At 46.2% G+C, this 57,034-nt stretch carries 60 protein-coding genes and 2 pseudogenes (2 of these 62 cut by a window edge); 57 read left to right on the forward strand and 5 right to left on the reverse strand.

Annotation, left to right across the window (positions count from 1 at the left end; genetic code table 11):
• From ACXMYH_RS05255 to ACXMYH_RS05285, 7 genes and pseudogenes are all read left to right on the forward strand, one after another.
• Positions 1 to 1,500, forward strand: partial view of a relaxase/mobilization nuclease domain-containing protein gene (locus ACXMYH_RS05255; protein ID WP_002569237.1) — the 3' portion only. It extends 123 nt beyond the left edge of the window; 1,500 of the gene's 1,623 nt are visible here — the last part of the coding sequence; its start codon lies off the left edge, out of view; it ends in the stop codon at positions 1,498 to 1,500.
• A 185-nt stretch (positions 1,501 to 1,685) separates the two neighbouring features.
• A complete protein-coding gene (locus ACXMYH_RS05260; protein ID WP_002569236.1) occupies positions 1,686 to 1,898 on the forward strand; it encodes a hypothetical protein in 213 nt (70 codons plus the stop codon).
• The gene (locus ACXMYH_RS05265) at positions 1,888 to 2,637 is read left to right on the forward strand and encodes a phage replisome organizer N-terminal domain-containing protein (protein ID WP_002569235.1); all 750 of its coding nucleotides are present in this window, start codon (positions 1,888 to 1,890) and stop codon (positions 2,635 to 2,637) included. The genes ACXMYH_RS05260 and ACXMYH_RS05265 overlap by 11 nt, the downstream gene beginning before the upstream one ends.
• Positions 2,634 to 3,488, forward strand: coding sequence for an ATP-binding protein (locus tag ACXMYH_RS05270; protein ID WP_002569234.1), 855 nt, complete (start codon positions 2,634 to 2,636; stop codon positions 3,486 to 3,488). The genes ACXMYH_RS05265 and ACXMYH_RS05270 overlap by 4 nt, the downstream gene beginning before the upstream one ends.
• Complete coding sequence (locus ACXMYH_RS05275) at positions 3,485 to 3,673, forward strand: transposon-encoded TnpW family protein (protein ID WP_002569233.1); 189 nt, start codon at positions 3,485 to 3,487, stop codon at positions 3,671 to 3,673. Before ACXMYH_RS05270 ends, ACXMYH_RS05275 begins: the two co-directional genes overlap by 4 nt.
• Positions 3,674 to 3,784: 111 nt before the next feature.
• Positions 3,785 to 3,886, forward strand: a pseudogene (locus tag ACXMYH_RS05280) (recombinase family protein); the annotation flags it as partial.
• A 139-nt stretch (positions 3,887 to 4,025) separates the two neighbouring features.
• Complete coding sequence (locus ACXMYH_RS05285; RefSeq protein WP_008394440.1) at positions 4,026 to 4,397, forward strand: TnpV protein; 372 nt, start codon at positions 4,026 to 4,028, stop codon at positions 4,395 to 4,397.
• Between the two features lie 225 nt (positions 4,398 to 4,622).
• Here the strand turns inward: ACXMYH_RS05285 and ACXMYH_RS05290 are convergent, their stop codons facing one another.
• The 3 genes from ACXMYH_RS05290 to ACXMYH_RS05300 are packed head-to-tail and all read right to left on the reverse strand — an operon-like array spanning position 4,623 to position 7,553.
• Positions 4,623 to 5,651, reverse strand: coding sequence for a virulence RhuM family protein (locus ACXMYH_RS05290; RefSeq protein ID WP_486555636.1), 1,029 nt, complete (start codon positions 5,649 to 5,651; stop codon positions 4,623 to 4,625).
• Positions 5,644 to 6,564 (reverse strand): hypothetical protein, encoded by a 921-nt coding sequence (locus tag ACXMYH_RS05295; RefSeq protein ID WP_486555637.1) that lies wholly within the window; start codon positions 6,562 to 6,564, stop codon positions 5,644 to 5,646. The genes ACXMYH_RS05290 and ACXMYH_RS05295 overlap by 8 nt, the downstream gene beginning before the upstream one ends.
• 56 nt (positions 6,565 to 6,620) lie before the next feature.
• Positions 6,621 to 7,553, reverse strand: a complete 933-nt coding sequence (locus ACXMYH_RS05300) for a sigma-70 family RNA polymerase sigma factor (RefSeq protein ID WP_486555638.1) — start codon at positions 7,551 to 7,553, stop codon at positions 6,621 to 6,623.
• A 248-nt stretch (positions 7,554 to 7,801) separates the two neighbouring features.
• On the opposite strand from ACXMYH_RS05300, the gene ACXMYH_RS05305 reads away from it, so the two are divergent.
• The 7 genes from ACXMYH_RS05305 to mobQ (ACXMYH_RS05335) all read left to right on the forward strand — a co-directional run bounded on the left by ACXMYH_RS05305 (position 7,802) and on the right by mobQ (ACXMYH_RS05335) (position 15,023).
• Positions 7,802 to 8,011 (forward strand): transposon-encoded TnpW family protein, encoded by a 210-nt coding sequence (locus tag ACXMYH_RS05305; protein ID WP_044930409.1) that lies wholly within the window; start codon positions 7,802 to 7,804, stop codon positions 8,009 to 8,011.
• On the forward strand, positions 8,008 to 10,050 hold the full coding sequence (locus ACXMYH_RS05310; RefSeq protein ID WP_486555639.1) for a DUF4368 domain-containing protein: 2,043 nt from the start codon (positions 8,008 to 8,010) through the stop codon (positions 10,048 to 10,050). Before ACXMYH_RS05305 ends, ACXMYH_RS05310 begins: the two co-directional genes overlap by 4 nt.
• A 69-nt stretch (positions 10,051 to 10,119) precedes the next feature.
• Positions 10,120 to 10,749, forward strand: a complete 630-nt coding sequence (locus ACXMYH_RS05315; protein WP_486555640.1) for a CHC2 zinc finger domain-containing protein — start codon at positions 10,120 to 10,122, stop codon at positions 10,747 to 10,749.
• The gene (locus ACXMYH_RS05320) at positions 10,721 to 12,022 is read left to right on the forward strand and encodes a DNA primase family protein (RefSeq protein WP_486555641.1); all 1,302 of its coding nucleotides are present in this window, start codon (positions 10,721 to 10,723) and stop codon (positions 12,020 to 12,022) included. The genes ACXMYH_RS05315 and ACXMYH_RS05320 overlap by 29 nt, the downstream gene beginning before the upstream one ends.
• A gap of 514 nt (positions 12,023 to 12,536) precedes the next feature.
• Positions 12,537 to 12,752: a DUF6471 domain-containing protein gene (locus ACXMYH_RS05325; RefSeq protein WP_486555642.1), complete on the forward strand. Its 216-nt coding sequence runs from the start codon at positions 12,537 to 12,539 to the stop codon at positions 12,750 to 12,752.
• Positions 12,753 to 12,766: 14 nt separating this feature from the next.
• A complete protein-coding gene (locus tag ACXMYH_RS05330) occupies positions 12,767 to 12,973 on the forward strand; it encodes a DUF3847 domain-containing protein (RefSeq protein WP_240607600.1) in 207 nt (68 codons plus the stop codon).
• Between the two features lie 355 nt (positions 12,974 to 13,328).
• Positions 13,329 to 15,023, forward strand: a complete 1,695-nt coding sequence (gene mobQ, locus ACXMYH_RS05335) for a MobQ family relaxase (RefSeq protein WP_486555643.1) — start codon at positions 13,329 to 13,331, stop codon at positions 15,021 to 15,023.
• A 242-nt stretch (positions 15,024 to 15,265) separates the two neighbouring features.
• Here mobQ (ACXMYH_RS05335) and ACXMYH_RS05340 read toward each other — a convergent pair whose 3' ends face one another.
• Positions 15,266 to 15,982: a leucine-rich repeat protein gene (locus tag ACXMYH_RS05340; RefSeq protein WP_486555644.1), complete on the reverse strand. Its 717-nt coding sequence runs from the start codon at positions 15,980 to 15,982 to the stop codon at positions 15,266 to 15,268.
• A gap of 563 nt (positions 15,983 to 16,545) precedes the next feature.
• Here ACXMYH_RS05340 and ACXMYH_RS05345 point away from each other — a divergent pair.
• The 4 genes and pseudogenes from ACXMYH_RS05345 to ACXMYH_RS05360 form a co-directional block, all read left to right on the forward strand.
• A pseudogene (locus ACXMYH_RS05345) lies at positions 16,546 to 18,069 on the forward strand (recombinase family protein); the annotation flags it as partial.
• Positions 18,070 to 18,260: 191 nt separating this feature from the next.
• Positions 18,261 to 18,623: a helix-turn-helix domain-containing protein gene (locus ACXMYH_RS05350; protein ID WP_005335920.1), complete on the forward strand. Its 363-nt coding sequence runs from the start codon at positions 18,261 to 18,263 to the stop codon at positions 18,621 to 18,623.
• Positions 18,583 to 18,960: a TnpV protein gene (locus tag ACXMYH_RS05355; protein WP_005335912.1), complete on the forward strand. Its 378-nt coding sequence runs from the start codon at positions 18,583 to 18,585 to the stop codon at positions 18,958 to 18,960. The genes ACXMYH_RS05350 and ACXMYH_RS05355 overlap by 41 nt, the downstream gene beginning before the upstream one ends.
• Before the next feature lie 29 nt (positions 18,961 to 18,989).
• Positions 18,990 to 19,952, forward strand: coding sequence for a DUF3658 domain-containing protein (locus ACXMYH_RS05360; RefSeq protein WP_005335911.1), 963 nt, complete (start codon positions 18,990 to 18,992; stop codon positions 19,950 to 19,952).
• Between the two features lie 61 nt (positions 19,953 to 20,013).
• Here the strand turns inward: ACXMYH_RS05360 and ACXMYH_RS05365 are convergent, their stop codons facing one another.
• Positions 20,014 to 20,820 (reverse strand): helix-turn-helix domain-containing protein, encoded by an 807-nt coding sequence (locus tag ACXMYH_RS05365; protein WP_008372835.1) that lies wholly within the window; start codon positions 20,818 to 20,820, stop codon positions 20,014 to 20,016.
• A 482-nt stretch (positions 20,821 to 21,302) separates the two neighbouring features.
• On the opposite strand from ACXMYH_RS05365, the gene ACXMYH_RS05370 reads away from it, so the two are divergent.
• From ACXMYH_RS05370 to ACXMYH_RS05560, 39 genes are all read left to right on the forward strand, one after another.
• Positions 21,303 to 21,491 carry a hypothetical protein gene (locus ACXMYH_RS05370; RefSeq protein WP_002304353.1) on the forward strand — a complete coding sequence of 63 codons (189 nt, stop codon included), beginning with the start codon at positions 21,303 to 21,305 and terminating at the stop codon, positions 21,489 to 21,491.
• Entirely contained in the window at positions 21,488 to 21,829 is a 342-nt protein-coding gene (locus tag ACXMYH_RS05375) for a DeoR family transcriptional regulator (RefSeq protein ID WP_005335900.1), read from the forward strand. The genes ACXMYH_RS05370 and ACXMYH_RS05375 overlap by 4 nt, the downstream gene beginning before the upstream one ends.
• On the forward strand, positions 21,822 to 22,118 hold the full coding sequence (locus ACXMYH_RS05380; protein WP_005335898.1) for a DUF3847 domain-containing protein: 297 nt from the start codon (positions 21,822 to 21,824) through the stop codon (positions 22,116 to 22,118). Before ACXMYH_RS05375 ends, ACXMYH_RS05380 begins: the two co-directional genes overlap by 8 nt.
• 301 nt (positions 22,119 to 22,419) lie before the next feature.
• Entirely contained in the window at positions 22,420 to 22,680 is a 261-nt protein-coding gene (locus tag ACXMYH_RS05385) for a hypothetical protein (RefSeq protein WP_117477486.1), read from the forward strand.
• A gap of 129 nt (positions 22,681 to 22,809) precedes the next feature.
• Positions 22,810 to 23,310, forward strand: a complete 501-nt coding sequence (locus ACXMYH_RS05390; RefSeq protein ID WP_004798083.1) for a hypothetical protein — start codon at positions 22,810 to 22,812, stop codon at positions 23,308 to 23,310.
• Positions 23,311 to 23,491: 181 nt separating this feature from the next.
• Complete coding sequence (mobQ, locus tag ACXMYH_RS05395) at positions 23,492 to 25,072, forward strand: MobQ family relaxase (RefSeq protein WP_009256570.1); 1,581 nt, start codon at positions 23,492 to 23,494, stop codon at positions 25,070 to 25,072.
• 65 nt (positions 25,073 to 25,137) lie between these two features.
• Positions 25,138 to 25,782 carry a CHC2 zinc finger domain-containing protein gene (locus ACXMYH_RS05400; RefSeq protein WP_009256569.1) on the forward strand — a complete coding sequence of 215 codons (645 nt, stop codon included), beginning with the start codon at positions 25,138 to 25,140 and terminating at the stop codon, positions 25,780 to 25,782.
• Positions 25,751 to 27,088 (forward strand): virulence-associated E family protein, encoded by a 1,338-nt coding sequence (locus tag ACXMYH_RS05405; protein WP_003500111.1) that lies wholly within the window; start codon positions 25,751 to 25,753, stop codon positions 27,086 to 27,088. The genes ACXMYH_RS05400 and ACXMYH_RS05405 overlap by 32 nt, the downstream gene beginning before the upstream one ends.
• A 241-nt stretch (positions 27,089 to 27,329) precedes the next feature.
• Positions 27,330 to 27,527: a hypothetical protein gene (locus tag ACXMYH_RS05410; RefSeq protein ID WP_486555645.1), complete on the forward strand. Its 198-nt coding sequence runs from the start codon at positions 27,330 to 27,332 to the stop codon at positions 27,525 to 27,527.
• Positions 27,528 to 29,198 carry a recombinase family protein gene (locus ACXMYH_RS05415; protein WP_006060475.1) on the forward strand — a complete coding sequence of 557 codons (1,671 nt, stop codon included), beginning with the start codon at positions 27,528 to 27,530 and terminating at the stop codon, positions 29,196 to 29,198.
• Positions 29,199 to 29,303: 105 nt separating this feature from the next.
• Positions 29,304 to 29,372 carry a hypothetical protein gene (locus ACXMYH_RS05420; RefSeq protein WP_242963040.1) on the forward strand — a complete coding sequence of 23 codons (69 nt, stop codon included), beginning with the start codon at positions 29,304 to 29,306 and terminating at the stop codon, positions 29,370 to 29,372.
• A 3-nt stretch (positions 29,373 to 29,375) separates the two neighbouring features.
• Positions 29,376 to 30,248 carry a VirB6/TrbL-like conjugal transfer protein, CD1112 family gene (locus ACXMYH_RS05425; RefSeq protein ID WP_486555646.1) on the forward strand — a complete coding sequence of 291 codons (873 nt, stop codon included), beginning with the start codon at positions 29,376 to 29,378 and terminating at the stop codon, positions 30,246 to 30,248.
• Between the two features lie 32 nt (positions 30,249 to 30,280).
• Entirely contained in the window at positions 30,281 to 30,673 is a 393-nt protein-coding gene (locus ACXMYH_RS05430) for a PrgI family protein (RefSeq protein WP_486555647.1), read from the forward strand.
• A complete protein-coding gene (locus tag ACXMYH_RS05435; protein ID WP_486555648.1) occupies positions 30,636 to 33,086 on the forward strand; it encodes a VirB4-like conjugal transfer ATPase, CD1110 family in 2,451 nt (816 codons plus the stop codon). Before ACXMYH_RS05430 ends, ACXMYH_RS05435 begins: the two co-directional genes overlap by 38 nt.
• Positions 33,086 to 35,707, forward strand: coding sequence for a CD1108 family mobile element protein (locus tag ACXMYH_RS05440; protein WP_486555649.1), 2,622 nt, complete (start codon positions 33,086 to 33,088; stop codon positions 35,705 to 35,707). The genes ACXMYH_RS05435 and ACXMYH_RS05440 overlap by 1 nt, the downstream gene beginning before the upstream one ends.
• Positions 35,708 to 35,726: 19 nt before the next feature.
• On the forward strand, positions 35,727 to 36,011 hold the full coding sequence (locus tag ACXMYH_RS05445; RefSeq protein ID WP_066548945.1) for a cell envelope biogenesis protein TolA: 285 nt from the start codon (positions 35,727 to 35,729) through the stop codon (positions 36,009 to 36,011).
• A 40-nt stretch (positions 36,012 to 36,051) separates the two neighbouring features.
• The gene (locus ACXMYH_RS05450; RefSeq protein WP_486555650.1) at positions 36,052 to 37,623 is read left to right on the forward strand and encodes a CD1107 family mobile element protein; all 1,572 of its coding nucleotides are present in this window, start codon (positions 36,052 to 36,054) and stop codon (positions 37,621 to 37,623) included.
• Entirely contained in the window at positions 37,623 to 39,098 is a 1,476-nt protein-coding gene (locus ACXMYH_RS05455) for a DNA topoisomerase (RefSeq protein WP_486555651.1), read from the forward strand. The genes ACXMYH_RS05450 and ACXMYH_RS05455 overlap by 1 nt, the downstream gene beginning before the upstream one ends.
• Positions 39,095 to 41,017, forward strand: a complete 1,923-nt coding sequence (locus ACXMYH_RS05460; protein WP_486555652.1) for a DUF4368 domain-containing protein — start codon at positions 39,095 to 39,097, stop codon at positions 41,015 to 41,017. Before ACXMYH_RS05455 ends, ACXMYH_RS05460 begins: the two co-directional genes overlap by 4 nt.
• Positions 41,014 to 41,397, forward strand: a complete 384-nt coding sequence (locus ACXMYH_RS05465) for a TnpV protein (protein ID WP_005930786.1) — start codon at positions 41,014 to 41,016, stop codon at positions 41,395 to 41,397. Before ACXMYH_RS05460 ends, ACXMYH_RS05465 begins: the two co-directional genes overlap by 4 nt.
• Positions 41,398 to 41,506: 109 nt before the next feature.
• Positions 41,507 to 41,755, forward strand: coding sequence for a hypothetical protein (locus tag ACXMYH_RS05470; protein ID WP_006573544.1), 249 nt, complete (start codon positions 41,507 to 41,509; stop codon positions 41,753 to 41,755).
• Positions 41,733 to 42,041, forward strand: coding sequence for a hypothetical protein (locus tag ACXMYH_RS05475; protein WP_003864565.1), 309 nt, complete (start codon positions 41,733 to 41,735; stop codon positions 42,039 to 42,041). Before ACXMYH_RS05470 ends, ACXMYH_RS05475 begins: the two co-directional genes overlap by 23 nt.
• A 245-nt stretch (positions 42,042 to 42,286) precedes the next feature.
• Positions 42,287 to 42,856 (forward strand): DUF6560 family protein, encoded by a 570-nt coding sequence (locus tag ACXMYH_RS05480; protein WP_009255109.1) that lies wholly within the window; start codon positions 42,287 to 42,289, stop codon positions 42,854 to 42,856.
• Positions 42,857 to 43,150: 294 nt separating this feature from the next.
• Positions 43,151 to 43,531: a hypothetical protein gene (locus ACXMYH_RS05485; protein WP_003023131.1), complete on the forward strand. Its 381-nt coding sequence runs from the start codon at positions 43,151 to 43,153 to the stop codon at positions 43,529 to 43,531.
• Positions 43,532 to 43,559: 28 nt separating this feature from the next.
• On the forward strand, positions 43,560 to 44,006 hold the full coding sequence (locus ACXMYH_RS05490) for a hypothetical protein (RefSeq protein ID WP_003023134.1): 447 nt from the start codon (positions 43,560 to 43,562) through the stop codon (positions 44,004 to 44,006).
• A gap of 316 nt (positions 44,007 to 44,322) precedes the next feature.
• A complete protein-coding gene (locus tag ACXMYH_RS05495) occupies positions 44,323 to 45,072 on the forward strand; it encodes a hypothetical protein (protein ID WP_256167916.1) in 750 nt (249 codons plus the stop codon).
• A 387-nt stretch (positions 45,073 to 45,459) separates the two neighbouring features.
• On the forward strand, positions 45,460 to 46,692 hold the full coding sequence (locus tag ACXMYH_RS05500) for a plasmid recombination protein (RefSeq protein WP_334302885.1): 1,233 nt from the start codon (positions 45,460 to 45,462) through the stop codon (positions 46,690 to 46,692).
• 319 nt (positions 46,693 to 47,011) lie between these two features.
• Complete coding sequence (locus ACXMYH_RS05505) at positions 47,012 to 47,476, forward strand: hypothetical protein (protein ID WP_050006300.1); 465 nt, start codon at positions 47,012 to 47,014, stop codon at positions 47,474 to 47,476.
• A 160-nt stretch (positions 47,477 to 47,636) separates the two neighbouring features.
• Positions 47,637 to 48,095 carry a DUF5104 domain-containing protein gene (locus ACXMYH_RS05510; protein ID WP_486555653.1) on the forward strand — a complete coding sequence of 153 codons (459 nt, stop codon included), beginning with the start codon at positions 47,637 to 47,639 and terminating at the stop codon, positions 48,093 to 48,095.
• 273 nt (positions 48,096 to 48,368) lie between these two features.
• Entirely contained in the window at positions 48,369 to 48,839 is a 471-nt protein-coding gene (locus ACXMYH_RS05515; protein WP_008394496.1) for a hypothetical protein, read from the forward strand.
• Positions 48,840 to 49,036: 197 nt separating this feature from the next.
• A complete protein-coding gene (locus ACXMYH_RS05520) occupies positions 49,037 to 49,675 on the forward strand; it encodes a CHC2 zinc finger domain-containing protein (protein ID WP_003864559.1) in 639 nt (212 codons plus the stop codon).
• Entirely contained in the window at positions 49,599 to 50,963 is a 1,365-nt protein-coding gene (locus ACXMYH_RS05525) for a virulence-associated E family protein (protein ID WP_029677266.1), read from the forward strand. Before ACXMYH_RS05520 ends, ACXMYH_RS05525 begins: the two co-directional genes overlap by 77 nt.
• A 248-nt stretch (positions 50,964 to 51,211) precedes the next feature.
• On the forward strand, positions 51,212 to 51,409 hold the full coding sequence (locus ACXMYH_RS05530) for a hypothetical protein (RefSeq protein WP_003864557.1): 198 nt from the start codon (positions 51,212 to 51,214) through the stop codon (positions 51,407 to 51,409).
• Positions 51,410 to 51,474: 65 nt separating this feature from the next.
• Positions 51,475 to 52,140 carry a DNA topoisomerase gene (locus tag ACXMYH_RS05535; RefSeq protein WP_431835029.1) on the forward strand — a complete coding sequence of 222 codons (666 nt, stop codon included), beginning with the start codon at positions 51,475 to 51,477 and terminating at the stop codon, positions 52,138 to 52,140.
• A 26-nt stretch (positions 52,141 to 52,166) separates the two neighbouring features.
• Positions 52,167 to 52,472, forward strand: a complete 306-nt coding sequence (locus tag ACXMYH_RS05540; protein WP_486555654.1) for a hypothetical protein — start codon at positions 52,167 to 52,169, stop codon at positions 52,470 to 52,472.
• Between the two features lie 14 nt (positions 52,473 to 52,486).
• Entirely contained in the window at positions 52,487 to 52,621 is a 135-nt protein-coding gene (locus ACXMYH_RS05545) for a hypothetical protein (RefSeq protein WP_278278468.1), read from the forward strand.
• Positions 52,621 to 53,724, forward strand: a complete 1,104-nt coding sequence (locus ACXMYH_RS05550) for a DUF5688 family protein (RefSeq protein ID WP_486555655.1) — start codon at positions 52,621 to 52,623, stop codon at positions 53,722 to 53,724. The genes ACXMYH_RS05545 and ACXMYH_RS05550 overlap by 1 nt, the downstream gene beginning before the upstream one ends.
• A 1,024-nt stretch (positions 53,725 to 54,748) precedes the next feature.
• Positions 54,749 to 55,099, forward strand: coding sequence for a TnpV protein (locus ACXMYH_RS05555; RefSeq protein WP_486555656.1), 351 nt, complete (start codon positions 54,749 to 54,751; stop codon positions 55,097 to 55,099).
• Between the two features lie 26 nt (positions 55,100 to 55,125).
• Positions 55,126 to 57,034, forward strand: the 5' end (the start) of a protein-coding gene (locus ACXMYH_RS05560; RefSeq protein ID WP_486555657.1) for a DUF3849 domain-containing protein. It continues 5,741 nt past the right edge of the window; the window shows 1,909 of its 7,650 coding nt (coding positions 1-1,909); the start codon lies at positions 55,126 to 55,128; the stop codon falls past the right edge of the window.

The following is a 57,034-nucleotide window of genomic DNA, read 5'->3' on the forward strand; positions in this document are numbered from 1 at the left end:
CCGAGGGAGGATTACCGCATTTCTTCCCTCAACTGTGGGGGCGAGGATTTCGCTGTTGCCTGTATGCGGGCTAATCTCCGCTATGAGAAAAACCAAAAACGGGAAGATGTGAAAAGCCACCACTATATCATCAGCTTTGACCCACGGGACGGGACAGACAACGGCTTGACCGTAGACCGGGCGCAGGAGCTGGGCGAGCAGTTCTGTAAAGAGCATTTCCCCGGACACCAAGCCTTAGTCTGCACCCACCCGGACGGGCATAACCACAGCGGCAATATCCATGTGCATATCGTCATCAACTCCCTGCGGATTTATGAAGTCCCGCTTCTGCCCTACATGGACAGACCAGCCGACACACGGGAGGGCTGCAAGCACCGCTGCACCAACGCCGCTATGGAATATTTCAAGAGTGAAGTCATGGAGATGTGCCACCGGGAGGGGCTTTACCAAATCGACCTCCTAAGCGGCAGCAAGGAACGGATAACCGAACGGGAATACTGGGCGGCAAAGAAAGGACAGCTTGCCCTTGATAAAGAGAACGCTGTCAGAGAAGCCGCAGGACAGCCGACCAAGCCCACCAAGTTTGAAACGGACAAGGCGAAGCTGCGCCGGACGATACGGCAGGCACTTTCCCAAGCTGGCAGCTTTGACGAATTTTCTTCCCTTTTGCTGCGGGAGGGTGTGACCGTCAAGGAGAGCCGGGGGCGGCTTTCCTACCTCACGCCGGACAGGACAAAGCCTATCACAGCCCGGAAGCTGGGGGACGATTTTGACAAGGCTGCTGTCCTTGTCCTGCTTACGCAGAACGCCCACAGAGCCGCCGAACAGAGCAAAGCCATACTCGAATACCCTGCCGCGGTTAAAAAGCTGTCACAAGGGGAAAAAACCACAAAAACCACCCCGGCAGACAACACCTTGCAGCGCATGGTTGACCGGGAAGCCAAGCGAGCCGAGGGCAAGGGCGTGGGCTATGACCGCTGGGCGGCAAAGCACAACCTAAAGCAAATGGCAGCTACCGTTACCGCCTATCAGCAGTACGGCTTTTCTTCCCCGGAGGAACTGGACGAAGCCTGTTCTGCCGCCTATACCGCCATGCGGGAAAGCCTTACAGAGCTGAAGCAGATGGAAAAGACGCTGAACGGGAAAAAGGAGCTGCAACGGCAGGTGCTTGCCTATTCCAAGACCCGCCCTGTCCGGGACGGGCTGAAACAGCAGAAAAACGCCAAAGCAAAAGCAGCCTACCGTCAGAAGTACGAAAGCGACTTTATCATAGCAGACGCAGCCGCCCGCTATTTCAGGGAAAACGGCATTTCCAAGCTGCCGAGCTATAAAGCCCTGCAAGCAGAGATTGAAACCCTTATCCAAGAGAAAAACAGCGGCTACAACGATTACCGGGCAAAACGGGAGGAATACCGCCGCTTACAGACTGTCAAGGGCAATATCGACCAGATTTTACACCGGGAGCGCAAGCCTGTGAAAAGGCAGGAACAGGAACGATAAAAACCGCCCCAAAATGTACCCGAACCTATACAGAACAAGGGGGCTGCCCCGTACCCTATCCGCAAATACCAAAGGATTTTTTAACGGGCTTATAGGGCAGAAAAAACCCGAAAATGATACCGAGATGATACAGAATTACCGCCGATACCGCCACACCAGCGGAAACGGCAGAAAGGAGCGCACCCATGCCAAGAATGAGCAAGAAACGGCGGCTGGAATGGTCTTTTTTCCTGCGGCAAGTGAAAGTCGGGAATTCCACCTGCGATCGTATCACATACAATGACCTCTGCCGGGGCTGTACCCATAGCTGCAAGCAGAGCTTCCGGGCGGTTATCATACTCTGCCCCCACTACTACTCCAAACGCCGGAAAAAGGAGGACAGGGACAATGGCAGATAACCGCAAGTATTACTACCTCAAGCTGAAAGAGAACTTTTTTGACAGCGACTCCATTGTGCTGCTGGAAGATATGAAAGACGGGATTTTATACTCCAATATCCTCTTGAAGCTGTACTTAAAATCGCTGAAAAACGGCGGGAAATTGCAGCTTGACGAGCATATCCCCTACACAGCGCAGATGATAGCGACACTGACCCGCCACCAGATAGGGACGGTTGAGAGGGCTTTAGAGATTTTCCGGCAGTTGGGGCTTGTGGAGCAGCTTGACAGCGGGGCTTTCTATATGACCGACATTGAGCTGATGATAGGACAGTCCTCTACCGAAGCCGAGCGGAAACGGGCTGCAAGACTGGAAAACAAGGCACTTTTACCGCCCCGGACAAAAGGCGGACATTTGTCCGACATTCGTCCACCAGAGATAGAGATAGAGTTAGAGAAAGAGATAGAGATAGAAAAAGAGAGAGAGGGAGAAACGGGACACCCCGCCCCCGCCGCTTATGGCAGATACAACAATGTGATACTGACCGATACAGAGCTTTCCGGGCTAAAAACAGAGTTGCCCGACAAGTGGGAGTATTATATTGACCGGCTTTCCTGCCATATCGCTTCCACCGGGAAACAGTACCACAGCCATGCAGCCACCATTTACAAGTGGGCGCAGGAGGACGCTGCCAAAGGCAAGGCTGCCCCGAAACAGGGCATACCCGATTATTCATGCAAGGAGGGCGAGAGCTTATGAAAAACGGAATTGAAGCTATGATTACGGACATTACAGCCACTACCGCCGAAGCGGAGGACTACACAGGCGAGGACGGGCTTTTATACTGCGGTAAGTGCCATACGCCCAAAGAAGCCTATTTTGCAGAGGGAAAGACTTGTTTCGGGCGTGACCGCCACCCGGCAGAGTGCGACTGCCAGCGGGCAGCCCGTGAAAAGCAGCAAGCCGCCGAAAGCCGACAGAAGCACCTTGAAAAAGTGGAGGACTTGAAACGCCGGGGCTTTACCGACCCTGCTATGCGGAACTGGACATTTGAGCATGACAACGGCAGAAACCCGCAGACCGAAACCGCCCGCTTTTATGTGGAGAGCTGGGAAACCATGCAGGCTGAAAATATCGGCTACCTGTTTTGGGGCGGCGTGGGGACGGGAAAAAGCTACCTTGCCGCCTGTATCGCCAACGCCCTTATGGAAAAAGAGGTTGCCGTCTGCATGACAAACTTTGCAACGATACTGGGTGACCTTGCCGCCAGCTTTGAGGGCAGGAACGAATATATTTCCCGCCTTTGCAGCTACCCTCTGCTGATACTTGATGATTTCGGTATGGAGCGAGGAACAGAATACGGGCTGGAACAGGTTTACAGCGTGATTGACAGCCGTTACCGAAGCGGCAAGCCGCTGATCGCCACGACCAACCTCACGCTGGAGGAATTGCAGCACCCGCAGGACACGCCCCACGCCCGTATCTATGACAGGCTGACTTCCATGTGCGCCCCCGTCCGCTTCACGGGCAGCAACTTCCGAAAGGAAACCGCACAGGAAAAGCTGGAACGCTTAAAGCAACTGATGAAGCAGCGAAAGGAGAGCCTATGACAGAAACGAAACAGACAAGCACCACCAAAACAGACCGCCGCCCGGACTGTGTGACGGAAATCCGCATGGGCAACTCCGTCCTTACCGTTTCCGGCTTCTTCAAGCAGGGCGCAACCGACACCGCAGCCGACAAGATGATGAAAGTGCTGGAAGCGGAAGCTGCTACACAAAAAACGGCGATTTGACCGACCATAAAGAAGCAGATTTGACGCTTTTGCCGCTATACAGACAGCCGCCCCATGTGGTACAATCAAGGTACGGAATAGTGGGGCTGGCTGTCGGAAACGGAGGATTTTATGTTAAGACAGACCAACCAACAACCAATTACCGCCCTTTACCCAAGACTATCCCATGAGGACGAGCTGCAAGGCGAAAGCAATTCCATTTCCAATCAAGAGTTACTATGTAAAGGGTGGTTTCTCCCACCTAATACATATGACTGCGGCTCATTTGTGGTGAATGGAACAGCAGTTGTAGGAAAGGAGTAGAATAATCCTTATAACCGCTGCAAATCAACACAAAAAGGAGCTAATTCTTATGAAATCTCTATTTGAGGAAATGGGCGGCACTTACCGTCAGGAGGGTGATTATCTTATCCCGAACCTTGCGCTGCCGGACGAACCAGAATACCAGATCGGCAAGTACGGGCGTATGCGCCGTAGCTATCTGAAAGAACATCGTCCGGTTCTCTATGCAAGCCTGCTCACAAGCGGAACGCTGCATCGGCACCTTGCCGAGATCGACCAAGCCTGTAACGAGCGTATGGCAATCATCGTTTCCGATATGGCAAGGCAGGAAGATGTGACCGAAGCGCTCAAAGCCGCCGACCAAATGGAATGGGTGCGCCGCATGAACAACATTCGCAGCCGCGCGGAGGAAATTGTTTTGACCGAGCTTGTATATGAATGACAAATGCCCGTTATTGGCTGCATGGCCGATAACGGGCATTATCTTTATTCTTTTGGTGCTATAAACTTGTATTTGCCCTTTCCAAAGCCGCTGACAGGCTCAATCAAATCCGCATTTTTCAGTTTTGTAATGAGATTCCCTGCGGCAGTAACAGAATCCTTTGCAATCGTACCTTGACTTGCGTTCAACTGGTCAATCGCAACCTCAATCGCAACATTTTCGCCCTCAATCGTAATCCTTCTCCTCAGTGCTGGCTACAAGTCGGTCAAAATCGCTCTGATACTGTCGATCCTGAATGACACGGTATTTCTCAAACTCGCTCTCGGCAAAGGCTTTTGCAATGGCTGCTGTCACTTTTCCTTTATGATGCAGCACTTCTTCCTCGTTAAACTGCAAAAACGCATCCAGCCGTGCGACCCAATCCCGCATATACATGATGTTTCCACGGCGCGCCTGTCGCTCGGCATAATCCAGATACATCGTGACGATTTCGTTCAGGCTTCCCATCTCAGTTTCATCCAGATAGTTTTTCGCTATCACAACATCGGATTTTCGGATTCTGCCGCTCGGTGCATTTTTCCATGTTGTAAGCCCCATATTCGGTTTCGTGCTGTCTGCCCGGTCATAGATGATCTCCGCTGCGGTGTGCTTTGTAATGGCGTAATGCAGTTTGTTTTGTACGGTGGCGAAAAACTCTTTTGTAACAGGACTGTCCACATCATAGTCTGCGCTGCATTGGGAGTATATGTCCGTGATTTTCTGATAAAAGCGCCGTTCACTGGAGCGAATGTCGCGGATGCGTTCCAGCTGTTCTTCAAAATAATCCTTCCCGAAGAAGTTCTGCGGCTCTTTCAGGCGCTCATCGTCCATGACATAGCCCTTGATAATGTACTCCTTCAGGATTCTGTTTGCCCAGATGCGGAACATGGTGGCTTTTTTGGAGTTCACCCGATAGCCGACTGCAATGATCGCGTCCAGATTATAGTACCGCGTGGGATAGTTTTTTCCGTCAGCCGCAGTTGTTTCCAAAACGGAAACAACTGAATCCTCCATCAATTCGCCGGAGGCAAAGATATTCTTCAGGTGCTTTGAGATGGCAGCTTTCTGCACCTCAAACAGCTCCGCCATCTTTGCCTGCGTCAGCCATAAATTTTCCTGATATAGCAGGATTTCAACCTTGACATCGCCGTTGTCGGTTTTATAAAACAAAATTTCTCTTGTTTCATATGGAGTAAGTGCCATATTCTCATCCATTTTCCTCACCGTCCTGTCCCTTATTTTTCCCCCTGCTCTTATAGACATTATACTGATTCTTGCACCGGGCGCTGCAAAATGCGGAATTGGCCCGGCTGCCGAGGAATACCTTCTGGCAGTGCTTGCACAGCCGCAGGGGCTTTGCATCGTCCACCAGCATGAAACTGAACATCATCTGGATGCCCAGCAGCAGCGAATGAAAGTCCCAATAGATGGTCGGTTTCTCCAGCAGTTCGATATGATAGGTAGGCGCAATGCCGCCGAAGGCAGCCATGGCCTTGCGGTAAAGATTTCTTGTATCCTCGTCAATGCTGTCGTAGTCGTTATAGTACAAAACGGAGGTGGTCAGCGTGAACGCCCAATCCTTGAACTGCTGCGCTACCCAGTCATAAGGTTCGGCATACTCCCGCTGGAAGCTCATGTTCTTCGCCATTGGTTCCTCCATGAAGGTCATCGTCAGAGCAATCATCATATTATCCCCGGAAACATTCCAACTGGATTCCACACCCTTTTTCACCACATCCAATTTATCGAAGGGATAGAACAGAGCAAGATAATCCTCTGTCGCCATGCTTTCTTCCTTGATGAAGTGATTCTTCGGCAGATAGACTGCCTCATAGTCCATAAATGACGGCGTGGTGGGCAGTGCCGTCATCAGCCCCAACAGACCGTAGTGGGTCACAAAAGTCAAAATTGCCTTTTCCACCGCATCCTCCGGGCTGCGGTTCATCATCAGCATCCCTACGTTCAGCGCCTCCAACACCATCTCGGAGGATTCCTTCAGCGGGTTATAGACGTCGGGCTTTGCCGCCTTTTCCGGCGTGATATAGCGTTTTCCGTCCTTGCCGGTCTTGATCTCATAGCGGTCATACCGCACCCAATGGGAACGGGACTGCGCAAACAGATTGTTCATGACGCTGTTCCTCTCAAATCGTAATCTATCTATATATTAACCATATTACTATTGTATCAACCGTCCTTGGCATCGTCAAGGGCGGCTTTCTTTTTTCTCGGCTTTGTTTTGTTCTCCCGGCGAATCACGGCATCCTTGCCCATGGTTTGCAGCAGCGCTTCATATTCCTCCATGAACTCACGCTCCCGCAGGGTAAGGCCATGATCGTTTTCCAGCTTTTCGCTCAGATGCTCATACATCCGCTTTTGCAGCTTTTTCTGAATGGTCATCCGCAGCTTTCGGATGTTTCGGTCGGACTGCCCGCGGATGGCAGCAAGCCTTGTGGTGCTGTATTGCTTGACGAACAGGTAATACAGCACCTCCTTCTGCTCATCACTGAGAGTGAAAAAGAGCTTGGAGAGAAAACGGCTTGCTGTCAGCTCATGCAGCTCGTAGGGACAGGAGAAGATGATATCGAGAAAATTTCCCTGACAGAGCTGGCGGAATCTTGGCAGATTCATCCATAGAGGGGTGATCTTCGGATCAGGCACTGCCTGAAACTCCAACGGAACATCCCCGCGCAGGTTTTCGTGGTCACGCTCTCGGCGTTCCCGATTTCTGTCCAGCTTGTTCCACTCGTCTACCACAGTCAGAAAATCGGATTCCGTCCGGGCTGCTTCCTCCAGCCGCCGCAGAGCCTCTGCACGAATTTCCCGCTTGAGCCGTTTTTCGCTGGTGGGTGCGGCTTCCTCTTCCTCGTCCTCCAGCTCGGCATGATAGTCTCTGGGATGCTCGTCCTGCTCCAGCTCGCTTTCCAGCTCCAGCGTGCGTTCCTCTGCAAGCGCTTCCTCCAGTGTCTCGTCCTCCGGCGCACCGTCAGAGGAATCCTCCCAATCGGCAAAGCCGTCCGCATCCATTTCAAGGCCGGTTTTCTCTATTTGCTCCTCGGCATCTTTTTCCTCCTCGGAAAAATCATCATCCCACAGCAGTTCATCCTCCCATGGCTCCACGACAGCTTCACCTCCCCGAAAAAATATTTTTCTTTTTTTCAAAAACAGTTCCGGTTTACACCCCGTATTTCTCCTATTAGTAGAGAAAGTAATCTTAGCACAAGTTACACAGGTTACTTTCCGAGCCATCAGCGAAGAAAAGGAGGATATGGAGCATGGAAAAGCAACCGAAAGACACGGTTGGCTTACAGCCAACGGAACCAAACACATTATATCAAAAACCAACCAATCACGCAAGGAGGATGCCTATGGAGCAGAACAAACGAGAACAGTTTATCATCCGCCGGATCGGCGGCACCACCTACAAGGTCAGAGTCGTGTTCAACGAAAGTGGCGGCGAGACCATGGAGGATAAAATTTTGCGGATTGTACGCAATGATATGGTTACAAACGACGGAACCTATGGTATAATGGAGACACCACAAATGAGCCGACAGTCTGAAAGGAGCGCATCATGAGCGTGAAACAGACTGAAAGCAAAATTACCGCTCTCTATGAGCGGCTGTCCCGCGACGATGACAACGCCGGGGATAGCAATTCCATCGTGAATCAGAAAAAATACCTCGAAAGCTATGCCCAGCAGAAAGGCTACACCAACTGCCGACACTATACGGACGACGGCTGGAGCGGCGGTAATTTCGAGCGCCCGGCATGGAAGCAGCTCATCGCAGATATTGAGGCAGGCAAAGTCGCCCATGTGATCGTCAAGGATATGAGCCGGGCGGGGCGTGACTATCTGCAAACCGGATTTTACACGGAGGTATTCTTCCGACAGCACGGCGTCCACTTTGTGGCCATCGCCAACAGCGTGGACAGCGATGACCAGAACAGCAACGAGTTTGCCCCCTTCCTCAACATCATGAACGAGTGGTATCTGCGCGACCTGAGCCGCAAGCAGAAAACCGCCATCCGCGTCAAGGGAGAATCCGGCAAGCCCACCACCAACTGTGCCATTTACGGTTACAAGAAAGACCCGGAGAACAAATACCATTGGCTGATCGACGAGGAAGCTGCCGCCGTGGTGCGCCGCATTTTCCGATTGACCATCGAGGGCAAAGGACCCTACGATATTGCCCGTATTCTCTTTGAGGATAAGGTGGAGACGCCCGCCGTGTACTTCGGCAAGCAGGGCAAGGGCATCTGGAAAAGCAAGGAGGAATTTTCCAACCCCTATAACTGGAGTGGCTATGTCGTGGGGCAGATTCTCACCAAGCCGGAGTATATGGGGCATACGGTGAATTTCCGCTCCCACAAGCAGTCCTACAAGGACAAAAACGCCGTGATGAATCCCAGGGAGGACTGGCTGATCTTTGAGGATACCCACGAGGCTATTGTGGACAGGGAAACATGGGAGCTTGCACAAAAGCTCCGCAAGACGCCCAAGCGCATCGACACGCTGGGTGAAGCGAATCCGCTGACTGGTCTTTTGTACTGCGCCGATTGCGGAGAAAAGATGTATAACCATCGCTCCAAAGGCGGCACGGAGAATAATCCCTATCCCTCCGACTTCTTCGATTGTTCCTCCTATACGCTGGCGCATCAGAAACGGACAAGTGCCTGTTTTGGTCACTACATCTCCACCAAGGCCCTGCGCACACTGATTCTGGACACCATCCGCACGGTCAGCACCTTTGCGATTTCCAATCAGGAGGTGTTTATGGAAAAGGTGCGCTCTGCCTCCCAGCTCCGGCAGACGGAAGCGGCCAAGGATGCCAAGCGGAAGCTGAGCAAGGACAAGAAACGCATTGCCGAGCTGGACACCATCATCAAAAAGCTCTATGAATCCTTTGCTGTCGGGCGCATTACCGATGAGCGCTTTGACAGTCTGCTGGCAGATTACGAAGCCGAGCAGAAAGCGCTGCAAGCCTCTGTCACAGAGGCGGAAGAAAGGCTGTCCGCTTTCACAGAGGACACCGCCCGTGTGGAGCAGTTTCTGGAGCTGGCAAGGAAGTACACCGATTTTTCCGAGCTGACCACGCCCATGATCAACGAATTTATTGAGAAAATCATCGTCCACGCCCCAGAGCGCATCGACGGCGACCGGGTGCAGGAGGTAGAAATTCACCTTCGCTTTATCGGGCAGTTCGAGTTACCCGCACCGGAGCTGACCGTGGAAGAAATCAAGCGGCAGGAACAGCTCAAGCGGCACCGCATCAAAAGCCGGGAGCGGTATCAGAAAATCAAGGCTGGAGAACACGCTGTCGGTCAGCCCTTCACGCTGACCTGCAAGTGCTGCGGGCAGGAATTTGCATCCAAGCGGACAAATACCCTGTTTTGCGGCCCCAACTGCCGTGCAAAATTTTACCGGCAGGAGGCGGCGGAGAGCCGCAGCCGGGCGTGTACCTGCGAAAGCTGCGGCAAGGAGTTTATCACAACGAGGTCAGATGTGAAATATTGCAGTGACGATTGTCGGTATGCAGCACAGATCAAGCGGCAGAGCGCACGAAAGAAAGCCTTGCGAGAAGCTAAGAACGAGAAAGAAACGAAAACAGCATAAGAAAAGACGCAGACGGCGGCTTGCCCCAGATCGGGCAGGCCGCCGTTTTTGCGCAGAAATGGAGGTATCATGCGTATTTTTGAAATCGTAAAAGAAAATGTCAATCTGCGGGAGGCGGCAGAACTGTATGGGATCGATGTGAACCGATACGGCAAAGCCCTCTGCCCCTTTCACAACGAACGGAACCCCAGCCTGTATGTGGCGGACGATCACTATTATTGCTTCGCCTGTGGGGAGCACGGAGACGTAATCGACTTTGTAGGCAAGCTGTTTCAGCTTTCGCCCTATGATGCGGCGCGGAAGCTGATGGCAGATTTTCATCTCAGCCCGGACAAGCCGCCCAGCGCAGCGGCGCTCCACGCAAAACGCATCCGAACAGAAGCACAGCAGCTCATGGAAAACGAGCGGCTGTACTTTTCTGTTCTGTCGGATTACGCCCGTGTGCTGCGGGATTGGAAGGTGCGGTATGCGCCGCAATCTCCTGACGCGCCTGTTCACGCACGGTTCATGGAAGCCTGTCACAAGCTCGACGAAACGGAATACTATCTGGATATTCTGTGCGTCGGGGATTCCCACGAACGCGCCAAAGTCGTGCAGCAGCAGATGGCAGACGGCAATCTGGACAGGCTACGACGGAGATTAGAGAAAATTCACAAGGAGGAATTGGAAGATGGATATGACACCGCAGGCGTGGCCTGACTGGTACGACGGCAGACACATCAATGAGGTGCTGTTCTGCCAACAGTTTCTGGAGAAGCACCCCATGAAATGTGTGCGCGGGCGGCTGTTCACGGTAGACGGGCTGATTGAGGACGAGGGACAGATCGGCAATCTTATTCTGGAGGAAATCTCCGGCGTGCTGACCTCCGGCCTGTCCAAAGTCGTGACAAATCTGCTGGCCAGCATCAAGCTGCAAGCGTATTCGCCGCCGCTGCCCATTGAGACGGACCGCATCCATGTTGCCAACGGAACGTATTTCATGGACGGCAGCTTTACCGCCGACAAGAGCTACTGCAACAACCGGCTGACCGTCGCTTATAATCCAAACGCACCCGCCCCGAAAAAGTGGCTGCAATTCCTTTCCGAGCTGCTGCAACCGGAGGATATTCCCACCTTGCAGGAGTTTTTGGGTTACTGCCTGCTGCCGACCACCAAGGGGCAGAAAATGCTCATGTTGATCGGCAAGGGCGGCGAGGGCAAAAGCCGCATTGGTCTTGTCATGCGCTCGCTGCTGGGCGACAGCATGAATACCACCAGCATCCAGAAGGTGGAGAGCAACCGGTTCAGCCGTGCGGATTTGGAAAACAAGCTCCTGATGGTAGATGACGATATGGATATGAGCGCTCTGCCCAAGACCAACTATATCAAATCCATCGTGACCTCCGAGTGCAAGATGGATATGGAGCGCAAGGGTATTCAGAGCTATCAAAGTCAACTCTATGTCCGCTTTCTCTGCTTCGGCAACGGTGCGCTGACCGCCCTGCACGACAAGTCCGACGGTTTCTTTCGCCGCCAGATCGTGCTGACCACCAAAGACCGGCCCGCAGGCAGAGCAGACGATCCGTTTCTGGTGGATAAGCTGCTGCGGGAAAAGAAGGGCATCTTCCTCTGGTGTCTGGAGGGGCTGCGCCGGCTGATCGGGAACAACTATCAGTTCAGCATTTCCGGCAAGGCAAGAGAGAACATGGAGACGGTCAAGCGCAGCAGCAATAACGTGATCGAGTTTCTGCAATCCGAGGGATATATCCGCTTTCGGGCAGACAGCGAAGCCAGCTCCAAGGCGATCTATGAAGCCTATACAAGATGGTGCGATGATAACGCACAGAAGCCCATGTCTGCCAACCGGGTCAGCTCTGAGCTTGCACAAAATGAGCGGCTTTATAACGTGGAGGCCACCAACAATGTCCACGTCGGCGGCAAGCGGGTGCGTGGCTTTATGGGCATTGAGGTGGTCAATCCGCCGCCGTATTAAAAATGAGGAGCGGACTTCAAAATTGCCGTACACGCCGTACACTCTGTACGGCTGTTTTTGATTCCATTCTTAAAAACCATTTTGCTTGAGCGCATCGTGGAGTATTTCACGGCAGCGTGTAAAATCTGCCGCTGAACCGACGGCTGGTACACAAAACCGGCGTACAGAAGCGTACACAAGGTTTTTTTCTGTACCGAGCCGTACATGGCGGCTCAATTTTGCAGCCCCAAAAAACAATGCTTGTGAAATCCGTGAAGATTTTCGCCGCAGGTCGAACGCATTGCACCACCCGGTGATTTACCGAAGCGTGAAGCTGCTGCACCGGACTGTGGCATATCCTGCTGTTCTGTATGTTCTCATGCCGGACGATGAAGCCGATAGGGTGCTGCTGCGTACAGGGCATCACGAACGGAAATCTGAGCGGATTTGCGGCATGGCAGATTTTTCACCGCAAGGCGTACACAGTTCACTTACTCAAAAACCAATATCACGAAAATATGGAGGTAAAAAGTTGATGAAATCCAAACTGAGAAATGAGATCAAGTCGTACATCGTCCGTCAGGGCATGACCATGCAGGAGGTTGTCGATCTGCTGCGGGACGAACACGGCTGGTCTGACAGTGTTTCCAACCTGTCCAATAAGCTCCAGCGGGAATCCCTGCGCTATGTCGAGGCTGTCCAGCTTGCCGACGCGCTGGGCTATGAAATCGTCTGGCAGAAACGAAGATAAGGAGGATTTTTCACATGACGGATACGGAAAAGAAATTGTTGCAGGCACAGCACCGGTTAGAGGAAGCGCAGGCGCGGGATCGTGTCAAGGAGCGCAAAGCCAGAACGCGCAGACTCATTCAGGAGGGTGCAATTCTGGAAAAGGTGCTGCCGGAGGTGCGGACGATGGAGCCGTCTGCGCTGGAGGATTATCTGATGCAGAAGCTACCGCAGCACGATTGAATTCCGCTGGGAGGTCTCCGGGAAACTGGGGGCCTCCCTCTTTTTTCTCCCGTAAGGGCGCACTTACTCACCACCCTGAAGGGACGGTGGTACTTGCCGTTGGCAAGCCGTGCGCTCTCCGAGGGGGACTGCGGCTGCTGCGGCAGCCTCCAGACAATGCCACAGCACCTGCAAGTGCTGCTGTCATCGTCTGCGCGATTGGGCAAATACCGTCGCTTCAACCGACACTATTTCTCCAACCGCCTGCGCAAACCTGCCACCGGCAGCTTTGCCGCAGAGATGGACGGGCCTCCTGCCCGTCCATTTTCTCTTTTGCGAAAGAGAAACAGAAAAAAGGAATCGAGGTAAACGAGACATGGCAATTTATCATCTGGAAGCGAAGGTGGTCAGCCGGGGCGCAGGACGCTCCGCAGTGGCCGCCTCCGCTTATCTGAGCTGTTCCCGCCTCTACAACGATTACGACGGGATACAGCATGACTACACGAAAAAGCAGGGGCTTGTCTGGCAGGAGGTTTTCCTGCCGGAATACGCCCCGCAGGAATGGCAAGATCGTGAAAAGCTCTGGAACGCCGTGGAGGAAGTGGAGACAGCCAAAGACAGCCGTTTGGCACGGGAATTTGTCGTTGCCTTGCCCATAGAGCTGAACCGTGAGGAGCAGATTGAGTTGCTGCAAGAATTTATCCGGGAGCAGTTTGTGGCCGATGGAATGTGCGCCGACGCAGCCATCCACGACACCGACGGTCGCAATCCTCATGCCCACATTCTGCTGACGGTGCGCCCGCTGGATGAACGAGGCAAGTGGCAGTACAAGACCGAGAAGGAATATCTCTGCATGAAAAACGGCGAGGAACGGGGCTTCACCGCTGCTGAGTTCAGGACGGCAAAAAACGATGGATGGGAGAAGCAATATCCCTACAAGGTCGGCAAAAAGAAGGTGTATATGACACCGTCTGATGCCGAGGTGCAGGGGCTTGTTCGGGCTGACAAGCATCCCAAAAGCACCCGCTACGGCAGGCAAAATCCTATCTCCGAGCGCTGGAACAGCGAAGAACAGCTTACAGCATGGCGGGAGGCATGGGCAGATGCGTCCAATCGCTATCTGGAACGCGCCGGGCACGAGGAACGCATTGACCACCGCAGCCATGCAGACCGAGGTTTGACCGAGCAGCCTACCATTCACGAGGGAGTGGTTGCCCGTGCATTGGAGAAGAAGGGTATCATCTCTGACCGCTGTGAAATCAACCGCCAGATCAAGGCTGACAATGCGTTGCTCCGGGAATTGAAAGCGACGGTCAAAAAGCTGATGCAGACAGTGAAGAACAGCGTTCCTGCCATAGCGGAGGCAATGGAAAAGTTGCGAGGCAGTATGCTGATTTTCAGTTATCAGCTTCGTCATATCGGCATTGGCAAGCACAACATCGGTAGGCGTGTCAAGGCAATCAAGCCAGAGTTAGAGCGATATACGGGCTTGGTGCAGCAGATCAAGGCGAAAAGCAAGGAATGTAAAAATCTGCTTGCGGAGAAAAAAGAAACGCCGTTTTATCAGATACCCAAGCTGCATGACCTTTCCCACCGTATCGCAGAGCTGACTGAAGAATTGGAGGAACTGAATACCGAGAAAGAAATGCTGCTCCGTTCTCTGGACTGCGCCGATGATACCGGTATTTCTTCTGTAAAGAAGGATATTGCCGCAATGGAAAGTGCGCTGAAAAAACTGGAAGCGCAGGAGGCAAAGTATTCTGCTGAACTGGATGCCGCACTGAAGGAATACAGCGGATTGAAGGAACAGGCTTCAGAATTTGACGCCGGTGAGCTGATGGAGGCACGGCTTTCCATCCGTGGGGAAAAAGAACGCTCTGCGGTTACTCGTGTGCAGGACGCCTACGGCGAGAAATACGATTCGCTGATGATGTTTGACAGCAAGCGAGATGTTGCAAATCTGCTCCATGAGGAAGCGGAAGCACACTCCGTCCGGGAGCGCCTGCGACAGAAACAACAGACAAAGACGCAACGGCAAAGGAAACCCAAACACTACGAACAGGAACGGTGAATCCCGTTCCTGTTCAGTATTGTAAAACAGCATGGCGGCGTCCTCCCGTGGGCCGCCATGCCTTTAACTGCTGGGAATGACAGAAAGAAAGCAGCGGCCTTGATTTCTCAAAACCGCCACCAGTGAATATAAATTAAGCGTGAAAATGGGTCTGCCCAGCAGCGGTTTTTTTCTTTTCTGCCGCTGGGCAGATGTTTTTTCTTTAGATACATGATAAGAGGAATTTTTGAAGATTAAATGTGTTACTCCACTACGAACGGAATTCCATACTCCTTGGCAAAGGATTCAATATAGCTGTCTGCCGGACCGTAGATGGTGAGGTTGTCGCAACCGTAAAAATTTTCTTCGTCATCAATACTGGTTAGTGCATCTGTAAAGTGGAGTTCCATTAACCGGCAGCAGTTGGTAAATGTACCAATACCTACTAATTCCTGCACATTCTCGCCGAGAATGACTTGACGCAGGTTAGAGCAATTCCCAAAAGTCAGTCCTCTGAATACGGTTACACCCTCACAGATTACAAGTTCCACTGATTCATTGTTCGTAAATACTTCTTCTAATTCTTTTACGCTTTCCGGGATCAATACCGCACGCACAGGGTTATTGTTGGCAAAAACGTAATCATAGAAACCCGTAACCGGCTTGCCCTCAATCTCTTCAGGGATGACAACAACGGTATCGCTGCCCGTATAGCTTCTGATTTTGATACCATCATCCTCTACATCATAGGTGAAGTCTTCTGCCGGAGCGACTGCATGGTTGCGAAGCATTTCTTCGGTGATTGGGGAATTAGGGTCAACCTTGGTGTTCTGCGTCTTGTGATCTTCCTCTTCTGCGGTCACAGTGTTGTCCGTACTGCCGGTCGTGCCATCCGTGGTCTTGCCGCCGCAGGCCGTCATACCCAGCACCAGAACAAGTGTCAGAAACAGCGCTGGAAGCTTCTTATTCATTTTGCTCATGATATTTTCTCCTTTTTGGGATAAGTTTTAAAAAATCAGGAAACACCGCAAATAGGGCCAGAAAACGTTCGATCCAATTACATCTTCCGAAATTCTTGCACCTCCGTTCCAAAGTAACCGGATAAATAATAACGCCAGCTGAAAATAGTTTTGTCGGGATCATTCATTAAATATTCCCAGTATAGGCTCCAAATTACCCATGACGCTTCTTCCGATTCGTTGCGTTTGTTAATGCAGATTACGCACAACATGCATTAGATTTGCAACTTCCATATCCGCTCTCAGATACGCATCCGTCATAAGTGCAGGCAAATCTCTGTAGCACTGGTAAATGTACGGGGTGGAGAGTCCACATCAATACGCCGATTTCAAAAAATATGTCAATATTTTTCGCAGAGTTTGCCACTCTATGTGAGAGCCTGTCTGCTATATTCGAAAACATTATAGCATTTGGATGGGCAAAAATCAATATCAACTAATATTTTAATATTGTTGTTTAGTTTTTCACAGAATCATCAGCAAATTTATTTATCTTTACAATATGGGAAAAATACCCTTGACAAATCTCGTCTCAGAAGCGTATCCTTGAAACCTATGCAAAGCAGAACGGCTTTTCCAATCTGCGCTGGTACACGGACGACGGTTATTCTGGTGCGAACTTTCAAAGACCCGGTTTTCAAGCCATGCTTGCGGACATTGAAGCCGGAAAAGTCGGGACAGTTATCGTAAAGGATATGTCGAGGTTAGGGCGAAACTACCTGCAAGTGGGAATGTACACGGAAATGATTTTCCCACAGAAAGGTGTCCGCTTCATCGCTATCAATGACGGAGTGGACAGCGCACAGGGCGACAATGACTTTGCCCCGCTGCGGAATATCTTTAACGAATGGCTGGTGAGAGATACGAGCAAGAAAATCAAAGCAGTAAAACGCTCAAAAGGCATGAATGGCAAGCCCATCACAAGCAAGCCTGTGTATGGCTACCTCATGGACGAGGATGAAAATTTCATTATTGACGAGGAAGCTGCACCCGTAGTCAAGCAGATATACAACCTCTGTCTTGCCGGGAATGGTCCGACCAAGATAGCCCGTATGCTCACAGAGCAGCAAATCCCCACGCCGGGAACGCTTGAATACCGCAGGACGGGCAGCACCCGCCGCTACCACCCCGGCTATGAGTGCAAGTGGGCGACCAATACCGTAGTGCATATCCTTGAAAACCGGGAATACACAGGCTGTCTGGTAAATTTCAAGACAGAAAAACTTTCTTACAAAGTCAAGCACAGTGTAGAAAATCCCCCGGAAAAGCAAGTGATTTTCGAGAACCACCACGAGCCTATCATAGACACCCAAACATGGGAACGGGTGCAGGAGCTTCGCAAACAGCGCAAACGCCCAAACCGCTATGATGAAGTGGGTTTGTTCTCCGGCATACTGTTCTGTGCGGACTGCGGCAGCGTGATGTATCAGCAGCGATACCAGACGGACAAGCGCAAGCAGGACTGTTATATCTGCGGCAACTACAAGAAACGCACCCATGACTGTACGGCGCACTTTATCCGCACCGACCTCTTGACCGCTGGTGTACTCTCCAATCTGCGGAAAGTGACCAGCTATGCGGCAAAGCATGAAGCCCGGTTTATGAAACTCTTGATTGAGCAGAACGAGGACGGGGGCAAACGCAGGAACGCCGCCAAGAAAAAGGAACTGGAAGCCTCCGAGAAACGCATAGCCGAGTTATCCGCTATCTTCAAGCGGCTGTATGAGGACAGCGTGACCGGGCGCATATCAGACGAGCGTTTCACAGAGCTGTCGGCAGACTATGAAGCAGAGCAACGGGAGCTGAAAGAAAGAGCCGCTGCTATTCAAGCGGAGCTTTCCAAAGCACAGGAAGCCACCGTGAACGCAGAAAAGTTTATGAATGTTGTCCGGCGGCATACCAGCTTTGAAGAACTTACCCCTACTCTGCTGCGGGAGTTTGTAGAGAAAATCGTTGTGCATGAGTGCAGCTATGACGAGAACAAGACCCGCAGACAGGACATTGAGATTTATTATTCTTTTGTTGGCAAGGTGGACTTGCCCGAATAACCGCCCGACCTATCCGACACAATGCGCAAGTGCCGGATAGGAACGGCAAAATTTTTTACACTTCTATTACTTCTTTATCGCACATCAGTAAAGTCACAGGGTATCAAGCAGTTCATGGCTAATTAAAGGGAACAAAAAGAAAGGGAATGCACAATCCAGACGGTATCAGCGGCAGGCTACAAGAATAAATTGTGATTTCACAAGATTGGTGTTATAATAAGAGAAAAGTTCCTGCCGGGGCAACCGCCCCGGTGGTATGGATAGAAAGGCAGGAAAACAATATGCACATCAGCTATAAACCACTCTGGCACACACTGTTAGAGCGTGATATGAGAAAAGAGGATTTAAGGCTTGCTGCTGGTATGACAACAAATATGATTGCCAACATGAGCAAAGAGGGAAAGCACATCAGCATGGATACATTAGCCCGTATCTGTGAAACTCTGAATTGTGAGATTACTGATGTGATTGAGTTAGTACCAGACGAGCCTGCTTCCACAGGAGGTAAGGAACATGAGCGAATTGAAACCAAGAATAACGGAAAACGGAATTGATTATATCCTTGTCGGAGATTACTACATTCCAGGCTTGAAACTGCCGGAGGAACACCGCCCTATCGGAAAGTACGGACGAATGCACCGGGAATATTTAAGAGAAGTCCACCCAGCCAGATTGAATACATTGATACTGACCGGAGAATTGTTGACATATCTTGCAGACCTGAATGAACAGGCACAAAAACGGTTAGACACTATCATGGAGCAGATGAAAGCTACCGAGGGCGTGACAGAGGAATTGAAGTGTACCCGACAAATGGAATGGGTGCAGCGTTGCAATAACATTCACAACAGGGCAGAAGAAATTGTTTTGTATGAGATGATTTATTCATAACGGGAGCAATTAAATCGGAGGTATATAAGATGATTGAAATTGTATTTGGTGAAAGTGCCTGTGGAAGTTTGAAAATTGCCCAAACTTACGGCAAGGGAAAGTATAGAGGAAGTGCTGTTTCAATATTTATGAGGCACGAAGACGGGAGTGTTCCATCTTCAGATGAAATGAAAAAGGCACAGCTTCAAGCACAGGAACAAGAACGCATTGCTTGGGAGAATGCTATTCCATTGGGAGGCAAGAGCAGTGATGTTTATTGTTTTGATATGGCTCTTAGTGTGGGAGATATTTCTGATAATGGAATTGGCGAACAGCGGAAAAATATTTTCAAGAAAATGCTGTCTGTCTGCTTTGTAGAGGATTTAGATTATCAGGTTGAAGAAAAAATACAGAAAATTAAAACTACATTGACCTCAGTGATTGAACGATATGTAGCTGGGGAAGAAATTCGCATTTGGTATAGCTATAATCCAGATGAGCTTTGTGGTATGTATTGGCTTATGAAACAACTTCAACCATTAAACTGCCAGACAACAATTTATTTGGTTAAGTTACCTACATGGGAATATGGAAAAGAAAATACTATGACATCCAAAATAGCATGGGGCGAGGTCTCTCCTGGCGAATGGGGAAACTATATAACTCTACAAGAGAAAGCTAATCCTGTATTTCTTTCAGCTTGTACTATGAAATGGAATCAACTTCAAAATGAAAATGCACCTTTGCGTGCAATGTTAAATGGTAAATTGCAAAGCGTTTCAGAAGATATATATGATAGTTTCATTCTTCGTGAAATTGCGGAACAGCCAGAGCAATTCAAAATGGCTATTGTCATAGGTAATGTTTTAGGAAAATATCAACTTGGAATTAGTGATGTATGGATTTCCAATCGCATTGATAAAATGCTTGAAGATGGTGTGTTGGAAATTATACAGGACGCACCAAAGGGAGAAACAAATTATCGCCGAATATTAAGAAAACGAATGAAATAATAACCACAGCACAAACCGCTGCTACATGGAATCCAACAAACCATGCAACAGCGGTTTTCCTTTACCGTTTTTTCCTCTGGCTGATAGGCGTTCCCATTTTCTTTGATTTTTTGAGAATACGAATGAACCAGCGAAATTCTTCTTCTGACAGGTTTTTATAGTTGATACCAAGCTGCTTGCAGTAAAGGATAACCAGTTTTTCATCTCGACTGCCCTTGAAATTTTCGACCGCTTCCAGATTTTCTTTCAGTTCATCGGCAACGGTAGTTTGGGGCGCACTCTCGCTGTCCTTTTTGTGGAATTCCCGAATATCCCGGATAATCAGGTTGAGGTCATCCAGAACCATGTGACTGAAATACTCATCATCACTGATATGTGCGGCTTGCAGCACCTTCAAATGCGGGTCATCTTCGCCGGGGCGATACCGTTCAATAATTTCATGCCGGACGGTATCAACAAGGGAGTTGAGATTTTGGATTTGCATGGTGGCAATCCCGTCCACATAAATCTCAATGTCCGCAAGAAACTTGATAAAGTCCTTATGGGTGGCAAGTTCGCAGAGCAGACGGTTGTTAATCCGACCGCTTTTCAGCAGTGCCACCATCTCATCGTTCAAATGCAGCTCCGTCAGTGGCGTGTTGATCTGCTCCCTGTTCTCTGTCCGGCACAGCAGATAATCGACGGAAACCCCATAGAAGTCTGCCAGCGTGATAAGGTTGCCATGATTGATTTCCTTATAATCCTCTTTTTCATAACTGCCAAGGGCTGATTTAGAAATGCCCGTCAGCTTTGATAGTTCTTCCAGATTTAAGCCTTTGTCTTTGCGGAGTTCCCAAAGGCGTTCCTGTATGCTTGTTGCAACTTTCATGGGCGCACGCTCCTTTCCGGTGGTTTTATTTCTGCCGTTTAACTGGATTATATCACACTTTCCGCAATCGTGGAAATTTCTGATTTTCCCCCTGATTCCTACTTTGTGGATATACGGCACAGGGCACAAAAATGTTCTATGATACAGGTAGTTCATCGATGGATTATTCCAATCGAATGACCAGCCTGTGTGGGATATGCTTCCCCGGCGATGTAGCGCCATGACTTTTGGCAGGGATATGGAGGAACCCTGACCGAAACGAGCGTACCAAAGGGAGCGATACGCCGCTGTGAGATTCAGGGGAGGAACGACACCGGGGAGAACTGGCGAACTGACACCGAAATGATACCGAAACACGACAATTTGATAGGGAGATAGTCTACCCTATCGCTGAGACTTCGGGAGATTTTAAGCGGCTCTATGGCTGTAATTTTGCCGAAAATCGCCCCGAAACCATACACGAAAACGGGAGGAAACGTAACATGCCGAGAATGAGCAAAAAGCGGAAGCATGAGCTTTCCTTTTACCTCAATGACCGGGGGCGTGTCACTTACAACGAATTATGCCGGAAATGCCAGCATGGGTGCAAGCAGAGCTTCCGGGCGGTTGTGATTGACTGCCCCCGTTATTTATCCAAACGAGCAAAGAAAAAGGAGGAACACACCGAATGAATTTTGAATTTATGACGATAGACACACCATTGCCGCCCTGTATGCCATTTCCCAGAGCGTTGACAGGATTTCCAGTCAGCAGCACCGCAAAGGTCATGTACTGCCGGATGTTGGACGCTATGCTTTTCAGAGGGCAGGCGGACGAGAACGGGATTCTTTTTGTCTGCTTCCCTATCACAGCCATTGCCGCAGTCCTGTCCCGCAGCCTCATGACGGTCAAGCGTTCTTTGAATGAACTGGAAACCGCCGGACTTATCATGCGGGTGCGTCAGGGCGTGGGAGAACCGAACAGGATTTATGTGCTGATACCGGGAAAGGAGGGCGCTACCCTTGCCTGATACCTCAAAGCTGGGAAAGCTCAACCGGGAGTTGGAGAAAAGCGAAAAGAAACTGCGGAAAGCCATCAATGATGAAAAGGCATTGCAGCACCAGTTGAAGCAGCTTACCCGAAAGGAACGGACGCACCGGCTCTGTACTCGTGGCGGTATGCTGGAAAGTTTTCTGCAAGAGCCGGAACGCCTGACGGACGATGATGTCATGCTGTTGCTGAAACTCATTTTTCACAGGCAGGACACGCAAGATATATTGAAAAAACTGCTGGAACGGGAGAAGCCGGAAACCCCTTAGTTTACTAAGGGCGCAATTATACACCACCCAGAGGTTGGTGCATTGCGTTCTCCGAAGGCTCCTCGCCGGAGGGCTGTGATTTTCCGCAGTCATGGTCTGCTCCAAATCATACAGGGGACGCTACACTTCCCCTGCGCTGGCTGCAGCCAGCTACCCTTTTGTGGACTTGCCATCTGGGGACACTTTGCGTTGCAAGTTGTTCCCAGCCGACAAGTTTCATAAAATACGCTATCTTTTCGATAGGCGATGAAGTATAATGAAGATGACAACAAATCGGAATTTGTAGAGGGGGTGTGATTATATGAAAAACAATAGCCCACAAAAGCAGGCTGCCATTTCTTGGATCATTTTGATGATAGGAATATTGCTCGCAGTAATAGGAGCAATGACGGCAAAGGAGTACAGAGTAAACCTATGCCTACTAATCGGTGCAATGGCTGTTATTGGTGGTATTGTATATCACCTCACCATGATGAAATGTCCTTATTGCGGTTGCTCGCTTGTTGGTTATAGGCCGATCCCTAAAGAATGTCCAAAGTGTCATAAAAAATTTGAAGAATAAGTTCAAGTTTGGAGAATTGAGAAAATCGGAATTGACCGAGCTCTTTGAGCGAGGGATACTTCTTGTCCGAAGGGCAAGAAGGTGGGCGTAAAAAAGATTAGAACAATCGGGATTTGAGGAGGTGTTCATATGAAGAGAGCATTGCTTTTTATTTTCATGACGGTTTGTGTATTAGGAATGTCCGCCTGCAGCAGCAAAGACGCCATGCCAGAAACATCAGATTCTGCCAGCAATCCGGTTCAGAATACAGATATCAGTAATCTGAATGGAGGAAAAATCTGGTCTGAACAAGATATTGTGTCGATGTTCTCTCTTGTGCAAGAAACAGATTGGGAATACATAGACTGTGTTTTAATTCCAGATCATGCTAGTGACCGTGTTGGTGCAGTACTCTTCCGGAACGATAAGGAGCAAACAAGCAATGTTGCGTTCTTTGATGCAGACGGATACTTTCAACAGTATGGCACATATGCAAGAATGTCTGACGAACCTGATTTTCAGTATCTCGGAGGTGGTGCGGTAACATTTAGGCTGGAAACAGAAGATGGTATAATCTATAACTACACGATCACAATCTCGATCGATGACAGTAATGTGAATTTTAAAGCGGAAGATGATTTGCCAAAATAAATTCAAGTTTGTCAGCTTCACATCGGGTCAACTTGCCCCGAACTTTTACAATTAAATACCCGCCGCCCACATAGCGGCACACCGAGCAGGAAATCTGAAAAAGGTCTCCTGCTTTTTTCTGCCCAAAATGAGGTGGTAAAACGCCACCCCGTCCACCAATTAGCGAAAGGAGGGACACGAAATGCCCTGTCCACACAACGAAATCACGATTGTTCAGCGCAGCCAGCGGCAGTCTGCGGTTGCCGCCGCTGCTTACCAGAGTGGCGAAAAACTGTTCTGTGAATATGACCAGCAAGTGAAGCACTACCCGGAAAAGCGTGGTATCGTCCACAATGAAATCCTGCTCCCACCTAATGCCCCACAGGAATATGCAGACCGCAATACTTTGTGGAACGCCGCCGAAGCGGTGGAAAAACAATGGAACTCCCAGCTTGCAAGGCGGTGGGTGCTTACCATCCCCAGAGAGATACCGCCCGACCAGTATGCTGTCCTTGTCCGGGAGTTTTGCCAGAAGCAGTTTGTTTCCAAAGGCATGATTGCTGACTTTGCCATCCATGACCCCCATCCGCCGGGACACAATCCCCACGCCCATGTCCTGCTGACTATGAGGGCAATGGACGAACATGGGAAATGGCTTCCCAAGAGCCGCAAGGTTTATGACCTTGACGAGAATGGGGAACGGATAAAGCTGCCATCTGGCAGGTGGAAAAGCCACAAGGAGGATACGGTGGACTGGAACGACCAGAAATATTGTGAAATCTGGCGGCATGAATGGGAGGTCATCCAGAACCGCTATCTGGAAGCCAATGACCGCCCGGAGCGTGTGGACTTGCGTTCCTATGCCAGACAGGGGTTTGATATAGTCCCCACTGTCCATGAGGGAGCGGCTGTCCGGCAGATGGAAAAGCGTGGTATCCAGACGAATATCGGAAACCTGAACCGGGAAATCAGAGCCGCCAACCGCCTGATGAAGTCCATCCGGCAGCTTATCCACAACCTCAAAGGCTGGATTGCCGAGCTGGGAGAAAAACGGAAGGAGTTGCTTGCACAAAAAGCGGCGGAGGAAGCGACACTTCTTCCCAATCTGCTGATGAAGTATATGGAGATACGAAAGGAAGAACGGAAGGACTGGACAAGGGCTGGACAGAACCGGGGGACTTCACAGGACTTAAAGGCAGTCAGCGAAGCCCTGTCCTATCTCCGGCAAAAGGGGCTTTCCACTGTGGAGGACTTAGAAGCATTTCTGGAATCTTCCGGGAAATCAGCCGCAGATTACCGCAATCAGATGAAGCCAAAGGAAGCCCGCAGCAAAGTGATTGACGGGATTCTTGCCAGCCGGACAGACTGCAAGGAATGTAAGCCTGTCTATGAGAAGTACCAGAAGATATTTTTTAAGAAAACAAAGGAGAAATTCAAACAGGAACACCCGGAGGTTGCCCGGTATGCGAAAGCCGCCGCCTACCTTGCCAAGCACCCGGACGATAAGGACAGTACCCAAAAGGAGCTGCAAGAGGAGCAGGAAACGCTTCTGGAAGAAATTGCAGCCCTGAAAATACCGCTGACCGAGGTACAGGAGGATTTGAAGAAGCTGCGGGACATTCGCTACTGGGTACGGAAAGCCACCCCCGGCACAGAAGAAAGCAAAGAGCCGCCCAAGAAACAGCCTATCAAAGAAGTCTTGCAGGATAAGGCAGACGAGAAAAAAGCACAAAGAACCGCCCCGGCACAGGCGAAACACAGACAACAGGATATGGAACTTTAACAGGCACTTGCCATTTTCAATCAGAGAATGTCAGGTGCTTTTCTTATTTTCAAGGAGGGATAGATTTGAATGTATTTGAAGCTGTGAAGCAGTCCGTCACAACAAGACAGGCTGCGGAGCATTATGGAATCCATGTAGGGCGGAACGGGATGGCTTGCTGCCCGTTCCATAATGATAAAACCCCAAGCATGAAGCTGGATCGGCGTTACCACTGCTTCGGCTGCGGTGCGGATGGGGATGTGATTGATTTTGTCGCCGCCCTGTATGGGCTGGGAAAGAAAGAAGCCGCCGTACAACTGGCAAATGACTTCGGGCTTTCTTATGAGGACTGGAAGCCGCCGGGAAAGGTAAAAAAGCCCAAGCCCCGGCAGAAATCCCCGGAGGAACAGTTTCAGGAAGCAAAGAACCGCTGCTTCCGTATCCTTGCCGATTATCTCCACCTGCTTAGGGCATGGAGAAAGGATTATGTCCCGCACTCCCCGGAGGAAGCCGTTCATCCCCGGTTTGTGGAAGCCTTACAGAAGCAAGCCCAAGTGGAATATCTGCTGGATGTGCTGCTGTTCGGGGAGACAGAGGAAAAAGCGGCTTTGATTACGGACTACGGAAAGGATGTGATACAGCTTGAACAACGAATGGCAGAGCTTGCAGCCGCAGACGCAGCAAGAACTAAAAAACACCATGAACGCTATGCAGCCGCCCCAGAGCATTGAGGAAATCAAGGCGGGGCTGGAAACCACCGAGAAAGGCGGTGTCCGCCAGAGCATACGGAACTGCCTGACCGTATTCCAGCGTGACCCTCTGCTTTCCGGGGCTATCGCATACAACATCCTGACCGACCGCAAGGACATCATAAAGCCCATCGGTTTTCACAGAGAAAGCACAGCCCTGAACGATACGGATATGAAGTATCTGCTTCTCTATCTGGAAGAAACCTATGGGCTTACCAATGAGAAAAAGATTGATAATGCCATCGGGATTGTGGCGAATGAAAACAAGTACCATCCCATCCGGGACTACCTAAGTGCCCTTGTGTGGGACGGGACAGAACGAATCCGTTTCTGTCTGCGGCACTTTCTGGGGGCTGACGCAGACGATTACACCTATGAAGCGTTGAAGCTGTTCCTGCTGGGTGCAATCTCACGAGCCTTTCAGCCGGGGTGCAAGTTTGAAATCATGCTTTGTCTGGTAGGCGGTCAGGGGGCTGGAAAGTCCACCTTCTTCCGTCTGCTGGCAGTCCGGGACGAGTGGTTCTCCGATGATTTGCGGAAGCTGGACGATGACAATGTGTACCGTAAGCTGCAAGGTCACTGGATTATCGAAATGTCGGAAATGATGGCAACCGCAAACGCCAAGAGCATTGAGGAAATCAAGTCATTTTTAAGCCGGCAGAAAGAGGTTTACAAGATACCCTATGAAACCCACCCAGCAGACCGCCCCCGTCAGTGCGTGTTTGGCGGCACTTCCAATGCCCTTGACTTCCTGCCCCTTGACCGTTCCGGCAACCGCCGCTTTATCCCCGTCATGGTGTACCCGGAGCAAGCCGAGGTTCACATTTTGGAGGACGAAGCCGCTTCCAGAGCCTATATCGAGCAGATGTGGGCAGAAGCGATGGAAATTTACAGAAGCGGCAGGTTCAAGCTGGCTTTCAGCCCTGCCATGCAGCGGTATCTCAAAGAACACCAGCGGGATTTTATGCCGGAGGACACCAAAGCCGGGATGATACAGGCGTATCTTGATAAGTACACCGGGAGCATGGTCTGCTCCAAGCAGCTCTATAAGGAAGCCTTGAACCATGCCTTTGACGAGCCGAAGCAATGGGAAATCCGGGAAATCAACGAGATTATGAACCAGTGCATTTCTGGCTGGCGGTACTTCCCGAACCCAAGAATGTTTTCCGAATATGGCAGACAAAAGGGCTGGGAGCGTGAAAACCCGGCAACGGACTCCGGCAACCCGTCTGAAAAAACGATGGACGGTTTTGTGGAGGTCACAGAACAGATGGAGCTTCCGTTCTGAAAATGGCAGCCCGTTGCACCCCCTGTTGCTATCCCGTTGCCGAGCCGGTTGCCGGGGAAAATCCCGAAACTATCGGCTTTTCTCCCCTATGACAACCAAAACAACAGAAAAATAAAAGAAAAGTATAAATAGTAACCATCGCCAGATTGAGATTGTTTGCAAGGTCTTTTGAAGCCCGTTGCCGGACTTCGTTGCCGACACCCTCTGTCTGGCTATTTTCATGTATGGAGGATAACTGCCTATGGCAAAAAACAAAACAGAGATTCATGTTACAACGGTGTTTGACGGGGAGCTGGACGCAACCGATGTGTTCGTCAGCCTGATTTCCCAGAAATACGGTAAGACAAATACGAAAGAATATCTTGCTAAAAAGAAAGATATGAAGCATAATGAAGATGAGGTTCAAAAGAGCCAGATACCGTCTGGATTGTGTGGGTAAATGGCTATGATGAACGAAATGGAATACAGAACAATCGGTTCGGCACTTGCCGGGGGCTATCGTGCAGCGGTCTATTGCAGACTGTCAAAGGACGATGACCTGCAAGGCGAAAGTGCCAGTATCGCAAACCAGCGTGATATGCTGGAAAAATACTGCGAAAAGCAGGGATGGGAGGTTGTGGCAGTCTATCAGGACGATGGCTTCACAGGTCTTAATATGGAGCGTCCTGATTTACAGAGAATGTTGAGAGCCATTGAGCGCAGGCAAATCAACCTTGTCATCACGAAAGACCTCAGCCGACTGGGGCGTAACTATCTGCAAACCGGGCATTTGATTGAGGACTTTTTCCCAAGAAATGGTGTCCGCTATATCGCCATGAATGACGGTATCGACACCCTGCGGGATAACAACGATATTGCCCCGTTCAAGAATATCCTGAACGAGATGTACAGCAAGGATATTTCCAAGAAAGTCCATTCCTCTTATCTTCTGAAAGCGCAGAAAGGACAGTTTACCGGGTGTCTTGCCCCGTTCGGGTATCGGAAAGACCCGGAGGACAAAAACCATCTGCTCATTGACGAGGAAACCGCCCCGATTGTGCGGCTGATTTTCGGATATGCCCTAAACGGTCATGGTCCGAACTATATCCGCAGACGGCTGGAGGAAGAAAAAATCCCCTGCCCCACATGGTGGAACCGGGAACGGGGGCTTCGCAATACCCGCACCAAATGGGAAAAGAAAGACCCGGAAAACGGGCGGTATATGTGGGACTTCTCCGTTATCAAAGACCTTTTGATGAATCCCGTCTACACCGGGGCGATTGCTTCCCAGAAAAAGGACTACCGTTTCAAAATCGGCACGATTGGGGAAAAGAAGCCGGAGGACTGGATTGTGGTGGAGGGACAGCATGAACCGCTGATTGACCGCATGAGCTTTGACATTGTGCAGAACAAGCTGAAATCCCGCCAGCGTCCGGGGCAGACCAATGAAATCAGCCTGTTTGCCGGACTGATAAAATGCGGTGAGTGTGGGAAGTCACTGACGATACGCTACACAAACGCAAAACATCCCCAGCAGATTTACTCCTGCAAAACCTACAATGCCTTTGGAAAGAACCACTGCACCCAGCACCGGATTGATTATGACACCCTTTACAGCCATGTGCTGCGGAAAATCCGGGAATGTGCCAGAGCCGCCCTGATGGACGGGGAAGCGGTTGCCGACCGCTTGACCAATACCTGTGAAGCCGAGCAGCGGGAACAGCGGGAAGCAATGGAACGCTCCCTCACAAGGGACGAGGAACGGATTGAGGTTCTGGACAAAATGGTAATGCGGCTTTATGAGGATATGATTGCAGGGCGTATCAGTGAACAGAATTTCAACACCATGCTGGAAAAGACACAGACCGAGCAAGCGGAGCTTAAAGCAAAAGTGTCCGAGGGCAGAAAGCGGCTGTCCGATGAAGTCCAGCTTGCCAATGACGCAAAACAATGGGTGGAAGCCATTCAGGAATACGCCAATATCACAGAGCTGGACGCAGCCACCCTCAACCGCTTAATCAAAGAAATCGTCGTGCATGAGCGCATTGACGAAGATAAAACAAGACACATTTCTATCGAAATTCATTTTAATCTCAAACCCATCCCAGAGGTGGAACAGGTCACTGCCTGACCTGTCCCGCCGGGACGGTTCTCTTAAAAACACCATATAGATTTTTTGTACGCCGCCGCCCGCCATCGAGCAGAGTTTTACACCTAATTGGGGATAAAACAGCTTATGTCCGGAGGCGGTATCATTATCGTGGCACAGACGGTGATTCCACAGCTTTCAACACTGTTCTCATAATTCATGGGGTCAATTATTGAGAAAATCACTGAATTTATAAAGGAAATGCTGCAAGGATGGGTGCTGGACAATCTCGAAACGATGTTTACTGACGTGAATACGAAAGTAGGAACAATCGCCGGAGAGGTTGGGCAGACACCCAGCTCTTGGAACGCAGGTATTTTTTCCATGATAGACAATCTGTCAGATACAGTCATGGTGCCCATAGCAGGGATGATCATTAGTGCGATTCTCTGCTATGAGCTGATTACCATGGTAATGGATAAGAATAACATGCATGAGATGGGGAGTGAGTTTTTCTTCCGTTATCTTGTGAAAGCATGTATTGCAGTATTGCTTGTCAGCTATACCTCTGACATTACCATGGCAATTTTTGATGTGGGAAACCATATCGTTACAAGTGCGGCAGGAGTTATTACAGGCTCCACGACACTTGATGTGACGAGTACGTTACAGTCCATGTTTAACAGCCAGCTCTCCACCATGGGGATAGGCGAACTGATAGGACTTGGAATAGAGACCATGATTGTCAGCTTATGTATGAAAATCATTTCCCTGCTAATCACCGTCATGCTATATGGGCGAATGATTGAAATATACCTTTATGTTTCAGTGGCTCCGGTTCCGTTTGCGACACTCAGCAACCGGGAATGGGGCGGCATCGGAAGTAATTATATCAAGGGACTTTGTGCTTTGGCATTTCAGGGATTTTTCATCATGGTATGTGTGGCAATCTATGCGGTGCTGGTATCCAGCGTTGCGGTTGCGAGCAATCTACACACGGCTTTGTGGTCAGTGGCAGCATATACCGTTATCCTGTGCTTCAGCTTATTTAAGACAGGTTCCCTTAGCAAATCTATTTTTTATGCACATTAAAGCAGCGTTATACATCAGGAAGGAGGCTGTTTATGGCAATATCAGTCGCAGTGCCGAAGAATTTAAGCGGCATCAAGACAAAGGTGGCAATGAATCTGACAAAACGCCAGCTCATCTGTTTTGGTGCGGCAGGTGCGGTTGGGATTCCTTTTTATATCTGTACCAAAGATATCATTGGGACACAGGCATCCGCACTGATCATGGTGGCTGTCATGCTGCCGTTTTTCTTTTTGGCAATGTACGAAAAGGACGGCTTTCCGGCAGAAAAGATTCTGTACTTTATGATAAGGCAGAAATTCCTCACACCGGGAATACGCCCCTATAAATCAGAAAATCTCTACAATCAGTTAGAGGAACAGGAGAAAATGAAGAAGGAGGTGCGTTACCTTGAAGCAAAAGCCAAAGGCAAAACCGCAGGTCAGTAAAGGGAAAAATACCAAGCCTAAAGCGGGCTTAAGTTTTTCTGAAAAGAAAAGGCTAAAAGAGCTTCAGCGTACTCTTGCAGGAAACCATAAGGAACAGGAAAAGCCAACTACGGCACAGAACACCATTACTTTTAAAAAGATGTTCCGTGATGGTATCTGTCAGGTGACATCTGAGTTCTACACAAAAATGGTGGAATTTTATGATATAAATTATGACCTTCTGGAAATAGAGGACCAGGGGGAAATTTTAGAGGAGTACAGCAAGCTCATCAATTATTTTGACCCGTCTATCTGGTTTGAGCTGTTTTTATTTAACAGGCAGGTCAACGAGCAGACGCTGATAGACCAGTTTGACATTCCTTTGCAGGGAGATGATTTTGACGATATCCGTGAGGAATATACGGAAATGTTAAAGAATCAGGCTGCAAAGGGCAACAACGGTATCATTAAATCAAAATATCTTATTTTTGGTACGGAGTGTAAGGGATATAAGGAAGCGAAATCAAAACTGAATAACATTGAAAAGGATGTTATCAAAAACTTATTAAACCTTGGGACCCACGCCAAAAGCCTTGACGGAAAGGAACGTCTGCGTATCCTGCATGAGTATTTTAATCAGGATACCATGGAGCCTTTCCGTTTTTCATTTAAGGAGCTGGCAGAGTCCGGTAAGAGCGTAAAGGATTACATTGCACCGCCGGGCTTTGACTTCCGTTATCCGAGCCGGTTTAAGGCAGGAAAGATGTATGGCAGTGTCCATTATCTGGATATCATTGCACCACGTTTTAATGATGAACTGTTAAAGAAGCTCCTTGATATTGATGATAACCTGACTATTACCATGCATATGCAGACAATGGACCCGGTCAAGGCAATCAAGATGTTAAAGGGTGCTTTGACCAATATTCAGAAGATGAAAATTGAGGAGCAGAAAAAGGCAGTCCGAAGTGGATATGACATGGATATTCTTCCTACGGATATTATCACTTATGAAAAGGATACGCTGGAGCTGCTTGACGATCTGAACACCAGTAACCAGAAGATTATTAAAATGACTTTCCTTATTACCTGTTACGGCAGGAGCAAAAGGGAGCTTGAAAATATTACGCAGAGGGTGTCCGGCATTATCCAGCAGGCAAACTGTAATTTAAGATGTTTGCAGTATTTACAGGAACAGGGGCTTATGGCTTCCGCACCGATTGGATGCAATGATACGGGAATTGAGCGTGTGCTTACCACAAAGAGTACCGCTATTCTTGTGCCGTTCTGTACGCAGGAATTATTCATGCCTGCACCGGCAATCTACTATGGTTTAAATGCCTTGTCAAACAACATGATCATGGCAGACAGAAAGCGACTTCGTACACCAAACGGAGTAATTTTAGGAACACCCGGTAGTGGTAAGTCCTTTAGTGCAAAAAGGGAGATTTTATCCTGCTTTCTTATGACAAGGGATGATGTGATTATCTGTGACCCTGAGGGCGAGTATTTTGCCCTTGTGGGAGCTTTGCATGGGCAGGTGGTAAAGCTGGCAACCAATTCCAAAGACTATCTGAACCCGATGGATATTCAGTTAAGCCACAAGGGGGATAAGGAAGCTCTGAAATTAAAGAGTGATTTTATCATTACCCTGTGTGATCTGATTGCCGGAGGAAAGGACGGTCTGGAGAATGATGAGAAAGGTATCATTGACGAATGTATCCGTCATATCTATGATGCCTATTTTGAAAACCCGGTGCCGGAGAATATGCCTATCCTTGAGGATTTGTATAATGCCCTTTTAGACCATAAGAATGCGAAAGCAGAGCGTATTGCCAATTCCCTTGTACTGTATGTTCATGGTTCGCAGAATTATTTTAATCACCGCACTAACGTGGACAGTAAGAATCGTATCATGTGCTTTGATATCAGGGATTTGGGAAACCAGTTGAAAGAGCTGGGTATGCTCATCGTACAGGATGCCGTATGGAACAGGGTGTCACAGAACAGGGAGAGAAGAATTGCTACCCGTTATTACTGTGATGAGTTCCACCTTCTTCTAAAGGAGAGGCAGACTGCCATTTATTCGGTGGAAATCTGGAAGCGTTTCAGAAAATGGGGCGGTATTCCGACAGGTCTGACACAGAATGTGGGCGACTTCTTAAAGTCGGAGGAAATCGAGGGTATTCTTGGTAACTCCGATTTTGTTTATCTGCTGAATCAGAATGCAAAGGATCAGGCGATACTTGCAGATAAGCTGGGGCTTTCGGAAAAACAGCTTTCCCATGTGACCAATTCAGAGCCGGGTTCCGGTCTGATTCTGTTTGATAACGTGGTGATTCCTTTTGTGGATAAATACCCGACAGACACAAAGACCTATGCGATTATGAATACCAAACCGGAAGAAAGTGTAAAACAGGAGGATGTTGATTAGTGGCAGAGAATAAAAAAGACAAGTCGGCTGGGTTTGCAAGGGATAAGAGTGCTTTTTCTAAAGGTGGTTCCGAAAAGGGAACTGCTTCGAAAAAAGTACAGCATAAGCATTCCGGGACACATCAGCCAAGAGATGCAAATGACACTTCCGGAGATGTTCTGAAACAGGAACAGTCTGAAGCTTTTGGACAGAATGTCCAGAAGTCAGGGCTGTCAACAAAACGCAGAAATAAAAAGCAGTATCAGAAGCAGGACACTTTTGGACACAGTGAAAATCCTTCCGCAGAGCAGAAGAATTTGAAGTCTGAGAATACGGATGCGGACAGTAAGAGGAAAAGCGATTTTTCGCAGGAAAACAATACTTTTACGGAGGATGGTGACAGGGAGCAGGAGGAACATCAGCAAAAGGATGATTACCACCGCAGGGATACCTACCACCAATCCGAGAAAAAAGGAAAATACCACAGATGGGAGTATCAGAACAGGGAACGTACAAAACAATCTGATTTTGAACGTGATTTCCAGACGAAGGACAAAACCTTTACGGAAGGGATGGAACCGGAGTTTCATGGAAGCAAAAAATTAGACAGACTGCAAAATAAGGCAGAGAAAGCCGGGAAAAAGACCGAAGCTGCAAGAAAGAAGATACCTAAGAAAAAGGAGTATTCCTTTGAGCGTGTCTTTGATGAAAAGACAGGAAAAGCAAAGTATGTGCTGACTGCTGTGGAAAAAGAAAAGCAATTCAAACCGGATAGTCCGGTAAAAGTGGTTGCAGGCAGGGTAGGTGCAGAATATTCCAATTTTACCCATGGCAAGGTTGCCGAAGTGGAGAAAGAAAATTCTGCCGTGGAAGGAGCACATAAGACGGAGCAGACAGCAGAGGATGTCTATTATTTTGTGAAACGCAACCATAAAAGCGGATTGCAAAGGAAGAAAGAGAAAGTCGCAAGGCTGGAGAAAAAGCAGTTTAAGAAAGAGGTCAATTTCCGGTATCAGAAGTTTTTGGAAGAAAATCCGGATATGCAGGAAAAGACCCTGAAAAAGCAGATGCAGAAACGATTGCAGAAACAGCGGATCAAGCGGGAGTATGCAAAGGCAAGGCGGGCAGGACAGGCAGCAAAGAATACAAAGGAAGCGGCTGCAAAATCAGCCAGTTTTGTTACCAAGGTTGCCAAGAAAATGCAGGAGATAGCCAGCAGGAATGTTTCGCTTCTGGTAACAATCGGTATCTTTGCACTGATTCTGATTATGATCATGACAGCCATATCGTCCTGTGGGGCGATGTTCTCAGATGGTATGAGTACCACACTGGCAGGAAGCTATATGAGTGTTCCGGCGGAGATTGATGCTGCGGACTTGGCGTTTTCCGAGCTGGAAATGGAATTGCAGAAAGAAATCAATAACATAGAAACGGACTATCCGGATTATGACGAATACCGCTACAATCTGGATGCCATAGGGCATGATCCGTTTATTTTAATCAGTTATCTGTCGGCAGTACATACGGAATTTACGGCAAGTGAAGTGCAAAGTGAGATAGAAAGCCTTTTTGAAGAAATGTATGAGCTGACCTTAAATCCTACGACGGAAACAAGGACAAGGACTGTAACAGATCCGGAAACGGGTGAGGAGACGGAGGAAGAATACACTGTAACCATACTTGAAGTAACACTGACAGCCACCGACCTAGGTGTGGTGGTAGCCGGACACATGAATGAGGAGCAGAAAGAAATCTATGCTCTTTACAATGAAACCCATGGACTGACACAGCAGTTTTATACACCGCTCAATCTGTATTGGTATAGCTATGTGTCGAGTTATTACGGCTACCGTATCAATCCGGTCACAGGGCAGGAACAGTTTCACCGTGGTGTGGATATAGCGGTGCCCACAGGGACAACCGTGCTGGCAGCGATGGATGGAACGGTTACAACAGCAACCTATGATGCTTCTTATGGTAATTATGTTGTGATAGAGGACAGCAATGGTTACTGCACCAAGTATGCACACATGGATACATTAAGTGTCAGTGCCGGACAGACTGTTACACACGGAACAACCATAGGAACAACGGGAAATACGGGAAGCAGTACCGGAAGCCACCTTCATATCGAGTGTTTGTATAACGGGGAGTATTATAACCCGTTATTTTACTTTGATGTGGGTGAGGGAACTCTTTATGGAGAAACTCCGGGCGGTGGCGGTTCGCCGGGAAGTGTCATACCACCGGATTCCTATGATGATGCGACAGTACAGGCACTTATGGAAGAAGCGGCAAGATATCTTGGCTATCCGTATGTTTGGGGCGGTTCTTCTCCGTCTACAAGCTTTGACTGTTCCGGCTTTGTATGCTGGGTATTTACCAACAGCGGCGTACATAATCTGCCAAGAACCACAGCACAGGGCATATATGACCAGTGTACTCCGGTGTCAGCGGCAGATGCCAAGGCAGGGGACATTATCTTTTTTACAGGTACTTACAATTCACCGGGACCTGTCAGCCATGTAGGTATCTATTGCGGAAACGGTGTGATGATACACTGCGGTGACCCAATCAAATATGCTTCTATCAATACACCATACTGGCAGAGCCATTTCTACAGTTTTGGAAGATTAAATTAAAAGCAGGAAGTGAGGATAAATGACAAAGGAAAGAATTGAAAAAGAGCTTCTGAAGGTCCGGGAGCAGCTTGCAGGATTGCAGGCAAGGCAGAAGGACTTAGAGGAGCAGTTACAGATGGCGGAGGATGCGGAGAAGATGAAATTCATTGAGAAAAATAAAATCTCTCTGGAAAGGCTGATTTTACTGAACAAAGTCAGTGAGGAAGAAATCCTTCATCTGTTAAAGAAAAAGGAACAGGAAGAACAGACACAACAATCAGAAAAGGAGGCAGTAAGCCATGAAAAAAATGAAACTATCATCTAAGGCGGTGATATCGCTTATTTTATCAGCAGTTTTATTTTGTATGCCCGCTTTGGGATTTGCCATGAACGGGAATTATGCAGTGAGTGTTCATGCGGAGGATACAGAGCCGGAAAGTAGTTCTGAGGAAAACAGAACCGAGAATGATACAGAGCCGGAAACGGAAAGCGGTTCTGAAGAAAACAGTTCAGAACATGAGACAGAAAGCAGTACAGAGGAAGGTACGGTATCTGGAAATGACACTAAAGAACCGGAATGTACCTGTGAGGATAAATGTGGTGCGTATGAATATGACCATAATTGCGAAGTATGCGTGAAGGATTATAAGCTCTGTGCATATAAAAAGCCGAATGTCACAATCCAGATCAATCAGCCGGATGGATGGCATAATGACAAAGCAACCGTGACATTTACAGTTGCGGATGTGGCACACACAGGAAATTTTGAAATTGCAAAAATACAGGCAAAGGTAGGACAGAATGGAAGCTGGACGGATGTGACAGAGGACAGAAAGCTGGAGGTTTCTGAAAACTGTACGGTGTATGTGCAGGTCACTGACCAGAAGGGAAATACCTATGAGAGAAGCCGTTCAATCAAATGTATTGATACCACAAAGCCTACGCTTAATGCTGCGGTCAGTGACGGACTTTTGAGTGTGCAGGTACATGATACGGATTCCGGAGCAAAAGCAGTCTATGTCAACGGATATGAATTTACAGACCTTACAAACGGAACTTTGAATATCCGCCTGCAGCAATTTGATGCGGGGTATGAGTATTTTACCATTTCAGCAATGGACAATGCCGGAAATATGTCGGAGGTCTACAAGACGAAAAATCCATACTATAAAGACCCGGCAGATGAAAGTGATGAAAATCCGGCAGAACAGCTTCCGGTCAATGCAGAAGCTACCAAGCCGGGAAGTGCCACGGGAACCGTAACAGAGCATACAAAGACAGACAGTGATGGAAATACCACTTCACAGACAAGTCCTGCGGAGCAGAAAAAGCAGGCAATGGCGGAAGCGGATGCTTCGGAGAAAGGAGAGAATGAGGATAAGGAGAGTAAGCAGTCCGGGCAGGGCAAGGAATTTTATACCATTCAGACAGCGTCGGACAAGGTGTTTTATCTGATTATCGACAGGGATGGTGAGGAAGAAATGGTCTATTTTCTGACAGAGATTACGGAAAATGACTTGCTGAATACCACATCTGATAACAGTGAGACCTTACCGAAAAACTCCGCCGCATTAGAGTCTTCAATCCCGACTTCTGAAAGTGCATTGCCAAATAATAATGCAGAACAGGAAAATAAGCAGGAGGAAGCTGCGGAAGATACAGAGGGAACCGAAGAAGATACAGAAAGCACCGAGGAACCGGAAGAAACGGAGGTTAAAGAGCAGGCAAATCCTATGATTTCCTATATCCTTATGGGAGGTCTTGCAGTGGCAGTAATCGGAGGTGCGTATTATTTCAAAGTAGTACGCAAAAAGAAAGAGGATTTCATCGAGGATGAAGATGAGGACGAGGAAGATAACGAAGAATATGAGAACGAAGATGAGGAATCAGAGGGAAGTTCGGATGATGATTTCTTTGAGGAACAGGAGGAAGAATAATGCAGTTAGTGATAGCAGAAAAGCCAAGTGTGGCACAGTCAATTGCCAAGGTGCTTGGTGCAGATGAGAGAAAAGACGGATACATGGAGGGAAACGGTTCTATCGTTTCATGGTGTGTGGGGCATCTGGTTGAGTTGGCACAGCCGGATGCCTATTTTGATGCATGGAAAAAGTGGACCTACGACAGCCTGCCTATGATACCGGAGCATTGGCAGCATGAGGTCAAGAAAGACACGGTTGCTCAGTACAGGGTATTAAAGGAGCTGATGCATGATACAAGAGTAGACAGCGTGGTATGTGCCACAGATGCAGGACGGGAAGGAGAGCTTATCTTCCGTTTGGTGTATGAACAGGCGGGATGCAGCAAACCCATGAAACGCTTATGGATTTCATCTATGGAGGAAAGTGCCATAAGGGAAGGTTTTGAGAATTTAAAGCCGGGAAGTGACTACGATCACTTATATCATTCTGCGCTTTGCAGACAGGAAGCGGACTGGCTTGTGGGTATCAACGGTACAAGGCTTTTTACCGTTTTATATGGCGGCAAGGTGTTAAAGGTGGGCAGGGTACAGACACCTACTCTTGCCATGCTTGTAGAGCGTGAAGCAAAGATTATGAATTTCAAGAAAGAGCAGTATTTTATGGCTCATATCCTCTGCGGTGGCGTGGATGCAGTCACAGAGAGGATTGACAATAAAACAGAAGCAGAAAATGTGGCAGGAGCTTGTCTGAACGGACAGGCTCTTGTTACATCTGTGGCAAAGGAAGAAAAGACGGTGGCACCACCGAAGCTCTATGAACTTACCACGCTTCAGAGAGATGCCAACCGTCTATTCGGTTTTACAGCAAAGCAGACTTTGGAGTACACCCAGAGCCTTTATGAAAAGAAGCTGTGTACCTATCCGAGAACGGACAGCCAGTATTTGTCTGACGATATGGAGCAGACCGCCGGAAATGTGATTGAAGCAATTTTTGGTTCCATATTGTTTGAGGAAAATAGGATGTTCAATCCGGATATTAAGCGAGTGTTAAACAGCAAAAAGGTCACAGACCACCATGCGATTATCCCCACAATGGAGATTGCCAAAGCTGACCTTGCAGCCCTGCCGGAAACGGAGCGAAAAATTTTATCCCTTGTGGCCAACAGACTGCTGTGTGCTACGGGGGAGAAATATCTTTATGAAACAGTCAAGGCAGAGCTTTCCTGTGGGGGATACACCTTTGTCACTTCCGGCAAGTCGGTCTTAAAAAACGGATGGAAAGATTTTGAGGATGCCTTTAAGCGTTCTTTTAAGACAACGGAAGATAAGGAGCAGGAGGATAAGAAACTGCCGGAGCTTTCCGAGGGGCAGACCTTTGACGGGGTACAGACGAAGATTAGCGAGCATTATACCACACCGCCGAAGCACTTTACGGATGTGATATTTTGTGAGCGTAAGGAGTGGATAGGAATTGAAGAAAGGAGTTCAGCATGAGAAGAAAAAAAGATAAAAGCAATGGCATTACTGCTTTGTATGAAAGACTGTCTCGTGATGATGATAATGCTGGAGAGAGTAACAGTATAGTTCATCAAAAGCAAATGCTTGAAGATTATGCTATGAAACATGGTTTTACGAATCTTGTTCATTTTACCGATGATGGTTGGAGTGGAGCGACCTTTGACAGACCTTCATGGAACAGACTTGTTGAAGGTGTTAAAAACGGAGAAATCACTGCCTGTATCTGCAAAGATATGTCCAGAATCGGCAGAGATCATCTGCAAGTAGGTTTTTTCACTGACATTCTGTTTAGAGAAAAGGAAGTTCGATTTATAGCAATCAATAATGGTATTGACAGTGACCGTCAAGAAACCAGTGAGTTTGCCCCTTTTCTGAATATCATGAATGAGTGGTTTGTCAGGGACACAAGTAAGAAAATTAAAGCTGTACTGAAATCCAGAGGTTCTTCCGGCAACGCTCATACAAGTAATATCCCACCATACGGCTATTTGAAAGACCCCGAAAACCCCGACCATTGGATTATTGATGAAGAAGCTGCTGAAGTAGTCCGCAGAATTTATCGCATGACTATTGAGGGAAAAGGACCTTATCAGATAGCAAGAGAACTTTCAGAAGAAAAAATTGAAAGACCATCTTATTATCTTGGCAAAAAGGGACTTGGAAATCATGCAAGCAACTATGACAAAGAAAATCCGTATATGTGGCGAGGAAATCAGGTTACTACTCTGATTGCCCGACCAGAGTATATCGGAAAGACTGTCAATTTCAGGACATTCAAAAATTCCTATAAGGACAAAAAGACGAAAAGGGCAGATAAGGAAGATTGGGTGGTTTTTGATGATACACAAGAGCCTATTGTCGATGAAGAAACATGGCTGCTTGCTCAAAAGTTAAGACAGAATGTAAGAAAAGCAGATCCTATGGGCGAGCCTAATGTTCTGACCGGAAAGATTTACTGTGCTGATTGTGGTGCGCCGATGTATAATCACAGGCAGCGGAAAGGGCGAGAAAGAATATACTATACTGCCAAAGGCGAAAAAAGGACAAGTTATTCCAATCCGGCAGATTGTTATGAATGTTCCACATATAATCTTGCTTATCAGAAGTATGACCGGCATTGTACTTGCCACCATATTTCAACAAAAGCACTTAAAAGCATCATTCTGAAAACCATACAAGAGACTTGCCATTATGTTTCTTTGAATGAGCAGGAGTTTGTCTATTCTCTGCAAGAAGAATCGGCGATGAAAGATATTGCTGTTTCTGAAACTGTAAAAAAACGCATTGAAAGAAATCAGAAGCGAGTTCACGAACTGGATATGCTTATCAGGAAAATCTATGAAGATAACGTGATTGGAAGATTGCCGGACAGGCTTTTTCAGAGTATGCTTACTGATTATGAAAATGAGCAGAACGAGCTAAACAAGATTATTGAGACTGACACCGCTGATATGCAACGGATTATAGGCGGTCAAAATAATGTGGAGCGTTTTCTAAAGCTGGTTAAAAAGTATGAGAACATTACAGAACTTACTCCTGCCATGATAAATGAATTTATCGACAAAATTCTGGTTCACGAGCCACAAGGAAAAGGTGCAGACCGCACCACAGAGGTGGAGATATATCTTAACTATGTCGGGCAATTTCAAGTACCTGTGGAGCAGCATGAACCAACAGAGGAAGAAAGGATTGCTGCTGAAAAAGAGGCGGAACGACTTCGCAGAAAACGAGAATCCAATCGTAAGTATATGAAAAAGATTCGTGAGAAATCAAAAGAATTTGCGGAGCATGAGCGTATAGCAGAAGAAAAAAGTTCTGATAGCAATGTGTGTGTTGAACAGAACGCCACAAGCAAATCAAATCGGCAAAAAGTGAAAGGAGAAAAAATAGCATGACAGAATTGAAATCACGAATCCATGACAAAAGCAACGGTCTGGACTATGTTCTTGTGGGCGATTACTATGTGCCGGACTTGAAGCTACCGGAGGAACACCGCCCTATCGGTATGTGGGGCAGACTGCACAGGACATATTTGGAGCAGTACCGCCCTACAAGGTTCTCTGCCCTCTGTTTATCCGGCGAACTGCATACTTACCTTGCTGACCTGGACGAACAGGCAACGGAAAGATGCAGCCTTATCATTGAGCAGATGAAACAAGCCGAGGGTGTGACCGAAACCATGAAAGCAGACAATCAGATGTTGTGGGTACAGTCCATGAACTCTATTCGTAACCGAGCCGAAGAAATCATCAGACAGGAAATGATTTACTGCTGATTTTATCAAGTCCAAAACCAACAAATTTATATCGTAAACGAAGCGACAGGTATTTCCTTATGAAGTGTCTGTCGCTTTTCATTTATCAAACTTTAAGGAGGAAAACACAATGAAGATGAACCGGAATGAAATGGAAGCCCTTTATGCCTTTGGCTGTCCGAACCTGAAAGCAACTGTCGAGCGTTTGCGTATGGTAGCTGCCCTTGCACCCGATCCAGTGGCGAAGAAGCTGTTTTATATGCTTTCCGTTAAGCTGAGTGCTGAAGGTGTTGAAAGGTGGTATCGCTGCTTTTACTGCAAGCTGCGTGTGTTGAAAAACCATAGGGAGGGCTGCTATGGCGAGACTTACGAAGATTGAGAAAGAAACAATTGTTCTCTTTAATGAGGGCGAGGACAAGGCAAATATCTACACCCACAACGCCGGATTGAAAAAGAGGTTGGCTGCTTTTGCTAAGAAGTACCCTGACCTTTGCAGACTGGAAAAATCCAATGTTCAAGGCGGTGTTTCTTATGAGCTGGCAAAGTCCCGTCTGTCTATCCGCTTCCTGCCGCCTTACAGTGAGGAACGCAGACAGAAAGCCAGCGAATATGCGAAAAAGCATGGGCTGAACAGCCAGCAGGGACAATGTGATAATCAGGGCTGATATGCGGTTAAAATGTCAGGTGCAGACCTGATGTTTTGACCGTTGCCTATCGTCTGCAAGGAAAGTATCGGGGACTATGGATTTTGCAGAAATGTGCGTTACAAGGCTTGAACAGGAACTCTGCACACAAAATTTTTTCTTCCATTCTTTAAGTTGATGAAGTATAATAAAATATGAAAAATTGAGGTTTTTAATGCTCGATTTCAAACAATCATTTTTATATATCTGGGACTATGGAGGGCAAAATGAATGATTTTTTACGAATGTGTTTTAATATAATTACACAAATAGGTCCCTATTTAGTTGTACTTCTTCTTTTGAAATATCTTGTAAATCTTCAACAAAAGAGAGCTAAAGAACGAGAGGAAGAACAGAAAAAGGGAATAATTAGAACGCATTATACAATAAAAACAGAGAAATTCCTTGTCGTGGCATTTATCGTAGGTACAATATTTTTTGCTTGTTGTACGGCTATGAGTCTTAGGGAAAAAGAAGATATGTTTGTCATTTGTATATTTGGAATATTTTTTTTAGTAGGCATAAGCGGAATAGTCAATATGGTAATGTGGAAACTGGAAGTGAACGGAGATGAAATCACATGGCGTTCAACTTTTGGCAGAAAGAGAACTTTTCACTTTGAAGACATTACCTATTGCGAGAGAAAGAAAGGTTCTATGCGTGTATATGTAAATGGAGAAAAATTATTTACCATTGATAGTAATATTGACAAAGAAGAATTTATGGAGGATATAGAGAGAAGAAGAATCCCTGTAAAATCTTACTGGGCAAATCAGCATAAGAAAAATCGTAAATGACATAGATTTTATAACAGTACGATGTTAGACAACTGAATATGACCGTTAAGGTCAGGTGAAGAAACCGATGTATTGAGCGTAAAGCGATCATGCGTCGGTTTTTCTTATTTCATGAGCTGACAGAATTCCGACTGTATATCACCCGTGAGGAAAGTATCGGTGACTATGGATTTTGCATAAATGCGCGTTACAAGGCTTGAACAGGAACTCTGCACACAAATTTTTTCTTCCATTCGTTAAGTTGATGAAGTATAATGAAAAATAAGATAAAGTTAATTCTTGGAGGTGTTATTCATGTTTGGTTTTAAGAAAAATGAAAAGCCAACGCTCATTATTGAAGCAAAAGATCTAATGGAAATTATCAAGTCTGATTATGATAATGATATGGCTTTTACTCTTATTGAGTTTTCCTATAATGAGAAAAAATATGTGATGGGTTCCTGTGTTTTACCTGCTAACGCAGAGGAATGTAAAGAAAATATATCTTTTATATTTCAAGACAGAGTTTTTGAAAGTTTTGAGGAATTTCAAACTGCTATTATTATAGATAATAAAAACATCTTACAATTAGAAAAACCCCTTGAAATTTTAAGAGCAGGAATTATTGATAATGAGCCTATGCTGAAAACGCCATGGGGAGATAAAAGATTAGCTGATAAAGCTGTTAATAAATAGCGTGTCGCTTTGAAAGGAGTACAAATTTATGGCATTATTGATGTTTAGAACTTTTGGAGTGATTATAGTATCATTTATAGTCTTAATTATGTATGTTTTGCATAGAAAGAAAAATGGGAAGTTTATAAAACGAAAGGCTGTCAATGAAGAAGAAAAAATAAAATATCAAAAATGGGAAAAAATAATCAATGTGATGGCAGTTGTTGGGTTATTGATTCTCGGTATATTTATAACTGTTCCTTGTTGCTTGGATATACCTTATTTACTATCTAACAATTTAGTTGAAGTTACCGGAGAAGTTACACAAGGTGCAATGTCAGGAGAAAACTCTAATAGTGAAAGAAGAATACATATTAGAGACGAGAAAACTGGAGAAGAACATTCATTAAAATATTGGGGAACAGGTAGCGATTTAGGAGATAAGATAACTGTAAGGTATTTACCACACACAGAATATGGGTATGTAGTTGAATAGAATAAAAATAAATATCCTATTTTGTTTTGGGAAATTTGTAGATTACCTGTAATCTGCCACAACTGAATATGACCGTCAAGGTCAGATAAAGAAACCGATGTATTGAGCGTAAAGCGATCATGCGTCGGTTTTTCTTATTTCATGAGCTGACAGAATTCCGACTGTATATCGCCTGTGAGGAAAGTATCGGAGACTATGGATTTTGCGGAAATGTGCGTTATAGGTAAGTAAAAAACTACTTGATAGAGCGTGAATTGAATTGTTCATATCGGTATGATATAATTTACTGAAATGAAGCAAGAAGGTGGACTTTTGTATGAAAAAATTTTTGAAAATATTGCTAATCATTGTAGGAATAGTTTTTTTGATTTTTGCAGCGCTGATATGTATTGGACTGTTTGTTGATTATGATGACCATATTGAAAATGGTCGTTATACTTATGTTCCGGAAGATGACAATAAAGACAATGCATATGTCGAATTCAATTTGAGTGATTACGATAAAAAGGATTCTGAACTCATATATTATAGTTCTGTCGAAGAAGCTATTTTGAATTCTCCTTTGAATGCTGAAAATGAAGAATTTTCTGTTCCAGAAGATTTTCTTAATCATGTTGATGAAATATTGCATATATGGAATGGCAAACAGTATGATACGATTTTCTATCGGGCAGGAAGCGATAATGATCCCGTTCAAGGTTTTGTGATGGCACGCTGCAAAAAACAGGTGGAGGAAGCAACTGTACAATATGCGTTTATGAATGCTACACCGGTTACAACTAAAGCGGATAGCATTCTTATATCTGATATTACAGAACTAATTCATTCATCTTTAAAATTAAGTGATTTTCAACAGGACTTGAATCCAAATTATCCAGATACCAGATTTGTTTTTGGCTATGCACATGATAAGGAAATTTACTCATTAGAAGTAGAAGGTCAAAAGCCAGATGGTGTTATTGAAATCAATGTATATGACAGAACGATGTATCTATGGTATTATGATGATTTAAAGAGCGACAAGAGAGGAAACAATCTAAGTTATTCAGTAGATATGCCAGAGTAATTTTTCAAATTGTCTAATCTGCCACAACTGAATATGACCGTTAAGGTCAGATGAAGAAACCGATGTATTGAGCGTAAAGCGATCATGCGTCGGTTTTTCTTTTTGCAAAATAGTCCGGTGGACTGTTTTGTAAAACCGAAGGAACTGACAGAGCTTGGGACGGGGCGAAGTCAGTTTGTTCGGGCGGGAGTACAGAGGGTGCAACCCTTTGTGCATGGGTACAGGGAATGCAATACCCCTGTGCAGGTCAAGGGCGGCAGCCTTGCCCAGTTAAGTGGCGTTTCGCCACTTAGTACTGGGTATTACTTGACGCAGAAAGCCGCAAGGAATCAGCTTCGCTGCCCTTCTCCCCTGTCGGGGAAATCAAAAAGAAAAGGAGGAACTCATGTGAAATTAACAAGGCACAATGGACGAGCTGGAAAGAATGGCGTTTATAATCCGAAGCACAATGACCGCAGTTTTGACATTGCCAACAGCGAACACATTGACGAAGAACGAGCCAAACAAAATCTCTATTGGGACTGTTACAATGGCTTCTGCAATTTCAAAAATCCCGATAAGGAAAATGAGCTGTCTGCCACTTTTGAAGATGTGGAACAGCTTTTTTATCGTCAGCGGTATCGTGATTTTGTAACCGGACAAAACGAAAGAAATGTGAAGAACCGACACCCTGAAAGGAATAAGGAAACCGGTGATTTACTCAAAAGCAAAAAGACCTGTCCAGAGGAAACGGTCTATCAGATTGGAACACTTGATAATCATGTTCCACCGGAACTGCTCATTGAGATTGTCACAGAATTTATGGAAATCGTAAATGAGCGTTTCGGCTCTCATGTCCATATCCTGAATTGGGCGCTGCACTTGGATGAAAGCACCCCTCATATTCACGAGCGTCATGTGTTCGACTGTGAAAATCAATATGGAGAGATTGCCCCACAACAGGAAAAGGCTTTGGAAGCATTGGGGTTTGAACTGCCGGAACCGGAGAAGCCAGTCGGAAGAAAAAACAACCGCAAGATGACTTTCGATTCAGCTTGCCGAGTGCTGCTGTTTGATGTGGCGAAAAAGCATGGCTTACAACTGGAAGAAGAACCGGAATATGGTGGTCGTGCATATCTGGAAAAACAGGACTATATTCTTTTCAAGCAAAAGGAGCAACTGGCAGCACAGGAGCAAAAGTTGGAAGAACTCACGATGAAGATTGAAGATGTGGAAGCTTTGGTGGACGAGGTTGCCGATATTGCCTATGACAAGGCGGTTGAGGTCGTTGCTGATACTGTAAAACTGGAAACGCACAAGGAGGATATTAAGCTGGTGGAGCAGTCTAAGGCGTGGGTTCTCTCCCCTGAGCGTAAGGCTTCAAAGAAAGAAGTTGAGTATGCAGTGAAACGATTGGATGGCGTGATTGCCAGAATCACAAATGCTATGAAATCAACTATTCAGAAAATCCAAACTACGCTGATGAAACCGGAGGTCAAAAAAGCCGGAACGGAGCAAATCAAGAAGAAAGCCAAAAGTTCCATTATAGAGCAGTTGAGCCGCAAGAAGAAGGAAATGGCAGAGCGTGAAGTCAGCCGGACAATTCCGGCGAAAAGCAAAAAACAGGATATGGAACTTTAAGGCACTTGCTATTTTCGTTTTGAAAATGACAGGTGCTTTTGCTTTAGGGAGCAGGAAAATATCTTCCATTCTTTAGGTTGATGAAGTATAATGATAGTAAGAAATTTTTTGCGTTAGAAGCTATTTCTGCATTTCCGGATTTTGTTACGAATACATTAATTCCTATTACTAAATCAAGGCTAAAAGATAAAGAGAAACCATTAGAAAAAACAGAAATCTCTTATGTTACAGAATATTTACAAAAGCTTTCGGAGTTACTAAGAGAGGAAAAATTAAATGAAATGATAGAGTGTCCGATAATGTAGAAGGAGGAATTCTCATGGAAATAATTTTACTTTGCTTGTATGGAAAAGTTACAGTTATAGTTATCTTTTTAATAATATACCTATATTGGATATGGAAGAAGGTTAGACTTATAAAATGGGAGCAGGCACCTGGTGACACCAGAGATTGGATACGAAATCACGAAAAAAATATTAATAAAATTATTAAAATTATTTCTGGGATAGGTTTGATATTTATGGTTTATTGCATAGTTATTCCTGCTATATTAGATATTCCGACGTTAGTCAAGCAAGAGTATACAGTTACAGAAGGAATAGTAGAGTCTTGGAATTATAGTGATGAGGAAAGGCTAGAAGAGCGAAGTATATCAATAAAGGATGATACTGGACAGGAAAAATCTGTAATAGTATATAGTACAGGTATTCATCAAGGAGAACACTTAGTAGTTGAGTATCTCCCTCATTCAAAATATGGAATAGTAAAGGAGCGGATAAGATGAAATGGTTTAAACACTTAGTTTTCTTGGTGTTTTTTGTAATGTTTGAGTTTGATACACTAAATAAAGTGGTAATATATACTTGGTAAGAGGAGAGATTTTTATGAAAAAGGTTATAACGATAATTAGTTGTTGTATTATAATTTTTAGTATAGGAGGATGTATGAATAGAGAGAAATATATGTCTGATTGGTTTACATCAGAACAAGAGGAAGCAGATAAAATGATGGAGCAAATAATAGAAGCATGTAGAAAACAGGATACGCAGAAACTGAAAGAACTATTTTCAGAAAATAGTAGAAAAAATATCAAAAATATTGATGTGAAAAGCAATGAATTGTTTCAGTATTTAAAAGGAGATATACAAACATTTGAAGGAGATTGTGCCTCTTCAAGTGACAGTGATCACGGAAAAAAAATAATTGAACTTGACGGAATGTATAATATATCTACATCAAGCGAAAAGTATCACATGAATTTCTATATGTATAGTCAAAATGATAGTGATAGTAAGGCAGTAGGTTTGTATAAAATTGAAATTGCATTGGAGAGCGAAGTGGCTGAGGATAATTTTATATGGGATAATCCCCCAAACGGTATTTTTGTTGGAGGACAAAATTGATTTTTGTTATGAGAGAACATTAAAGTATAAATTTCGGATGGTATAAGAAAAACTGACTACAATTAAATCTTCACAGCTTTACTAAGCAGGAAATCTGAAAAGTTCTCCTGCTTTTTTGCACTCAAAATAGAATGTGGAACTCTAAGACACTTGCTGTCTTCGTTTTGAAAATGACAGGTGCTTTTGCTTTGGGAGGCAAGAAAAAATCTTCCATTCTTTAGGTTGATGAAGTATAATGTAAGCAACAAACTTGAAGTTTAAGGGGATGATATTATGGATTTTGCTATATTTAGATTGTTTATAAGAGTTTCATTATTTGTTATAGCGTTAATTGCTTGCATTATCTATCTAATTAAAAAAAGAAAACTTATCTATTCGATATTTTTTGATAAAGAAGCGATAAAAAAAGAATATACTGGAAAAAATGATATAATATTTCTTCGATTGGCTAATACCATTCTTGTTATAGTAGCTATTCTTTTAATCTTATATTTGAAAGATTTTGTTTTAGATATGCCTTACATCATAAACAAACAGTATAGTTATGCAGAAGGATATGTAACTGAACAATCTCATGGTGGTGCAGATATATCTTCTGAAAGAAGAAGTGTTTTTCTATATGATAAAGTTAAAGATGATGAAATCGAAATCACAGTATTTTCAAGGTATATTGATAAAAATACTTATTTAAAGGTACAATATCTTCCGCATACGAAATATGGTGCTATTGTAGAAATTAAATAATTCATTCTAAAAAGAAAATTTCCAGTTTGTATAACTGGCAACCCAACCACAATTAAATCTTCACAGCTTTGCTAAGCAGGAAATCTGAAAAGGTCTCCTGCTTTTTTGCACCTAAAATTAAATATGGAACTCTAAGGCACTTGCTGTTTTCGTTTTGAAAATGACAGGTGCTTTTTTCGTTTCAGGAAAGGAGTCACATGAATGTATTTGAAGTTGTAAAAGAAAATGTTACTGCCCGACAAGCCGCAGAAGCCTATGGCTTGAAAGTGGGTCGCACAGGTATGGCGTGCTGTCCGTTTCACTCAGATAAGTCCCCCAGTATGAAGCTGGATGAACGCTATTACTGTTTTGGCTGCGGAGCAACCGGAGACGCTGTTGATCTCACAGCGAAGCTATTCGGTATCGGGCTGAGGGAAGCTGCTGTCAAACTTGCTGAAGATTTTGGTCTTAACTATGACAGCCGACAAAAGCCCAGTGTCCGCCCTCGTATTCGTGAGCCGACACCGGAACAGAAGTATCAAAAAGGAGAAAATCATTGCTACAAGGTGCTGACGGATTATTTTCATCTTCTTAGAGAATGGGAAAAGAAATACGCTCCTAAACAGCCGGATGAGGAATGGAATCCCCTGTTTGCAGAAGCACTGCATAAGAAGAACTATATCGAATATCTGCTTGATATTCTTCTGTATGGTTCATTGGAGGAACGAAAAGCACTTGTGGCAGAACAGAGAAAGGAGGTGTTAAAACTTGAACAGCGAATTGCAGAACTGTCAGCAGACAGAACCATGCACAGTAGAAGAAATCCGAAACAGCTTAGAGCAGAGCGAGAAAGGTAAGGTTTATAATACTGCCGCAAATTATAAGCGTGTTCTGCAATATGACCCGCTTTTGAAAGGGGCTATCCGAAAAAATCTTCTGACCGAAAGAATCGACATTGTGAAGCCCCTCGGTTGGTATCGTGACAGCCCGACATTGACGGATGTGGATGTGAAATATCTGCTCCTATATTTTGAAGAAAACTATGGATTGACCGTAGAGAAGAAAATCATAGACGCAGTTGCGGTTATTGCCAATGAAAACCGTTACCACCCTGTCTGTGATTTTCTCAATGCCTTGCAATGGGACGGAACGGAACGCATACGCTTCTGTCTGCACCGCTTTCTCGGTTCTGATACAGATGATTACACCTATGAAGCATTGAAGTTGTTTCTGTTGGGTGCTATCTCACGAGCCTTTAAGCCGGGGTGTAAATTTGAGGTAATGCTCTGTCTTGTAGGCGGTCAGGGAGCCGGAAAGTCCTCTTTCTTCCGTTTGCTTGCGGTCAATGATGACTGGTTCTCTGATGATTTGAAAAAGCTGGATGATGAAAATGTGTACCGCAAAATGCAGGGGCATTGGATTATTGAAATGTCGGAAATGATTGCAACTGCCAACGCTAAGAGCATTGAAGAAATCAAGTCCTTTCTGAGCCGACAAAAGGAAACCTATAAGATACCCTATGAAACACATCCGGCAGACAGAAAACGACAATGTGTGTTTGGAGGTTCTTCTAATACCCTTGACTTTCTTCCCCTTGACCGAACAGGCAACCGCCGCTTCGTTCCGGTTATGGTCTATCCTGAAAGGGCTGAGGTTCATATTTTGGCGGATGAACAGGCTTCCAGAGAGTATATCAATCAGATGTGGGCAGAAGCTATGGAGATTTACAGAAGCGGCAATTTCCGTCTGAGATTCAGTCCGGCTATGAACGCTTATCTGAAAGCCCACCAAAAGGACTTTATGCCGGAGGACACAAAGGCAGGACAGATTTTAGATTATCTGGAACGCTATTCCGGCAGCATAGTCTGCTCCAAACAGCTTTACAAAGAAGCACTGGGGCATGATTATGACGAACCGAAACAATGGGAACTGCGAGAGATCAATGACATTATGAATAACGCTGTCACAGGCTGGAGGGCGTTCAGCAATCCGAGGTATTTTCCAGAGCCTTACCGCAGACAAAAAGGCTGGGAGCGTATCAGGAACGACAACGAGCCTGACAACAGCATGGATGGTTTTCAAGAAATCCCGACAGAGGAAATGGAACAGTTAGGGCTTCCGGAAGAATGGTTGAAGCAAAAATAAAAGCCAGTTGTCGCTTCGGTTGTCGAGCCGGTTGTCGGTCTGGTTGTCGGGTAAAAATCCCGAAAGCCTTGATATTGCGGCACTTTTCCCTCTCTGACAACCATGACAACCAATATTATAAAGAAAAAGGAAATAGTAAAAAGATAGTATCGCCCGATAAAGAAAAAAGGTTTTCTGATGTCCGTTGTCGGAACTTCGTTGTCAGACCTTTCCTTGTCGGGCTTTTTTCATTTAAGGAGGAATATCGTATGACAAATATTGTGAACAGTACACTACCCACCCAAAATAACCATTCGGAGAAAAACAAACCGGATGGAGTTTTTGTGATTAAGCAAGGCAAAACAAATTATAAAGTCAAAGTGTTTTTTGACCATAGTAGCGGTTTGACTGCGGAGGACAGGTTGAAACGCATTATTCAGGCAGAAGCAGAGAGAGAATCTGCGTAAGTAATATGAAAAATATCCACGCACCCCCTTGACAAAAGCTTTCAGAAGATTCCCTTTTGTCAGCAATGGAGCGAGCCGGAAGTGAGGATATGGGAGATGATGTGGAGCGTAAAGGACTTGGCACACCTGCCACCAGAGCGGACATCATTGAAAAGCTGGTAAAGGACGGTTTTGTGAAGCGTGAGAAAAAGCAGATGATCCCAACAGAGGATGGAATGAAGCTGATTACGGTGCTTCCGGATGTGGTGAAGTCCCCGAAACTTACTGCTGATTGGGAAAATGCCCTTACCCTTGTAGCAAAGGGCGAGTATTCCATGCAGGAATTTATGGATGGAATTGCGGATATGGTAAAGAACCTTGTGCAGACTTATCACAGCATTAGTGACGAACAGAAATCCATGTTTGGAGGAAATCAGAGCGCACAGGAAGCCCTTGGAAAATGCCCGAAATGTGGCGGGGATGTGGTAAAGGGAAAATATGGAGCTTACTGCAAAAGTAAGTGTGGTATGAATGTCGGCAAGGCTATGGGGACTGTACTTTCCGATACGCAGATTAAGAGTATGCTGGAGGGGAAAAAGACTTTCGTCAAGGGTTTAAAGGGAAAGAAAGGCACTTACGATGCTTACCTGATTCCAGAAGGAATTGAGGATTATTCCTATACCAAAGATGGCAAGGAAATCAAAGGCTCACAGTATAAGGTCAAGCTGGAGTTTGCAAAAAGAAGTAAGTAACAGCACAGAAAATGGAGGATACGAACATGAATGAAGTAAATGAAAATGTAACTGTAAACGGAGCCGGAACACAGGATGAGGAGCCTGCGGCAAAGAATAATGAAACCAAAGCGGAGAAGTTCATCCGTTTTGGAAAATACCGCATGAACAAAGCGATTGATGCGATTGGAAGATTGGAACACCTTGCCAACAGGTCCGCCTATGAATATACAGCGGAGCAGGTAGAGGCTATGTTTGGTGCTTTAGAAAATAAGGTAGCAGATGTAAAAGCAAAATTCAGTACAAAGAAACAGGATAATACATCTTTTTCTTTTGGAACACATGCAGAGTAAGGAGGAAACCAGGAATGAAACAGTTAGAAAAAGAAATTGCGGAAGCAAACAAGCAGAGCATGATGAAGCGTTATCAGTTGTATGGAACGAAAGCATCAAAGCTGGCAGACAAATCACAGAAGAATACCGGGAAGGGAGAGAGAAAGTAATGGAATATAAGGATTTTGTAGAACAGGTAAAAGAGCAGATACAGGACTTTTTACCGGAGAAATTTGCAGATGCAACGGTTTCTGTTCATCAGGTAGTAAAGAATAATGATTGTGTTTTGGATGGTCTGACAATCCGGACGGAAGAAAGCAATATTTCTCCAACCGTATATCTGAATCCGTATTTTGAGCAGATACAGGATGGAGCTGAGATGGATGATGTGCTTGGGCAGATTGCAGCCACATATCAGGCACATTATATTGACCATGACATGGATGTATCTGCGGTTACTGATTTTGATAACGTAAAAGACAAGATTGTGTGCAAGCTCATCAATGAGGAAGCCAACAGGCAGTTCCTTGAGGATAAACCATACACCAAGGTGGAAGATCTGGCGGTTGTGTATCAGATTTTAATGGACAAAAATGCGGAAGGTACTGCAACCATAACGATTACAGATAATCTGATGGACAGATATGGGATTACCCTTGAGGAGTTGCACGAACAGGCTCTTTTGAACATGGATGTTTTGCAACCATACAGCTTCAAGGGAATGAGCGAGACCATTATAGAAATGATGGCTGGGGACATTGCCAGGGATAATGATATGGATATATCAGAGGCAAGAGAAATGGCATCCCAGATGATACCGGATGTTCCTGATACAATGTTTGTCCTGACAAATGACACGAAGGTAAATGGAGCTGCCACTATATTAAATGATGATACCAGACAGGAAATTGCAGACAAGGTTGGAGACTTCTATGTACTGCCCTCATCTGTGCATGAAACGCTGATTATCCCGAAAGATGCCGGAATGGAGTTAAGAGACCTTGAACAGATGGTGCAGGAAGTGAACCAGACACAGGTAGCACCAGAGGAACGACTTTCAGATCATGTGTATGAATATGATGCAAAAGAACATGAGCTGTTTCGCAGTGACCGTGCAGAGGAACGTGCAAAACAGAAAGAGGAAAAGCGTGATGAGAAAAAAGAACGTCCTTCACTAAAAGAGAGACTTGCAGAAAAGAAAAATGATGTGATGAAGATGGATACGGACAGGAAACAACCGACAGCAGATAAAAAGAAAGAAGCGGTGATTTAGCCACTTCATACATAAAACACAGGAAGGCAGCCACTTTGGGCTGCTTTTCTGCTATTAGGACAAATTGAATCGAAAGGAGTATCTATGGCAGGAAAATATCATTATATATCTGCACTGGCAGAAATGACAGCAGCGGATATTGTAAAAAACGAAAATGAATGGACCAGATTTCTGACCACGGCTGCAAGGCTGTATAAATATCCCTTTAACGAGCAGATGTTAATGTATGCCCAAAGACCGGATGCTACAGCCTGTGCTTCACTTGAAACGTGGAATGAAAAGATGAATTGCTGGGTCAACCGTGGAGCGAAAGGAATTGCCCTGATTGATACGGACAGTGAACGTCCGAGATTAAAATATGTCTTTGATGTATCAGATGTGCATAAGGCAAGAAGAATCGGGCGTGACCCATATCTGTGGGAACTTAAGGAGGAACATAAGGCTCCTGTGCTTGCACAGCTTGAAAAGACTTATGGTCCAACTGATGTAAATATGCCTTTTGAAGAGAGGATTATGGAGATAGCTGACAGGATTGCCCAGGATTATTATGAGGAACTTTTACCGGAGCTAAACTATGTGAAAGAAGGAAGTTTCCTTGATGATCTGGATGAACTGAATCTTGGAATCAGGTTGAGGGAAACGCTGGCTTCCAGTATCTCCTTTACCCTGCTATCCCGATGCGGTGCCGATATGGATTTGTGGAAAGATGACATGAATTTTGAATATATCCACGAATTTAATAATACAAAGTCATTAGCTGTCATTGGAAATGCAACTACGGAAATGTGTAAGCCCCTGCTTATGGAAATTGGAAGGACAATAGGGGCATACGAGCGTCAGATTGCCCGAAATAAGGCAAGAGAAAAAGCGGCTGGGGAGCATATTGGAAGCCATGAAGAAAATGTTGAAAAAGGACTTGCAAATGCACCAGAAGCAGACTATAAAGCTTTAAAGCGTGAAAGTGAAACGACAATAGAAAAACCAAAGGAAACTGAAAATCATACAGAAATGGAGGGCATTGCCAATGAAACTGACATACGAAAAGAACGGGGATTATCTGATTCCGAACCTGACAGCGAACGAGGAGCCGGAACAGGCACTGACCAAGTACGGACTGATGAGGAAGAACTTTCTGAAGGAGCACAGGAGAGGGATTTATCAGGGAATGATTCTGACAGGGGAGCTGAAAGCACATTGTCTGCAGGTACAGGAGCAGGCAGAACAGAGAATGGAACTTCTGACCGGACAGATGGCGAAGTCGGAAGGAGTGAACGAGGAACTGAAAGCAGCCGATCAGATGAGCTGGGTAGCGAAGATGAACAACATCAGACACTCAGCGGAGGAAATCGTGCTGACAGAACTGATCTACATTTAAGCAGTGAGGAACAAGCTAATATTACCATGCAGGAGCCGGATAGTGACAGCAATTCATTATCCGGTTCTTTTTCGGATAAAACCGAAGATTTCACAGAGCTTCAAAAGGGAATCTTATGTTTTGATAATCACCTTATCCATAAAAGACCGGAGATTGCGGGATATTTCCAGTCAGAGCAGGATGCGGTTTTACAGACGGAGTATCTGAAAAATTCTTTCCGTATGGAGGAATTTACAGAGCTGTATATTGGGGATGTAAGAGCCGGGTATCGAGCAGATGAGGACGGGCTTACCATGTGGAAAGGCAATTATCTGACCCGTGAAGCAGAGAGCAGGCTGTCATGGGAAGATGCAAGATACTGGGTCAATTCTTATATCGAGGATGGTGTCTATTTACTTCCGGGGGAAGTGGCAGAGCAGATTGATACAGATGGTATGTTCAAACAGCTTGACCTTTTTACCATGTTTTCGGAGCAGGTCGGCAACATTGCCATGAAGCAGGCAGAAGAAAAAAGTGTTATGCCGACAGGCTTTGTACTGCCGGAGAAACAGATTGATGATATTTTAAGAAGCGGTGGAGGCAGGGATGACAGCCGCAAACGTATTTATGCCAAGTACCAGCAGAGAAAGACACCGGAAGAAATGACTGCCTTTCTGAAAAAAGAATATGGAACCACCGGAAAAGGCTTTGAGTTTGACGGAAAGCAGATAGCTGTATGGTTTGATGAAGGCGGTATGAGTGTTGGATACGGTACATCAGCAACGGAGCATCCGATACTTACGATGGAATGGAAAGATATTGAGCAGAATATCCGCAGGCAGGTAGAGAATGGCACCTATATGGGTGCCAATGAAGCATACCTTGTGGATGAGGTAGAGCGTAGCAGGATTGCATACCATTTATTTTTCTTTTTTCGTGACGGTATGGGAGAAATGCCGGAAGAATTGGAATTAAAGGCAGGCAATTTCCCGGATGCCCATGCAAGACTGGTGGAACTTCTTTCTACACCGGAAGAGGTGGAGAGGATAGCTGCCCACATGGATCATGCCCTGCATCAGCTTGAGACCGGAGAAAAAAGACTGCGTTTCCGTTCTATTATGCTCAAAGAGGAACTTCGTGCCGAACTCGACAACCTTCTGGTAGACAAGCTGACATTTCCGTCTGCTGAACATGTGGAAATTAAACACGAGGATTTTATCACGCAGGATGAGATTGACCACAGGCTTGGCAGGGGGAGCGGTTTTTCACATGGGTCTTTCCGCATTTATGATTATTTTAAGGAAGGGCATGACAGCAAAGATGCAGCTAATTTCTTAAAGAATGAATATGGAACAGGCGGCAGCACCCATGCACTTGCCGGAGCAGACCATAGCTATGAGGATCACGATGCAAAAGGAATAAAACTGAAAAAGGGAAATATCGGAAAACCATACGCAGAAGTGCTGTTGCCTTGGAAGGTTGTGGAAAAGCGTATCCGTAAGCTCATTGAACAAGATAAGTATTTATCTACGGAAGGAAAAGAAGCCTATGCACAGTACAGAGTGGAGCAGGTGCAGAAGGCTTTGGAGCAGGCACAGGCAAAGATGGAGCATGAAACTAAAGTAGCCTGCAAGAATGCCATTGAAAAAGCAATCGCTGAAAAGTTTGACGGGTATCGTCTGCCAAAGGATACAGCGGAAGCAGTCATTCAGGAATATGGCTCTGAACGGGTAAGCTATGTGCTTGCCAATTCTGTCATGCACAAAAGGCAGGACGGACGGTTTTCTCCGGAGAATAAGGAGTGGGCAAAAGCCATTGAGCCTTATGCCATGGTGAAAAATGAGGATATGGTTGTGGATTCCCACCCTGCTGTATTAAATGGATTTATCAACCAGACAAGACGGTATATCGAGCAGGAGAAAGAGCTTGCAGCACAGGCGGCTGAGAAAATCACGA

Source organism: Pilosibacter sp. NGB245 (assembly GCF_057397225.1).

What these genes read in the sequence shown, in the direction of transcription:
- ACXMYH_RS05260 (WP_002569236.1), top strand. Translation starts at nt 1,686, where the DNA reads ATGCCAAGAATGAGCAAGAAACGGCGGCTGGAATGGTCTTTTTTCCTG.
- ACXMYH_RS05265 (WP_002569235.1), top strand. Translation starts at nt 1,888, where the DNA reads ATGGCAGATAACCGCAAGTATTACTACCTCAAGCTGAAAGAGAACTTT.
- ACXMYH_RS05270 (WP_002569234.1), top strand. Translation starts at nt 2,634, where the DNA reads ATGAAAAACGGAATTGAAGCTATGATTACGGACATTACAGCCACTACC.
- ACXMYH_RS05275 (WP_002569233.1), top strand. Translation starts at nt 3,485, where the DNA reads ATGACAGAAACGAAACAGACAAGCACCACCAAAACAGACCGCCGCCCG.
- ACXMYH_RS05285 (WP_008394440.1), top strand. Translation starts at nt 4,026, where the DNA reads ATGAAATCTCTATTTGAGGAAATGGGCGGCACTTACCGTCAGGAGGGT.
- ACXMYH_RS05290 (WP_486555636.1), bottom strand. Translation starts at nt 5,651, where the DNA reads ATGGATGAGAATATGGCACTTACTCCATATGAAACAAGAGAAATTTTG.
- ACXMYH_RS05295 (WP_486555637.1), bottom strand. Translation starts at nt 6,564, where the DNA reads ATGAACAATCTGTTTGCGCAGTCCCGTTCCCATTGGGTGCGGTATGAC.
- ACXMYH_RS05305 (WP_044930409.1), top strand. Translation starts at nt 7,802, where the DNA reads ATGGAGCAGAACAAACGAGAACAGTTTATCATCCGCCGGATCGGCGGC.
- ACXMYH_RS05310 (WP_486555639.1), top strand. Translation starts at nt 8,008, where the DNA reads ATGAGCGTGAAACAGACTGAAAGCAAAATTACCGCTCTCTATGAGCGG.
- ACXMYH_RS05315 (WP_486555640.1), top strand. Translation starts at nt 10,120, where the DNA reads ATGCGTATTTTTGAAATCGTAAAAGAAAATGTCAATCTGCGGGAGGCG.
- ACXMYH_RS05320 (WP_486555641.1), top strand. Translation starts at nt 10,721, where the DNA reads ATGGATATGACACCGCAGGCGTGGCCTGACTGGTACGACGGCAGACAC.
- ACXMYH_RS05325 (WP_486555642.1), top strand. Translation starts at nt 12,537, where the DNA reads ATGAAATCCAAACTGAGAAATGAGATCAAGTCGTACATCGTCCGTCAG.
- ACXMYH_RS05330 (WP_240607600.1), top strand. Translation starts at nt 12,767, where the DNA reads ATGACGGATACGGAAAAGAAATTGTTGCAGGCACAGCACCGGTTAGAG.
- mobQ (WP_486555643.1), top strand. Translation starts at nt 13,329, where the DNA reads ATGGCAATTTATCATCTGGAAGCGAAGGTGGTCAGCCGGGGCGCAGGA.
- ACXMYH_RS05340 (WP_486555644.1), bottom strand. Translation starts at nt 15,982, where the DNA reads ATGAGCAAAATGAATAAGAAGCTTCCAGCGCTGTTTCTGACACTTGTT.
- ACXMYH_RS05355 (WP_005335912.1), top strand. Translation starts at nt 18,583, where the DNA reads ATGAGCGAATTGAAACCAAGAATAACGGAAAACGGAATTGATTATATC.
- ACXMYH_RS05360 (WP_005335911.1), top strand. Translation starts at nt 18,990, where the DNA reads ATGATTGAAATTGTATTTGGTGAAAGTGCCTGTGGAAGTTTGAAAATT.
- ACXMYH_RS05365 (WP_008372835.1), bottom strand. Translation starts at nt 20,820, where the DNA reads ATGAAAGTTGCAACAAGCATACAGGAACGCCTTTGGGAACTCCGCAAA.
- ACXMYH_RS05370 (WP_002304353.1), top strand. Translation starts at nt 21,303, where the DNA reads ATGCCGAGAATGAGCAAAAAGCGGAAGCATGAGCTTTCCTTTTACCTC.
- ACXMYH_RS05375 (WP_005335900.1), top strand. Translation starts at nt 21,488, where the DNA reads ATGAATTTTGAATTTATGACGATAGACACACCATTGCCGCCCTGTATG.
- ACXMYH_RS05385 (WP_117477486.1), top strand. Translation starts at nt 22,420, where the DNA reads ATGAAAAACAATAGCCCACAAAAGCAGGCTGCCATTTCTTGGATCATT.
- ACXMYH_RS05390 (WP_004798083.1), top strand. Translation starts at nt 22,810, where the DNA reads ATGAAGAGAGCATTGCTTTTTATTTTCATGACGGTTTGTGTATTAGGA.
- mobQ (WP_009256570.1), top strand. Translation starts at nt 23,492, where the DNA reads ATGCCCTGTCCACACAACGAAATCACGATTGTTCAGCGCAGCCAGCGG.
- ACXMYH_RS05405 (WP_003500111.1), top strand. Translation starts at nt 25,751, where the DNA reads ATGAACGCTATGCAGCCGCCCCAGAGCATTGAGGAAATCAAGGCGGGG.
- ACXMYH_RS05410 (WP_486555645.1), top strand. Translation starts at nt 27,330, where the DNA reads ATGGCAAAAAACAAAACAGAGATTCATGTTACAACGGTGTTTGACGGG.
- ACXMYH_RS05415 (WP_006060475.1), top strand. Translation starts at nt 27,528, where the DNA reads ATGGCTATGATGAACGAAATGGAATACAGAACAATCGGTTCGGCACTT.
- ACXMYH_RS05425 (WP_486555646.1), top strand. Translation starts at nt 29,376, where the DNA reads ATGGGGTCAATTATTGAGAAAATCACTGAATTTATAAAGGAAATGCTG.
- ACXMYH_RS05430 (WP_486555647.1), top strand. Translation starts at nt 30,281, where the DNA reads ATGGCAATATCAGTCGCAGTGCCGAAGAATTTAAGCGGCATCAAGACA.
- ACXMYH_RS05445 (WP_066548945.1), top strand. Translation starts at nt 35,727, where the DNA reads ATGACAAAGGAAAGAATTGAAAAAGAGCTTCTGAAGGTCCGGGAGCAG.
- ACXMYH_RS05450 (WP_486555650.1), top strand. Translation starts at nt 36,052, where the DNA reads ATGCCCGCTTTGGGATTTGCCATGAACGGGAATTATGCAGTGAGTGTT.
- ACXMYH_RS05455 (WP_486555651.1), top strand. Translation starts at nt 37,623, where the DNA reads ATGCAGTTAGTGATAGCAGAAAAGCCAAGTGTGGCACAGTCAATTGCC.
- ACXMYH_RS05460 (WP_486555652.1), top strand. Translation starts at nt 39,095, where the DNA reads ATGAGAAGAAAAAAAGATAAAAGCAATGGCATTACTGCTTTGTATGAA.
- ACXMYH_RS05465 (WP_005930786.1), top strand. Translation starts at nt 41,014, where the DNA reads ATGACAGAATTGAAATCACGAATCCATGACAAAAGCAACGGTCTGGAC.
- ACXMYH_RS05470 (WP_006573544.1), top strand. Translation starts at nt 41,507, where the DNA reads ATGAAGATGAACCGGAATGAAATGGAAGCCCTTTATGCCTTTGGCTGT.
- ACXMYH_RS05475 (WP_003864565.1), top strand. Translation starts at nt 41,733, where the DNA reads ATGGCGAGACTTACGAAGATTGAGAAAGAAACAATTGTTCTCTTTAAT.
- ACXMYH_RS05480 (WP_009255109.1), top strand. Translation starts at nt 42,287, where the DNA reads ATGAATGATTTTTTACGAATGTGTTTTAATATAATTACACAAATAGGT.
- ACXMYH_RS05485 (WP_003023131.1), top strand. Translation starts at nt 43,151, where the DNA reads ATGTTTGGTTTTAAGAAAAATGAAAAGCCAACGCTCATTATTGAAGCA.
- ACXMYH_RS05490 (WP_003023134.1), top strand. Translation starts at nt 43,560, where the DNA reads ATGGCATTATTGATGTTTAGAACTTTTGGAGTGATTATAGTATCATTT.
- ACXMYH_RS05495 (WP_256167916.1), top strand. Translation starts at nt 44,323, where the DNA reads ATGAAAAAATTTTTGAAAATATTGCTAATCATTGTAGGAATAGTTTTT.
- ACXMYH_RS05505 (WP_050006300.1), top strand. Translation starts at nt 47,012, where the DNA reads ATGGAAATAATTTTACTTTGCTTGTATGGAAAAGTTACAGTTATAGTT.
- ACXMYH_RS05510 (WP_486555653.1), top strand. Translation starts at nt 47,637, where the DNA reads ATGAATAGAGAGAAATATATGTCTGATTGGTTTACATCAGAACAAGAG.
- ACXMYH_RS05515 (WP_008394496.1), top strand. Translation starts at nt 48,369, where the DNA reads ATGGATTTTGCTATATTTAGATTGTTTATAAGAGTTTCATTATTTGTT.
- ACXMYH_RS05520 (WP_003864559.1), top strand. Translation starts at nt 49,037, where the DNA reads ATGAATGTATTTGAAGTTGTAAAAGAAAATGTTACTGCCCGACAAGCC.
- ACXMYH_RS05530 (WP_003864557.1), top strand. Translation starts at nt 51,212, where the DNA reads ATGACAAATATTGTGAACAGTACACTACCCACCCAAAATAACCATTCG.
- ACXMYH_RS05535 (WP_431835029.1), top strand. Translation starts at nt 51,475, where the DNA reads ATGGAGCGAGCCGGAAGTGAGGATATGGGAGATGATGTGGAGCGTAAA.
- ACXMYH_RS05540 (WP_486555654.1), top strand. Translation starts at nt 52,167, where the DNA reads ATGAATGAAGTAAATGAAAATGTAACTGTAAACGGAGCCGGAACACAG.
- ACXMYH_RS05545 (WP_278278468.1), top strand. Translation starts at nt 52,487, where the DNA reads ATGAAACAGTTAGAAAAAGAAATTGCGGAAGCAAACAAGCAGAGCATG.
- ACXMYH_RS05550 (WP_486555655.1), top strand. Translation starts at nt 52,621, where the DNA reads ATGGAATATAAGGATTTTGTAGAACAGGTAAAAGAGCAGATACAGGAC.
- ACXMYH_RS05555 (WP_486555656.1), top strand. Translation starts at nt 54,749, where the DNA reads ATGAAACTGACATACGAAAAGAACGGGGATTATCTGATTCCGAACCTG.